Origin of the sequence: Nocardiopsis endophytica, assembly GCF_027706725.1 — a bacterium.
Classification (GTDB): Bacteria; Actinomycetota; Actinomycetes; order Streptosporangiales; family Streptosporangiaceae; genus Nocardiopsis_A; species Nocardiopsis_A endophytica.
The window spans coordinates 1-57,347 of sequence record NZ_JAQFWQ010000009.1 but is presented as its reverse complement, the minus strand read 5'-3'; the positions used below and the strand labels follow the sequence as shown (position 1 = coordinate 57,347).

The following is a 57,347-nucleotide window of genomic DNA, read 5'->3' as shown; positions in this document are numbered from 1 at the left end:
CGGTGACGGGCCGCGGCCGCGCGGGGCGGTCGTTCGGGGCGGCCGCACGGAGACCATGCGGGGACCACGCGGGGACGGAGCCGGGAATCGGCGTCGGCCGTCCGGGGATTATTCCGGCCCTCGGACGGCGTTCCACCATCGGGCGCTGAACGGCGCCCGCACCCGGTCGTCGCGGCCCGTCCCGGAACGCCTCGGGATGCGGCATGTCCAGCGGCGGGGCGCCGCGATAGACTCGGCTCCGTGATCGGCGGCCGAGCGCCACAGGCGCGGACGCTCCCCCCGGCTGCGGCGGGTTCCTCCGCCGCGCACCGGCCGCCCCGGCCGGACGCGGAAGGCGCCCCGCAGCGGAGGAGTCCGCGCGGTGCCGCGCACCGCGCACCAGGACGACGCGCACCAGGACAACACAGAGCGGACGGACCGGCGCGCCCGAACGGCGGGCGCCCCGCGCGGCACCCGGCCGCGCCGGACGGAACCGGCCCGCGCCGAGAAGGGCGGCCCGCACCGCCCCTCGCGCCGCATCGGCGCACGCGCGGCAGGCGCGGCGCCCGTGAGGCCGACCCTGCCGAGGCCGCCGCAGAGAGCGCGCGGCCCGCCCAGATGGAGGCATGAGCCCTGACGAACACAGAGACCACCAGCGAACCCCGACGGACGTTCCGCGACCTCGGCGTCAGCGCCGAGATCGCCGACGCCCTCGAAGCCGAAGGGATCCTCGAACCCTTCCCGATCCAGTCCCTGGCGCTGCCCCTGGCCCTCAGCGGGTCCGACATCATCGGGCAGGCGCGCACCGGCACCGGCAAGACGTTCGCGTTCGGCCTGCCGCTGCTGCAGCTGGCCCAGAAGTCGCCGGGTGAGCCCAAGCGCCCCCGCGCCCTGGTCGTCGTCCCCACCCGCGAACTCGCGATCCAGGTGGCGGCCGACCTGTCCACGGCGGGCAAGCGCACCAAGGCCCACATCCTGACCGTCTACGGCGGGCGCGCCTACGAGCCGCAGATCGAGGGGCTCAAGGAGGGCGCGGACATCGTCGTCGGCACCCCCGGGCGCCTGCTCGACCTGGAGAAGCAGAAGCACCTGAGCCTGGGCGGGGTGCGCGCGATCGTCCTCGACGAGGCCGACAAGATGCTCGACCTGGGCTTCCTGCCCGACATCGAGCGCATCCTGAACAAGATCCCCGACGAGCGCCAGTCGATGCTGTTCTCGGCGACCATGCCGAGCGAGATCGTGGCGCTGTCGCGGAACTACCTGAACCGGCCCACGCACGTGCGCGCCGGGGACGACGACGACCCGGACCACACCGCCACCAACGGCATCGAGCAGTTCGTCTACCGGACGCACCCGATGGACAAGGTGGAGATGCTCGCCCGGATGCTGCAGGCCGAGGGCCGCGGGCTGAGCATGGTGTTCTGCCAGACCAAGCGGGCCTGCGACAAGGTCGCCGGGGAGCTCAAGACGCGCGGCTTCGCGGCCGCGGCGGTCCACGGCGACCTGGGCCAGAGCCAGCGCGAGCGCGCGCTGCGGGCGTTCCGCAACGGCAAGATCGACGTGCTGGTGGCCACCGACGTGGCCGCGCGCGGGCTCGACGTGGACGACGTCACGCACGTCGTCAACTACGAGTGCCCGGACGACGAGAAGACCTACACCCACCGGATCGGCCGCACCGGCCGCGCCGGGCGCTCGGGCACCGCGGTCACCTTCGTCGACTGGCAGGAGATCGCGCGCTGGAAGCTGATCAACAACGCGCTCGAGCTCGACCTCGCCGAGCCGGAGGAGACCTACTCCACCTCCCCGCACTTCTTCGAGAACCTCCGCATCCCGGAGGGCACGAAGGGCCGCCTGGCCAAGGAGCGCCAGGAGCGCGCCGGGCTGGAGGCCGAGGAGGTCGAGGACATCGGCGACACCGGCGGCCCGCGCCGCCGGAACGAGAAGGAGGAGCGGCCGGCGCGCTCGCGCGGCCGGAACCGCCGCCGCACCCGCAGGGGCCGCGGCGAGTCCGAGGCCCCGGCCGAGGACGGCGCGCAGACCCCCGCCGCCTCCGGCGACGAGGGCGCCGCTGCGAAGCCGCGCCGCCGCCGGCGCCGCCGCACCCGCGGCGGGGTCGACGTGCCCGGCCAGAACGCTCAGGGCGGCCCGGACAAGGGCCGGGAGGGCTAGGCCCCACCGGGCCCGAGCGTACGAAGCGGAGGGGGCGGCCCGACGGGACCCCCTCCCCGGGGCGCGGAGCGCGCCCCGCCACCGATCGGCGTCCGCCCCGCCGCACCTGCGGATCCTGGGCGGACGCGGGATCGTCTAGGGTGAACCGTCGTGAGCACACCCCGGTTTCTGGAACTCCCGCCCGGTGTCAGGCGGGCCGACGTCACGACCGACATGGGCACCTTCGCCGCGCTGCGCGCGCTGCCCACCTCCGGCGGCTGCGAACACCGCCCGGCGGTCCTGGTACCGGGGCTCACCGGAAGCAAAGAGGACTTCATCGGCCTGCTGCAGACGCTCGCGCAGGCCGGCCGCCAAGTGGTCGCCGTCGATCTGCCGGGCCAGTACGAGTCGCCCGGCCCCGACGACTTCGACGGCTACGGGACGGCGTGGCTGGGCCGCTCGGTCGCCGCGCTGACCGCGGCGCTCGGCGAGGGGCCGGTGCATCTGCTCGGCCACTCCTACGGCGGCCTGGTGACCCGCGAGACCGTGCTGTCGGGTGAGGCGGAGCTGCTGTCGTTCACCCTGATGAGCTCCGGGCCGGCCGCGGTGCCCTCGCAGGGGCGCGTGGACGACGCCCAGCGGCTCATCGGCTACCTGGGCGGCGACCCGACGCCGGAGCGGCTGGCGGAGCTGTGGGAGCGGTTCCTGGACGCCCCCGCCCGGTCGAGCGGCCTCGCCGAGGACATCCTGGCGTTCCTGCGCACGCGGATGCTGGCGAACAGCCCGCGGGGGCTGGTGCGGATGTGCGAGGAGATCCTGTCCGCGGGCGACCGGACGGCGGAGCTGGCCGCGACGGACCTGCCGAAGATGGTGCTGTACGGCGAGAACGACGACGCCTGGCCGCCGGACCTGCAGGCCGCCATGGCGGACAAGCTGTCCGCGCGCAAGGTGGTCGTGCCGGGGGCGGCCCATTCCCCGAACGTCGAGGCCCCGGAGACCACGGCGAGCGCCCTGACCCGCTTCTGGAACACGGTGGAGACCCCCGCCCGCGACAACCTGTGACGGTGTCGGGGAGGCCGGGGAGCCGGGAAGGCTAGGGAAGCCGGGGAGCGGCAAGGCCGGGGAGGCCGGGGTTGAAACGGACACCTTGAGTGCCGGTTTTCGCGGTGCGGGTGGGTGGACGCCCGGCTGGTGCCCTACTGCGGGCCGCTTGCCGTCCGGCGGGCTGCTCTCGGTCCCGGCGGATGGGCGGCTGAGCAGGTACCCCGCTCCCGGCCCCAGCCGGGCGGCAGGCGTGTGCGTGCTCGCCGGTAATGGCAGCAACGACAACAGCAGGGCGGTCTCCCGGTCCTGCTTGCCGTCCGGCGGGCTGCTCTCGGTCCGGGCGGATGGGCGGCTGAGCCGGTACCCCGCTCCCGGCCCCAGCCGAGCGGCAGGCCGTCGGGGTGCAAGGTGGAGAGCGGCGACGAGGAAAGGCCGGCGACCCCTCCGCTAGCGCTGTCAGGCGGCAGGCGTGTGCGTGCTCGCCGGTAACGGCAGCAACGACAACAGCAGGGCGGCTCCCCGGCCCCGCCTGCCGTCCGGCGGGCTGCTCTCGGTCCGGGCGGTTCCGCGACCGGGTGGGTGCCTGGTCGCCCGCGCTCGTGGCGGCCGCCGCGCCCCTACTCCGCGATGATCTCGACGAAGGTGCTGTCATTCCGGCCGTTTTGACAGCACGTCTGTCGAGATCATCGCGGAGGGGGCAGGCGGGTGGTGAGGGGCATCTTGGGTGGTGAAATCGACACCTGATCTGCATAAAAGCGTCGATTTCACGACGCGGGACGGCCGAGCCCCGCGCCGACCGCCCGTTATGCCCGGTATGCGCCGCCCGGGGGCCCCTCCGCGATGATCTCGGGGAAGCCGGGCCTGAAACGGGCGCGGCAACCCCGGCTTCCCCGGGATCGATGAGCGGACGGGGCCTCTAGACCCAGGAGTCGAAGTTGCCCGACTCCTCCTCGACCGTGGTCTCCGGGCCGCGGTCGGGCAGGACGCGGGTGTCCGGCGGCAGGGACATGAGCACCTCGCCGACCGAGTGCAGCTGCCGGGTGTAGTCGATGTACCCGTCGCCCACCGTGCCCAGCTCGCCCGCGAGCAGGGTGTCGCCGCTGAAGACGGCGCCCAGCTGGGAGATGTAGTAGCCGACGCTGCCCGAGGAGGTCCCGGGCAGGCCCAGAACGTCGATCTCCAGGTCGCCGGCGCTGAACGAGCCGCCCGCCTCGATCTCGATCTCCGGCGGGTGCTCGGCGCCGTGCACCTTGCGCCACGGGCGCAGCTCGCGGCGGTGCAGGGCGATGGGGGCCTCGTCGCGCTCGGCCACCTTCACCGCCGCACCGATGTGCGTGTTGTAACCGTTGGTGCAGGCCACCAGGTACACCTCGCGGTCGCCGACCGCCTCCATGATCGCCTCGGCGTCGTGGGCGGGGTCGATGACGATGACGCCCTCGTCGTCGGCCTTCACCACCCAGGTGTTGTTGACGACCTTGTACTCCTCGCCGTCGACCTCCAGCGTCCCGGCGGTGCGCACGCGCTGGACGCCGTCGTCGTCGGGCTCGTCGATGCCCGGCTCCTCGGGCTCGATCTCCCGCTTCTTCTTGGCGGCGGGCTTGTCGTCCGACTCGTCCTCGTCGTCCTCGGACTCTTCGTCTTCGTCGTCCTCGGCGGCGTCCGCGTCGGCGCCCTCGGACTCCGACCCGGCCTCCGTGTCGGAGTCGGTGTCGGTGTCGGAGGAGTCGTCCTCCGTCTCCTTCTCGGACTTCTTCTCGGTCTCCTCGTCCGAGTCGTCCTCGTCGGCGGCCTCCTCGTCGGCGGCGGCCTTCTTCTCCGGCTCCTTCTCGTCGGAGTCGGTGTCCTCGGCGCCCTCGGAGTCCTCGTCCTCCGCGTCGGCGGACTTCTCCTCGGCCGGCTTCTCCTTCTCGCCGCCGTCGGCGTCCGCCTTACCCGCCTTCTCCGCGGTCTCCGCGTCCGATCCGGCCTCCTCCTCGGCGGCCTCCTTCTCGTCCGCGGACTCGTCGATCGCCACCGCGGAGGCCTCCTCGGCCTCGCCGGTCCCCTTCTTCTTGCCCTTCCGCTTCCAGAACACGGTGCCGACCCTTCGATTCGCGTCCGAACTTCCGATACGTGCGGGACCATTGTGGCGGCCCCCGCGGGTGCGCCGGTACCCCGCGCACGCGACCGGTCACCCTGGCATCCGGCCGCTAAGCCTCCCATAAGCGGCGCTGGTCACCCACGGGTGATCGGCGCCGCCCCGGTGGCGGGCGCGGTCAGGCGCTCGAACTCCTCCGGCGCCGTCGTACGCGCCCCGATGCGGTGGCCGGTCAGCGCCCCATGGTCGTCGCTGGACCCGGTCACCGCCAGCCCCAGATCCCGCGCCACACCCCGCCAGTGCTCCGCCTCGGCCTCCTCGTGGCTCGGGTGGTCGGCCTCGATGGCACCGAGCCCGGCACGCGCCATCCGCTCCACCAGGTCCTCGGGGACCGCCCCGGTCAGCATGCCCTCCGACCGCGCCGGGTGCGCCAGTGAGCACACCCCTCCGGCCGCGCGCACCGCCGCGACGGCGCGCACCGGGTCGAGGGCGTAGCGGGTGACGTAGGCGGGCCCGCCGGAGCCGATCCACCGGTCGAAGGCGTCCTGCACGTCGGCGGCGCCCCCGGCCTCGACGATGGCGCGGGCGATGTGCGGACGTCCGACGACCACTCCCGCCTCCCGCGCCCCGTCTCCGGCCGACCCTGCGTCCCCGAAGGCGATCTCCTGCACCCGGTCCCAGGTGACGCCGATCCCGGCCTCCCCCAGCCGACGCACCATCTCGCGCGCCCGGTTCACCCGGTCGTCGCGGATCCGGCGCAGCTCCCCGGCCAGCTCCGGGGCGTCGGCGTCGAAGAGGTAGGCGGCCAGGTGCACGCTGGACCCCTGGTAGGCGCAGGACAGCTCCATGCCGGGGATCAGGGTGAAGCCGGGGGGCAGCACCTTCGCGGCCTCGGCGATGCCTGCGACGGTGTCGTGGTCGGTGAGCGCGAGCACGTTCACCCCCGCCGCGCGCGCGTGGCCGATGACGTCGGAGGGGGCGTCGGTCCCGTCGGAGACCGCGCTGTGCGTGTGCAGGTCGATGCGTGTGCGCGTCACCGCACCGATTCTAGGGACACGGCCGCCTCAGAGAGGCTCGTCGCCGTCCACCGGCCGCAGCGCGGTCTCCAGGAAGGGCGACGGCGCCCCGAACGGCGGCGGCAGGGTCGCCCCGTCCACCCGGTCGCGCAGGTCCCGCAGGCCGGACAGCTCGCAGGTCAGGACCCCGGTGTCGGCGGGGCTCAGCACCAGCCACAGCCAGCTCGCGTACGCCTCGCCCGCGTAGACGGCGGTGCGCGTCCCTCCGGTGTCCACGCTCCACATCGGGATGTCGTGGCCGTCGTGGCGCACCCGCAGCTCCGGCGGGCCCTTGTCGAACCCGGCCCCGGGGTCGGGGCCGATCAGCCCGGCCAGCCGCGCCCCCAGCCCGACGCCGGGGTCCTCGGCGACGACCGCCATCTCCCCCACCCCGCCGAGCGGAGCGGGCCCGGAGAGGGCGACCGCGATCCCGAGGGCGCCGCTGCGCTCGTCACCGGCGTGCGCGAAGCCGGTGACCACCCAGCCCACCGGCAGCGGCCACGGAAGCCACACCGGCACCTGAGCGGCGTCCAGCAGGAGGTCCAGCGAAGTCTCGCCCGGTTCGCGGGCCGGTTGCAACGGCGCCACCGGGCCGTGTGCGGCGCACTGCCAGGCGCTCGTCCACAGGCCCGGGGGCCGGACGCGGCGCCCGCAGCGGGGACACGAGGGTTCTCGCAACATGGTCACCCCGATGGATACCCCGCCGACCTGCGCGGAAACTCCGGCCGTGCAGGTGAGGCGTCAGGGCGCCGCGGGTCCGCCCGCGGGCGGCGGTTCCCGGTACGGCCCGGCGGCGTTCCCTCCCGGGTAGAGGCCCGGCGGCGGGGTGGTGAAGTGCGTGCCGTGCGGCGCCGGGTCCACCGGGGCCTGCGGCCGCGGCTCGGCGACGGGACTCACCGGCGACTGCTGGAGCGCCCAGTGCGGCAGCCGCCGCCGCGCGGGCGGCTCCGGGTGGTCGTCCGGGTCGCCGGGGACGGTCCGGCGCACGCCGGTCCGCCGCGCCAGCAGCGCCACGACCGTGCAGTACACCAGCATCTCCCCGGTGGTGCCCACCACCCCGGTCCACGAGCCCGACCCGGTGCCAGCGTCGGCCAGTCCGCCCTCATAGGCCGTGAGCGCGAAGGCCGCCAGGTTGTGCACCACGTGCAGACCGATCGCGGCCTCCAGGCCGCCGGTGTACCAGGTCAGCCAGGCCGCGGCCAGGCCGAACACCGCCACGTCCAGCAGCGCCCAGTCCTGGTAGTCGTGCATCAGGGCGAACACGGTGCCGCTGACGAGGATCGCCGCGACCGGCGTGCGCAGCGCGCGCGAGACCACCGACGTGCCGCGCGGCTTGTCGGCGGGGCGGCCGAAGGACCCCACCGCCTGCATGATGAAGCCGCGCAGGGCGATCTCCTCGGCCGAGGCCTGGAAGGGGACCAGCAGCACGATGACGGCCAGCGCCGGGAGGAACCGCTCCATGCCGACGAACGGGCCCGCGAACGCCACGTCCCCGCCGGTGAGCAGCTGCAGCGTGTACAGCGCCCCCAGGTACAGGCCGACCACCGGCACCGCCACCAGCGCGCACACGCCCAGCCACCGGCCGCGCAGGCGCCCCTCGACCGACATCAGCGACCCCACCGGCCGCCACTGCACGGTGCGCACCACAAGGAACGCGATCGGCGTCATCGTGGACAGCACGACGAGCATGAAGGCCAGGTCGGGCACTTCGGCGCCGAACGGGGACTCGCCGCTGGTCGGCCGCCCCTCCAGCACCATGTAGATGCCGGCGGCCATGAACATCACGATCTGGGTGAGGAGCACCAGCAGCACCGCGACCACCGTCGCGAGCAGCGGGATCCACCAGCGGAACCGCCAGGTGCGGGCGAGCCGGTGATAGGGCGTCCCGGGGCGGGCCGACGCGGGCCCGACCCCTGTGGGGCGGGGCGGCTCCGGCGGCGGCCACGCCCACACGGGGCGCCCGCCCTCCATCGAGGCGCCGTCCGGCGGACCGGCCCACGCCTGGGGACCCGAATCCCCTGTACCCCGGCCCCGCTCCCAATCCGGCGGTTCGGACGACCATGACGCGTCCGGCGGCGGTGGCGTATTTCTCATCGTTTGCCGAGATTACTATCCGGCCATGTATTGCCGCTGTTAAGAACCCGCCGCATCCGTTCCCAGGGATGCGCAGCTCGTGGGCCCCGCGCGCGCGGGACCGTGCACGCACCCGCGCGGGGACCCCCCTGAACGCGCGCGGAGTCCGGCACGGCCCCGGCCCGGCTCGGGCGCGGTCACGCGCCGCCTTCCCCCGCGCCTTCGGCGTTCCCGTCGCGGCCCCCGTCGAGCGCGAACGCCCGCAGCTTGTCGGGATTGCGCTGAACGAGGATGTTCGTGAAGCGCCCCTGGGAGATCTCCGCCACGAAGAGACCGACGACATGGCCGTCCGGCATCCGCATCACCACCGCGGGGCCGCCGTTGACCTCGACCTCCTCGGCCGCCGCCCCCGGGTACTTGGGGCCGAGGGCCGCGAGGAAGCGGGCGCACTTGGCGGCGCCGTGGATCGGGTTGAGCGCGGCCCGCACCCTGCCCCCGCCGTCGGTCACCAGCTGCGCGTCCTCGGCCAGCATGTCCTTGAGGGCGTCGACGTCGCCGACCGCGGCCGCCGCGAGGAACCGCTCGGTCAGGCGGCGCCGCTCGGCCTCGTCGGCGGTGAACCGGGGCCTGCTCTCCCGCACGTGGGCGCGGGCGCGGTGGGCGATCTGCCGCACGGCGGGCTCCTCCCGGCCCACCGCCGCGCCGATCTCGGCGTAGGGCAGGCCGAAGACCTCGCGCAGCACGAACACCGCCCGCTCCACCGGCCCCAGCCTCTCCAGCACCACGAGCATCGCGTAGGAGACCTCGTCCGCGCGCTCGACCTCCTCGGCCGCGTCAGGGGCGGTCGCGACGGGCTCGGGCAGCCACGGGCCGACGTAGGTCTCCCGCCTGGCGCGCGCCGAGCGCAGCCGGTTCAGCGCGGTGTTGGTGACCGAGCGCACCAGGTAGGCGCGGGGCTCGGCGATGTCGGAGCGGTCGCGGCGGTCCCAGGAGATCCAGGTCTCCTGGACGCAGTCCTCGGCGTCGTGGACGCTGCCGAGCATGTCGTAGGCGACACCGAACAGCAGCCTGCGGTGGCGCGTGAACTCCCGCTCCCGGTCCGAACCGCCCTGCACCCCGGTGTCCGGCGTCCCGGGCTCGCCCATGCCTGTTCCCTCCTCGGTCGCGGCCGCCCATGGCGGCGGCGGAATCGTGCCACAGTAGAGGACACGGCCCGGGGCCGATCCGTGACACCGGGCGCGCCGGCCGCCGCGCCCGCGCCCTCGCCGGTACCCGGACCGGCGCCGGGGACTCCCGCCTGACCTGCGAATTAGGGTACCCTTACCAGGTATCCCCGCGTGTTCTCGTCACGGCGCGCGATCATTACCATGGGGTACATGTCCTCCACTCCCACCACCGAGCAGGTGAACGCGGCCCTGGCGACCGTCCAGGACCCCGAGATCCGCCGTCCCATCACCGACCTCGACATGGTCAAGAGCGTCGACATCGCCGACGGCGGTGCCGTGCACGTCGGCATCTACCTGACGGTGGCCGGCTGTCCCATGAAGGGCCGGATCGAGAAGGACGTCACCGAGGCCGTCTCCAAGGTCGAGGGCGTCACCCGGGTGGACGTCGAACTCGACGTGATGAGCGATGAGCAGCGCAAGGCCCTGCAGACCAAGCTGCGCGGCGGCCAGGCGGAGAAGGAGATCCCCTTCGCCAAGCCGAACTCGCTCACCAAGGTCTTCGCCGTCGCCTCCGGCAAGGGCGGCGTCGGCAAGTCGTCGGTGACCGTCAACCTCGCCGCCGCCATGGCCGCCGAGGGGCACAAGGTCGGCGTGGTCGACGCCGACATCTACGGCCACTCGGTGCCGCGGATGCTGGGCGTGGAGCTGCCGCCCACCAAGGTCGAGGACATGATCCTGCCGCCGGCCGCGCACGACGTGAAGGTCATCTCGGTCGGCATGTTCACCCAGGGCAACCAGCCGGTGGTGTGGCGCGGCCCGATGCTGCACCGGGCGCTGCAGCAGTTCCTCGCCGACGTCTACTGGGGCGACCTGGACGTGCTGCTGATGGACCTGCCCCCGGGCACCGGCGACATCGCGATCTCCGTCGCCCAGCTGCTGCCGAGCGCCGAGATCCTGGTGGTGACCACGCCGCAGCAGGCCGCCGCCGAGGTGGCCGAGCGCGCCGGGGCGATCTCCGCGCAGACCCACCAGCGGGTCGCCGGGGTCATCGAGAACATGTCGTACTACGTGGCGCCCGGCAGCGACGAGCGCACCTACCTGTTCGGCGAGGGCGGCGGCCAGAAGGTCGCCGACGGCCTGACCACGGCGCTGGGCGCCGAGGTGCCGCTGCTCGGCCAGGTGCCGCTGGACGTGCGCCTGCGCGAGGGCGGCGACGAGGGCAAGCCGCTGGTGCTGTCCGACCCCGACTCCGAGGCGGGCGGCGTGCTGAACGGCATCGCCGACAAGCTCGCGGGCAAGCCGCGCGGCCTGTCCGGTATGCAGCTGGGGATCAGCCCGACCCGCAAGTAGGCGCGGGGACACCGACGAGGAGGGGGGGCCGGGTGCCCGGCACCGAGGACTACCGGACGTGGCTGGGCGTCGCCCTGGAGGAGGCCCGCGCGGGCCGCGCCGAGGGCGGCGTCCCGATCGGGGCGGCGCTGATCGGCCCCGGCGGCGAGGTGCTCGGCCGCGGGCACAACCGCAGGGTGCAGGACGGCGACCCGTCCGCGCACGGGGAGACGGCGGCCTTCCGCGACGCCGGGCGCCAGCGCTCGTACGCGGGGACCACCATGGTGACCACGCTGGCGCCGTGCTGGTACTGCAGCGGGCTGGTGCGCCAGTTCGGCATCTCCCGCGTGGTGGTCGGCGAGAAGCGCACCTTCTCCGGCGGCCAGGACTGGCTGGCCGAGAACGGCGTCGAGGTGGTGGTGCTCGACGACGAGGAGTGCGTGCGGATGATGACCGGGTTCATCGCCGCCGAGCCGGCCCTGTGGAACGAGGACATCGGCGAGGACGGGTAGCCGCCCCGCCACGGTGCGAAGGCCTCCGGAAGGGATCCCTTCCGGAGGCCTTCGCCGTTCCACGGGTCAGTTGCCGCCGGGGCTGGGGTCGGAGGTCCGCTCGTCCTCGTCCCCCGCGCCACTGCCGCCGGCGCCGCCGCCGTCGATGATCTCCTGCACGACCACGTCCGCGCGGTCGGAGGGGATGGCGAAGCCCAGGCCGATGCTGCCGCTCTGCTCGCCGGTGGCCGTGCCCATGGTGGCGATGGCGGTGTTCACGCCGATCACCCGCCCCTCCAGGTCGACCAGCGGGCCGCCGGAGTTGCCGGGGTTGATGGCCGCGTCGGTCTGCAGCGCGTCGATGTCGGTGCGGTCGCCGTCCTCGCCCAGCGCCACCTGGCGGTCCTTGGCGCTGATGATGCCGGTGGTCACGGTGCCCGCCAGGCCCAGCGGGGCGCCGATGGCGATGACCTGGTCCCCCACCGTCACGTCCTCGGAGGTGCCGAACTCCAGCGGCTCCACCTGCTGGGGGCGCTCCACCTTGACCACCGCCAGGTCCGACTCGGGCCGGGTGCCCACGATCTCGGCGGGGCTGGAGCGGCCGTTGCCGTAGACGACCTCCATGCCGTCCTCCAGGGCGCCGGCCACGTGGTAGTTGGTCACCACGTGGTCGCCCTCGATGACGAACCCGGAGCCGTTGCCGCCCTGGCTGCGGTCGCTCGGCTGGATGGACACCACGCTGGGGCTGACCCGCTGGGCCACCCCGGCGATGGTGTCGGGGGCGCGGCTGGGGGCGTCGCTGGGCAGTGCGGTGTTGAGCTTGGGGCCGTCGGAGGTGGGCTCGGCGTCGAGCCCGCCGATGCCGCCGCCGACGTAGCCGCCGACCCCGGCCGAGACCAGGGAGACGACGAGCACGGTCACCAGCACCGCCCACACCGGCATGCCCTTGCGGGGGCGGCGCGGCGGCGGCCCGGGCGGGGGTGCCGCCGCGTAGCCCTCGGGGCCCGGAGGCCCCTGCGGCGGCTGTCCGCCGCCGGGGAAGCCGCCCGGAGGGGGGCCACCGGGGGGCCGGGCCCCCGGAGGAGGGCCACCGGGGACCTGTGGGCCGCCGGGCGCACCGGGCCCGTGCAGGCCACTGGGCCCCTGCGAGCCGCCGGGCGCGCCGGGTCCGTGCGGGCCACCGGACGCGCCGAGCCCGGGCTGGCCGCCGGGTGCACCGGCCCCCTGATGGCCGCCGGGGCTCCGCGGCGGAGGCCCCGCGGGGCCGGAGCCCGACGGCTGGGGGCCGGTCCCGGCCGCGGCCGGCCAGGGCCGGGGAGGCTCGCCGCCCGGCTGCTGCGGCCGTGACGGCGTCCCCCGGCCGTCCGGGGAGGGGGGTCCGGTCTCGTCGGTCATGAAGTCTCCGTCTGTCGCTGCCGCCCCCGATTGTGGGGGTGGTGGCGTAAACCGTCGGTTAGCGGGCGGTACGAGCGGTGCGCGCGGTCCGGCCGGTGTCGGCTGCGGTACACCGAGTCTCCGACGGCGTACTTTACGTCCCCGAAGGGCGGTATACCCCATCGGCCCGCCACCGCGCTCGCCCGGCCCGCGCCACCGGCCACAGGCGGCCACAATGCCCTTTCGAGAATGCCCGCCCGGGACGCCCGCAGGTGACCGTCCGCGCGAGCGGTGTCACATCCGACAGCCGCGCCCCGCGGACTCCCCGACCTGGCGGAACGGCAGGCGGCCGAGAGGCGGGGAAGAGAACGAGGACGGGGACGACAAGGGCGCACGCCCCTCCCCGCAGCATTGTCGAAGGCGGACGTGCAACTGGTCACCGCAGAGGGCTCACCAGGTACCCCCACTCCAGGCCCCCGCCCGAGCGGCAGGCCCCCTCCCAGTCCCGGTAGGCGGCAGAACAAGTACCTCATCCCAGGACCCCGCCCGAGCGGCAGACCCCGGGGGGTGGGGCCGAGGGCAGCGACGACAAAGGCCAGCGGTCCACGCCCCAGCGCCCTCGGCCACCCGGCGTGTGCGTGGTCACCGTGAAGGGCAGCGACGGCGACGGCCAAGCGGGCCCCCGCCCCCACCAGCCAGGCGGCAGCCCCCTCCCAGTCCAGGTAGGCGGCAGAACAGGTACCCCGCTCTAGCCCCCTGGCCGGGCGGCGGGCCCCGGGGGTGTGGGGGCAAGGGCAGCGACGGCAACAGCCAAGCGGCCCCCGCCCCCACCAGTCAGGCGGCAGACCCCAGGGGCGTGGGGCCGAGGGCAGCGACGGCAACAGCCCAGCGGTTCCCCGGCCCAGCCTGCCGTCCGTCCGGGCGGCGGCGCGGTGGGGCGGGCGCTCGCCCGCGCTCGTGGAGGCCGCCGGCCCGCCCGGGTGGCGCATACCGGGCATACCGGACTGCGGGAGAGGGGGCCGCGCATCCAGCGTCGTGAAATCGACGCTTTTTCGCAGATCAGGTGTCGATTTCACCACCCAAGATGCCCCTCGCCACCCGCCCGCCCCCTCCGCGATGATCTCGACAGAAGTGCTGTCAAAACGCCCGGAATGACAGCACCTTCGTCGAGATCATCGCGGAGTAGGGGCGCGACGGCCGCCGTGGGCGCGGGCGACCACGTACCCCGCCCCCGCGCCGTCCTCCCCGGACCGTGAGGAACCCGCCGGACGGCAGGCAGGGCCGGGGAACCGCCCCGCTGTCGCCGTCGCTGCCATCACCGGCGACCACGCACACGCCCCACGGCCGACGGCGCTACCCGAGGGGCCGCCGACCTCCGTCGTCGCCGCCCTCCGCCTCGCACCCCGTCGGCCCGCCGCCCGGGCGGGGTGCGTGAGCGGGGTACCAGGCCAGCCGCCATCCTGCGGGCAGGGAGCCCGCACCGCCGTCAGGGGCACTGCAACCGCGCCCTACCGACCGACCAGGGCCGCCCGAAGGGACCGCGTCCCCGCCATGGACATCAGGACGCCCGGCCGCAGTCGTGGCGATGCTGTGGCCGGGGTCGACACGTCAGATGCCGAGCCATTCTCCGAACCTGTCGAAGCCCCGTCGAATGCGGCCCCAGAAGCCCGGGGCGTCCGGGGACGGCAGGGCCGCGGCCGCCGAAGCGACCGAATCACCGGGCGCATCGGCGAGGATCGTGTACACGTGCTCGTCCGACTCCCACATGCGCAGCTGCCGCCCGGACTCGCCCACGTAGACGGTCCCGCCGCCGTCGTTCACCGCGCGCACCCCGTCGGCGGACTCCAGCGACCCGGCGTCGAGGCGGCCCTGCTGCACGAACACCGAGACCACGGACAGCCCGTCGGTGTACCCCAGGTGCACCACCCGCCCGGTCGGCGCGCGCGCCGAGCGCGCCTCGACCAGGCGCATGTTCCAGGAGATCCGCTCCGGCAGCCGCCAGCCGCCCTCGCGCAGCCGCCGCAGCTCGTCGGCTCCGAGCGGCCGCCCCCAGGCCTCGGCCTCCGCAGCGGTCCCCCCGCCCCCGTCGGCGCGGACGTCCTCCCCGCCCGGTTCGCCGATGCGGGTGAACTCCACCGTATGCACCGGCCGCCCGTCGGCGTCGACGCTCTCCCGGCGCAGCGGCAGCCCGGACTCCCGGTCGACCCAGAAGCGCCCCGCCGCGCTGCCGTCCGCGCGCAGCGCCTCCACGATGCGCGCCGACCGCCCGGCGACCTCGCCGTCCCCGGCACCGATCACCCGGTAGTTCTCGGCCAGGGCGTCGAGCATGGCCTCGTCCAGGGCGGGGAAGGCGCTGGACCGGCCCGGCGGCAGCGGGTGCTCCCCGCCGGCGTCGGCGACCAGTCCGACGCGCAGCCCCGCCCCGGGCACGTGCTCCACCTCGACCAGCCGGTGCTCGGTCCCGGCGGGGCCGGTGGTGCTGATCGCCTGAACCCCTTCATACGGCTGCTCGCGGGCGGCCTTGGCCGCGCGGCGCAGCACCCCCATGGCGTCGTCGCTGCCGGACGCCGGACGCTGGGCGGCCTGGGGCGCCGCAGATGCGGCGGGGAGCACCACCAGCAGCACCGCGCAGCACAGGACCAGCACCAGCAGCACGGCGGCCCGCGGCCCGGGGGCCGCGCCACCGCCGCTGTGCCGTGCGCTGAGGGGTCGGTCCGGGGCGCTCACCACGCCCGGGGAGTGTCGGTGCGGGTGTCGCCGTCGCCGCCGTCAGGGCCGGCATCGGCGGCGCCGTCAGTGCCGTCGGTGCCGTCCCGGCCCTCGCGGCCGTCCCGGTCCCGGTCGCCGACGTCCTCACGGCCGGAACCGTCGGCGCTCCCGCCGTCCTCCGGGTCGTGGAGGGCGGGAACGGCGCCCCGCTCCTTGTCCCCTCCGGCGCGGCGCTCGTCGTGCCCGGGCGGCAGCACGGCCTCCCCGGCCGTCAACGCGTGCTCCAGCGTGTAGTCCGGAAGGGGCGGCCGGACCACGGGGCCGGGATCCTCCTCGCCTCCGGCGACGAAGGCACCCCCCAGGGCCACCGCGACGAGCGAGGCGCCCGCCATGGCGTAGCGGGGGTAGCGCGGGCTGCGCCGGCGCTGCCGCGCGGCGCGGGGGCGGCGTTCGGCGGCTTCCAACTCCCGCCGGTCCTCGCCCGAGGACCGGAAGGGTAGGAATGCCGCCGCAGCGCGGAGCGCTGACGCCTGCGGGCGCCGCCGTGCCGTGGGCCCACCGGGCCCACCCGCGTCGACCGCGCCGAAGCCCGGCCTCCCGCCCAGGCCCGGTCCGTCGCCGAGCCCCGGCCCGTCACCGAGCGCGGGCCCAGACCCCAGCGGCGCCGACCCGCCGAAAGGGTGCGGCCCCCCGCCCCGGTCCGGGGGCCCCTGCGGCGGCTCCGCCGCCGGGCTCCCCAGCGCCGACAGGCGCCCCAGCAGGTCCGCCGCGGGCTCGGGGCCGTCCAGGCCGTGCAGGCGCCGCTTGAGGCGGCGCAGCATGTCCGCCTCGAAGCGGCAGGGGTCGCACGAGGCCAGGTGGATCAGGGCCCGGTCCCGCTCGGCCGCCCCCAGCTCGCCGTCGACGAGTGCGGACAGGCGTTCACCCAAGTGCTCCGTGGTCATTCCGCCTCCCGGGTCCGAACGTTCGGCGGCGCGGAACCGGCTCCGTCCGCCCCCGGGTCCTCGGGGGCCGCGGACCCCTGCCGGGCCGCCATCCTGCGGCGGTGCTCCAGGGCCTTGCGCAGCTGCGCGCGCCCCCGGTGGATCCTGCTGCGCACGGTGCCCAGCTTGACCCCCAGCGTCGCCGCGATCTCCTCGTAGGACAGCCCTTCGATGTCGCACAGCACGACCGGCGCGCGGAACTCCGCGGGCAGCGCGTCCAGCGCCGCCTGCACGTCGGCGTCGAAGTGCCGGTCGTCGTAGGACTGGGCGGGCGAGGGCTCGCGACCCTGCAGCCGCTCGTCGGCGTTCTCGGCCAGGCCCTCGAAGCGGATGCGCGCCTTGCGGCGCGCCATGTCGAGGAAGAGGTTGGTGGTGATGCGGTGCAGCCACCCCTCGAACGTTCCGGGGGTGTAGGTGGACAGCGACCGGAACACCCGGATGAAGACCTCCTGGGTGAGGTCCTCGGCGTCGTGCTTGTTCCCGGTGAGGCGGAAGGCGAGCCGGTAGACCCTGCCGGAGTGGTTGGCGACCACGTCCTCCCAGCTCGGGGGTTCCCACTGCTCGAAGTCCACGGCAGCGTCGGGGTCGGCCACCGCTACTCCTTTCACTCGTCCCGGGCACCGGTCGCGGCGCCGCGGGGAGGGTCCGCGGGCCGGGTCGCCGGTTCCGGGGAGGGCTCACGTCGCCCACCGGGTTCGGTCCCGTCGGTACCTTCCCCTGGTCCAACGCCGGGACGCTCAGAATAAGTTCCTCCGGGACCGGTTCCCCCGGACCGCGTCCGGCCCCCTTCGGCGCCACCGGTCCGGCGCGAGGTTTCGTGCACGCGTTCCGGCCGGTCGAAGGGCTACGCTGGCCCTGACGAGACCGCCCGGAGGCTGAGGAGGCCGCCATCACCGGCACAGAAGAGACCCCCGCGCGGGGCGTGCGGTCGGGCGCCGCCGCGCAGGCGGCACTGGCGGCGGTGCGCACCGCGGCACGCGGCGCGCCGGTGCGCCCGGTGGGCGAGGAGTCCGGATCGGCGCTGCGCTTCCTGGCCGCCGCCATCGGCGCGCGCGCCGTGGTGGAGATCGGCACGGGGTGCGGCGGCTCGGGCATCTGGCTGCTGCGCGGCATGGACCCTGAGGGCATCCTCACCACCGTGGACGTCGACCCGGTCTGCCAGGAGGCCGCGCGCGAGGCCTACCGGACGGCCGGGTTCTCGCCCAACCGGACCCGGCTGATCCGCGGCGCCGCCCTGGAGGTGCTGCCCCGGCTCACCGACGGCGCCTATGACATGGTCTTCGCCGACGCCGCCAAGACCGAGTACCCCGACTACCTGCGGGAGGCGCTTCGGCTGCTGCGCCCGGGCGGCGTGGTGCTGTTCCACGGTGCCGCCGACGCGGCCCCGGACGGCCCGCTCAGCGCAACCGACGCCGACGCGGTCGGTGTGCGCGAGACCGCCCGCGCGGTCCGTGAGGACGAGACGCTGGTCCCGCTGATGCTCCCGGTGGGCGGCGGCCTGCTGGCGGCGATCCGCGGCACGGACGCCCAGGCGTGAACGGGCCGCGGGCCTCCCGCCCGACCAGGTGGACGCGACCCTCGAAGGACGCCGTCGGGTCGCCCGGTGGGTGGATGTCACAGGTGAGGGCCCTGCCGAACGACAACGGAGACCACGGGCGGACCGCAGGGGGCCAGCCCTGCCGACTCCGCCGCCGAACGCCGCCCCTGCGCCGTTGATCTCGGGAAAAGCGCCCTTACGAGCGGCCCGGAAGCGTCGTTTCTCCCGAGATCAACGCCGAGCACGCGGCGCGGCCGAGTGCCCCACCACCGGGTCTCTCCCGTTCACGCAGGCGGGCCACAGGCCCGTCGGGCCACTGCGGCTCAGCGCCGCCCCGATCCGGCCGCGGGTTCCGACCGGCGCCGGCGGCCGCCCCGTCCGCTCGGCCGTCGGGCGGCCGCCGCCCTCGTGCGACGGCCGCCCGACGGCCGATCAGGGGAACACGCGCCCCCGCTACCCCTCCAGCCAGCGCAGGAGGGTGCGGGTGGCGAACCCGGTGCCGCCCTTGGTGAGCAGGCCCTGGTCGACCATGGACCGCCCGGGGCCGGCCACGTCCAGGTGCGCCCACGGCAGGCCGCCGGTGAACTCCCGCAGGAACAGGGCCGCCTCGGTGGCGCCGGGGTGGCCGTAGTCGCCGCTGGTGCCGATGTTGGCCAGGTCGGCCACGCGCGAGCGGACCGTGTCCGCGTACTCCTCGGTCAGCGGCAGGCGCCACAGCGGCTCGCCGGAGCGCTCACCGGCCTCCAGCAGCGCCCGCGCCAGGGCGTCGTCGGTGGCGAACAGGGCGCCCATGCCGGTGCCCAGCGCCACCTTGGCCGCCCCGGTGAGGGTGGCCACGTCCACCAGGGCGTCCGGCTCCAGCTCGGCCACCGCGTAGTCGAGGGCGTCGGCCATCACCAGCCGCCCCTCGGCGTCGGTGTTGAGCACCTCGACCGTGCGCCCGCCGTAGGTGGTGAGCACGTCGCCGGGGCGCTGCGCGGCACCGGACACCGCGTTCTCGGCCACCGCCAGCAGGCCGGTGACCCGGGTGCGGCAGCCCAGCTCGCCCAGGGCCGACATGGCGCCGACGACCACGGCCGCCCCGCTCATGTCGGTCTTCATGAGCTTCATGTTGTCGTTCGGCTTCAGCGACAGGCCGCCGGTGTCGAACGTGATGCCCTTGCCGACCAGGACGACGTGCCGGTCCGCGCCCTCGGGCGCGTAGTCGATCCGCACCATGCGCGGCGGCCGGGACGACCCCTGCCCCACGCCGAGGATCGCCCCGAAGCCCTCGCGCTCCAGGTCGTCCTCGTCCCAGACCTTCGCCTCCAGGCCGGCGCCGGCCGCGGCCTCGACGGCCCGCCCGGCCAGCCAGGCCGGGTCCTTCTCGGCCGAGGGGGTGTTGACCAGGTCGCGGGCCAGCGCGGCCGCCCGGGCCAGGGCGGTGCCGCGCCGCACGGCCTCCACCGGCTTGCCGTCGCCGTCACCGCAGGCCAGCGCGATCTCCCCGACGGGCTCGGGGCCCTTGGGCGCGCGGGCCAGGGTGAACCGGTAGGAGGCGAGCAGCGCGCCCTCGGCGAACGCCGCGGCGCCCTCGCCCTCGTCCCCGGACAGGCCGGGCGCGCCCGCGGGGATCGCCGCCCGGCTCCGCCCCTTGGCCAGGCGGGCCAGTGCGGCCCCGGCGGCGCGCATGTCCGCGGGCGTGCCCTCCCCGATGCCCAGCAGGGCCACCCGCACCAGTCCGCCGCCCAGGTCGGCGGCGAACTGCGCCGTCTCCCCGGCCCGGCCGGACAGCTCGTAGTGGGCGACCAGCTCGGCGAGGGGCGCCGGCAGTCGCGCGTCCAGGTCGTCCGGGAGGCCGCCGGGCGGACCGCCGACCGGCTCGGGGCCCTCGGCCCCGGCCCGCACGGCCACCGCCACCAGGTCGGCGCCGGCCTCGGCGACGGATCCCGCCACCGGGTGGATCTGGGTTGGGAAAGGCACGCTCGCTCGCAATCTAGGGGGACGTGTCGGATGCGGCGTCAGACCACCGGCGCTCAGCCGACGGCGCCGTCCAGGGCGTCCTTGAGCTCCTTGGCCTCGTCCGGCGTGAGCTCGACGACGAGGCGCCCGCCGCCCTCGAGCGGGACCCGCATGATGATGCCGCGGCCCTCCTTGGTGACCTCCATCGGACCATCGCTGGTCCTCGGCTTCATCGCCGCCATGCCGTATCCCCTTTCATAAGGAAACTCTCGCGGTGGGCCCCCTCCGGCACCGTGCGGTGCGCCGGAGGCGCACCCGGTCCGATTCCGGGTCCCGTCCGCGCGACTCAGGGTTTCGATCCCTGTTCCGTCATTATCTCGGTTTTGCGACCGGAATGGGAACGATCGGACAGCCGCCGGGCCATCGGCTCCGAGGAATCCGAACAGTAAGGTTATAGCCGCAGCGCCGGAACGCGGGCGCCGGCACCGTTCACCCGAGCCGATCTGGAGTCCCACGTGGCCGACAACGACGCCGACACGGGCGCACCCGAGAGCGTCTCCTACGACCTGAGCGACGGGGTCGCGACCATCACCCTGGAGCGCCCCGACGCGATGAACTCGCTCACCCGGGCCGCCAAGGACGAGCTGCTCGCCGCGGTGGAGCGCGCCAAGTCCGACGCGGGAGCGCGTGCGGTGCTGCTCACCGGCTCGGGCCGGGCCTTCTGCGCCGGCCAGGACCTGCGCGAGCACGCCGAGAACCTGTCCGAGGGCAAGGGCCTGGACGGCACGGTGCGCACGCACTACAACCCGATCGTGTCCGCGCTGGCGAGCATGCCCAAGCCGGTGGTGGCGGCGGTGAACGGGGTGGCGGCCGGGGCCGGCGCCGCCCTGGCGTTCGCCTGCGACCTGCGGGTGGCCTCGGAGAAGGCGAAGTTCTCGATGGCCTTCGCCGGGGTGGGCCTGGGCGCCGACTCGGGGGCCTCCTGGACGCTGCCGCGCCTGGTCGGGCACGCCCGCGCCGCCGAGATGCTGATGCTGGCCGAGCCGGTGGACGCGCAGCGTGCGCTGGAGATCGGCCTGGTCAACCGGGTGGTCCCGGCAGAGGAGCTGGCCGGTGCCGCCCGGGAGCTGGCCGAGCGCCTGGCCCAGGGCCCCACGGTGGCCTATGCGGCGATCAAGGCGGAGCTGGCGTTCGGCTCGGGCCTGGACCTGGCCAACGCGCTGGACATGGAGGCGAGCCTGCAGGAGCAGTGCGCGCAGACCCGCGACCACAAGAACGCCACACTGGCATTCCTGGAGAAGCGCACCCCGGAGTTCGAGGGGCAGTAGCCCCGTTCCCCTGCCCGTGAATGCAATTGCGTGCGGGGAGCGGCGCCGCCCCTCCCCGCACGGCCCTCCGACGGCCGGGGCCGGGGAGGGCCCAGGGGTCCTGCGGGTCACGGCCTGCCGCACGGCGGCCGGGGACGACCCTCGCCGCGTCGCCACGGGCCGACAGCGCCCCGGGCCGACTCCCCCGGTCTCCAGGGAGCACAACGGACCTGCGACGGGCCCACCCGGACGCCGCCCGGGACGGCCGTGGTCCGGACGACGCCCATAGGAGAGGGTCGTGTCCCTTGGAGTGGTGTGATGTCCATCCGCCCGGGTCGGCCCGCCGGTGACGGCCCTGGGGCGGGACCGGCCCACCTTCCCGGACCGAGCTGACACCCGTCCCTCCGGCGAGGCGGCCTCCGGCCGCCCGCCGGGGGCGGTCACAACCGGCGGAAGCCGCACCACTCGGCGGCATTCGGCGGGACACCCTCTAGGAGAGCGTCCCCGTGGAGATCATCGTCGTGCCGTCGTGGGAGGTCGCCTCCCACCGGGCCTCCAGCGTCTCCTCGGCACCGCCCTCGCTCAGGGTCAGCGTCGAGGAGTCCACGCACCGGTCGTCCGGGTCGTAGGTCTCCACGTAGTCGAAGACGAGGCGGCCCCCCTCCCGCTCCTGCAGCGTGAGGCTGCCGCGGCAGTTCAGGGTGAACCACTCCGAGCTGCCGCGTTCGGCGCCCGTCTCCAGCCGCACCCGGGCGTCCCAGTCCGTGACGTGCTCGCCCGCCTCGTTCTCCTGGATCATCTTGCCCTCCCAGGTGCCCGCGAAGGTGTCGGGCACGCTGGCGCCCGGCCCCGGGTCCTGGTCCGGGCCCGGACCGAGCACGAGGGCCGCGGCGGTGCCCCCGGCGACGACCACGGCCGCTCCCGCGGCGACGGAGGCGACGACCCAGCCCTTGCGGCGCCGGGCCGTGTGGCGGGTGGAGCGCGGCGGCGGGTACAGCGACATCCTCCGCACCGGCGAGGGGGCCTCCCCCTCCTCGTGGGCCGGGCGGGGCGGTGAGCCGCTCACCGGGCGCCCCAGGGGCGCGCGGCGGGGCCCGGCCTTCCGTGCATCGCTCTCATCTCTTCCTCCCACGCGAACCGGTTCGGGCCCGGATCGCCCGTCCAGCGATCGAGGATAAGCGACCCCGCGGGCGCCCGCTCCGCGCCCCGGGCGCTCAGGCGCCGCGCCCCAGGAAGCACGTGGCCAGGTGGTCGTCGACCACCCCGGTGGCCTGCATCGCGGCGTAGGCGGTGGTGGGGCCGACGAACCGGAACCCGGCCCTCTTCAGCCGCTTGGCCAGCGCCGTGCTCTCCGGGGTGGACGCGGGAACGTCGGCGTCCCCGGCGGGGGCGGGCCGCCCCGGCTCCGGGGCGTACTCCCACACGGCCGCGGCCAGCCCGCCCGGCAGCTCCAGGGCGGCCCGCGCGTTGCCGATGACCGCCTCGATCTTGGCCCGGCTGCGGATGATGCGGGCGTCGGCGAGCATCCGCTCCACGTCGTCCCCGCCGAAGGCCGCCACCTCCTCGATGGCGAACCCGGCGAAGTGCTCGCGCAGCGCCTCGCGCTTGCGCAGCACGGTCAGCCAGGACAGCCCGGCCTGGAACGCCTCCAGGCTGACGCGCTCGAACATGCCCTGGTCGGTGCGGACCGGCCGCCCCCACTCGGTGTCGTGGTAGGCGGCCAGGTCGGGGGTGCCCAGCGCCCAGGTGCAGCGGGGGCGCCCGTCGGGCCCCGCCGGCGCCGGAGCGTGCGGGGCGGTGTCGTTCGCGGTCATCGGGTCCTCCCGGCCGGGTTCGCTGTCGGGGTGCCGGGAGGGGCGGGTTCAGCCGTGGGCGGCGCGGCCGGCCGCGGCGTCCTCCCGCGGGGCCGCCTTCGCCTCCGGGCCGGCCCCGTCCTCCGGAGCCGCGTCCCGCCCGGGGGCGGGGGCCTCGGAGGGGCCTGGGGCCTGGGGCGCGGGCGCGCCCGCGCCGTGGGAGGGGGCGGCCGCCCGGGGCTCGGAGGGTCCGGCCTGCGGGGGCCGGATCGCCGCGGGACCGCCCACCGGGGGGCGGGGGTAGAGCACCCGCGGACCGGTCGGGGCACCGCCCTCGGCCAGGCGCCGCTCCAGGTCGGCGATGCGCTCGTCCCGCTCGGCCAGCGCCGCCGAGAGCCTGCGCAGCACCTCGTCGACACCGCGGACATGGTAGCCCCAGAACGCCAGCGGCAGTGCGATCCGGCCCACGTCCGCCGGGGTCACCGGCCGGTCCTCGGGCAGGTCCAGGGGCGGGTGGTCGGCCTCGAAGCGGGCCAGTTGGCCGCCCTTCCCCATGACCGCGTAGGCGACGCCGGCGAGAACGGCGACCGCCGACAGCGAGATGAGGATGAGGATCGTTGGATTCACGGATCCGATCGTGCCACATCGGCGCGGACCGCGGACGGGCCCCGGCGTGGCAGACTCGGCGGTATGGCGATGAGCGGCGGGAACGGGGACGCGCATGGGTCGGCACGGGTGCTGGAGCCCGGGGCGGCGGCGCCGGAGGGCGCCGTGGACGCCGGGCACCGCCCGCCGCCCGGGCGGGTGCGCGCCCTGGCCGCCGACGGCGCCCCGGTGCTGGTGCGGTGCGAGGCCGACGACCCGGCCGAGGGCGCGGCCCTGGTCGCCCTCTACGCGTGGCTGGGGGCGCGGCTGTTCACCAGTGCGCACCCCCGCGCGGCCCGCCAGGCACTCGACATGGCCCTGACGGTGCGCGGTGACCGCGCCCCGGCGGCCGTCCGCCGGGGCCTGGCCTAGCTCCGTCGATCTCGGGAGAAGCACCCCTGAGAACGGTCCACGAGCTACGGGTTCTTCGGGTGCCGGTGTCCTTCCCGGCCAGGGCGGTGGCCGCAGGGCTCCATGATCGCGGGTGCACAGGTGGCCCCGGCGGTGACCCGCCTGGCGGGTCGCCGCCGCCGGTGCTCCCGGAGCCATAGCGAGGGGGCACCGACTCATCCCGGGGCAAGCCGCCCGTGCCCCCACACCGAAAACCCAGAACTCCAGGCGGCCCGGTGGCGTCGTTTCTCCCGAGATCGACGCCGGACCTGCCCCCGTGCTACCGCTCGTCGCGGATCGCCTCGGCCTCTTCGGCGACGGCGCGCACCTCGGTCTCCCGGCGCGCCTCGCTCTCGCGGCGGGCCGCCATGTCCGCGTGCGCCTTGGCGATGACGTCGACGACCTCGCCCGGGTCGTCGGTCAGGTACATCAGGTCCGGGTCGTCCGGGGAGATGACCTCCTCCTCGCGGAGCCGGTTGCGGATCCAGTCCACCAGCCCGCCCCAGAAGTCGGTGCCCACGAGCACCACCGGGAAGCGGGTGACCTTGCCCGTCTGCACCAGGGTGATCGACTCGAACAGCTCGTCCAGGGTGCCGAAGCCCCCGGGCAGCACCACGAACGCCTGCGAGTACTTCACGAACATCGTCTTGCGGACGAAGAAGTACCGGAAGGTGACGCCCATGTCGACGTAGTCGTTGAGGGACTGCTCGAACGGCAGCTCGATGCCCAGGCCGATGGAGGGTCCCCCGGCCTCCTGCGCGCCCTTGTTGGCGGCCTCCATCAGGCCCGGCCCGCCGCCGGTGATGACCGTGTACCCGGCGCGCGCCAGGTCGCCGCCGATGGTCTCGCCCAGCCGGTAGTGGTCCGACCCCGGCCGGATGCGGGCGGACCCGAACACGCTCACCGCCGGTCCGACCTCGGAGAGCAGCCCGAAGCCCTCGACGAACTCCGACTGGATCCGCAGCACCCGCCACGGATCGGTGTGCACCCAGTCGACCGGTCCCCTGCGGTCCAGCAGCCGCTGGTCGGTGGTGGTCTCCGGGATGGCGCGGCCGCGGTAGGTCAATGGGCCCGCCCGGCGGATCTTGTCAGCATCGGTCATGGAGACAAACTATCCCCGGCGGCAAGGCGGGCGCCCGCGCCGGCGCCGTCCGCGGCGAACCGTTCGCTCAGGCGCCGCCGCCGGTCAGCCATTCGGTCATCCGCCGCTCGGCCTCGTCGACCAGCGCCAGGTCGGCCCACTCGTCGCGGGTGTGGGCCAGGGTGGGCTCGCCGGGGCCGTAGTTGACCGCCGGGACCCCCAGCTCGGCCATCCGGGCCACGTCGGTCCAGCCCAGCTTGGCGCGGGCCCGGCCGTCGCCGACCGCCGCCACGAACTCGGCCGCCGCCGGGTCGTCCAGGCCGGGGCGCGCGGGCGGCGCGGCGTCGGTGACGCGCACGTCGAACCCGTCGAAGACCTCCCGCAGGTGGGCCTCGGCGTCCTTGACCGACAGGTCGGGGGCGAACCGGTAGTTGACGGTGACCGTGCACTCGTCGGGGATGACGTTGCCCGCCACGCCCCCGGACGCGAAGACCGCGTTCAGGCCCTCGTGGTAGCGCAGCCCGTCCACCTCCGGCTCGCGCGGGGTGTAGGCGCGCAGGACGTCCAGGATGCGCCCGGCCTCGTGGATCGCGTTGTGCCCCATCCACGAGCGGGCGCTGTGGGCCCGCTCACCGCGGGCGATGACCTCCACCCGCATGGTCCCCTGGCAGCCGCCCTCGATGGCGCCCCCGGTGGGCTCCATCAGCACCGCGAAGTCCCCCGCCAGCCAGTCCGGGTGGTCGCGGGCCAGCCGACGCAGCCCGTTGCGCTCGGCGTCGACCTCCTCGCAGTCGTAGAAGACGAAGGTGAGGTCGTGCAGGGGCTCGGTGAGCGCGGCGGCCAGGCGCAGCTGCACCGCCACCCCGCTCTTCATGTCGGAGGCGCCGCAGCCGTAGAGCCGGTCCCCCTCGCGCCGCGACGGCACGTTGCCCACGATCGGCACGGTGTCGATGTGCCCGGCGAGCACGACGCGCTTGGCGCGGCCGAGGCCGGTGCGGGCCACCACGGCGTCGCCGTCGCGGTCCACCCGGAGGTGCGGCAGGCCAGAGAGCGCCTGCTCGATCATGTCGGCCAGGGCCCGCTCGCCGCCGCTGACCGACTCGGTGTCGACGAGGCGGGCGGTGAGGGTGCGGACGTCGTCTGCGAGGTTGAGCATCGCCGGAACCTTCGGGGTCGGGTGCGGGGGCGGAGGCGGGGGCGCACGGGAGCGCGCGGGCCGCCCCGCGGTGCGGGGCGGCCCGGTCCGCCGGGAGGCGTCAGGCGTTGACGCCGTGCTCGCGGAGCATGTCGTTCAGGGCCAGCTTGTCGTGCTCCTGCCCCTCCTCCAGGCGCTTGAGCACCAGCAGCACCGGCATGCCGAAGTCGCCGCCGGGGAAGCTCTTGACCCGGTTGGCGGTGACGCACACCGACCAGGCGGGGGCCTCGCCGCGGGGCAGCTCCTCGCCGGTCTCGGCGTCGTAGACGCGGGTGGAGGAGGTCAGGATGGTGCCCGCGCCGAGCTTGGCGCCGCGGCGCACCCGGGCGCCCTCGACGACCATGCTGCGCGAGCCGAGGAACGCGTCGTCCTCGATGACCACCGGGGAGGCCTGCGGGGGCTCGAGCACGCCGCCCACGCCCACGCCGCCGGACAGGTGGACGTTCTCGCCGACCTGGGCGCAGGAGCCCACGGTCGCCCAGGTGTCGACCATGGTGCCCGAGCCGACCCAGGCGCCGAAGTTGGTGAAGGAGGGCATCAGCACGACGCCGGGGGCCAGGTGGGCGCCCCAGCGGGCGATGGCGCCCGGGACGACGCGCACGCCCTCGAAGCGCTTCTTCAGCGGGATGCGGTCGTGGTGGTAGAAGTCGCCGACCTGCGACTCCTCCATGCCCAGCACACGGAAGCTCAGCAGGATCGAGCGCTTGGCCCGCTCGTCGACGACCACCTGGTCCGAGTCGGGGTCGACGAAGGCCACGCGCGCCTTGCCGGCGTCGAGTTCGTCGACCGCGCCGATGATGGTGTCGCGGGCGGCGGTGTCGTCAGGGGTCAGCTCGGAGCGGCGCTCCCAGAGCTCGTCGATCTCCTTGGGGAGCGGACTGGTGAACGAGGTGGTCATGGGAGGTGAGCCTACTGGTTCGCGGGCGCGCCGACGAACCGGCGCACCCTCCGGGTGGCCGCCCCGGCGCGGGGACGGTACGCTCCGGCGCGGCGCCGCCTGCACGGCGGTTCCCCCGGAGACGCTCTACCATTTCGGGTAGCGAACACCCCGGTTCAACGGCGTGAGACCCGCACTCCCCCGCATCACGTCCGGGGGCCGGTCCCTGTCCGTCGGGGCGCACGGCCGCGCAGCGCGGCCCGCCCCATGACTCCAACGGCCTGCCTGTGCACGAGAAGACCCGTCCGAAGAAGCGGAAGAAGATCTCCGCCTTCGTCAAGATCCTCGCCGTCCTGACCGTCGTCTGCGGCGCCCTGGTGGCGGCCGGCTACTACGTGATCAGCTCGGTCGAGCCGGTGGAGATCGACCCGCCGGTCGCCGCCGGGTGCAGTGTGCGCGTCGAGGGGACCACCGACCCGCTGGAGCCGGAGCAGGCGGCCAGCGCCGCCACCGTCGGCGGGGTGGCCTTCAGCCGCGACCTGCCCCAGCACGCCGTGGTCGTGGCCTACGCCACGGTGTGGCAGGAGACGAAGTTCTTCAACATCGACTACGGCGACCGCGACTCGCTCGGGCTGTTCCAGCAGCGCCCCTCCCAGGAGTGGGGCTCCCCCGAGCAGATCATGGACCCCGTCTACGCCAGCAACGAGTTCTACGAGCACCTGGAGAAGGTGGACTCCTACGCCGACATGCCGGTGTACGAGGCCGCCCAGGCGGTGCAGCGCAGCGCCGACGGGTTCGCCTACGACCAGCACGAGAACCGCTCCCGGCTGATGGCGCGCGCCTTCACCGGCGCCGAGGGGCCCGCGCTGACCTGCTGGCCCGAGCAGCCGGGCCGCACCCCGGGCGAGTCGCCCTCGCCGTCCCCGTCCCCGTCGGCCTCCCCCGACGTGGACGGCGCGGTCGAGGAGATGAAGCGGGTGTTCGGCGCCGACCCGGGCGCGCTGCCCTCGCCCGGTGAGCAGCCGCAGACGGGCGACCTGGGCTGGGCGATGGCGCTGTGGGCCGTGGCCAACTCCGAGGAGTACGGGATCACCTCGGTCGGCTATGAGGACCAGCGCTGGACCGCCGAGAACGGCCAGGAGGGGTGGCAGAGCGTCCCCGACCGCGCCCCGAACGGCCAGGTGGTGCTGGGCTAGGCGGTGCTGGGCTGACCCGCCCGCCCCGGCGCCGCTCCTGCGCCGTTGATCTCGGGAAATGCGCCCCTAAGAGCTCGCGCGGATAGGCGGGCGCGCCGCAGGGGCCGAGCCTCGCGCCCCGTCGCCGACCGCCGCCCCCGTATCGTTGATCTCGGGGAAGCCGGGGTAAAAACGGACAGCATAAGCCCGACTTCCCCGAGATCAACGCCGAGAACACACGCCTGTCCGCGCGCCTTCTGAGACCGGCTCGATGAGCCCTACCTCCCCGAGACCGGCGAGGTAGGGGGGACGCTCAGGCCAGCCGCTTGACGGCGGCGTCGATGCGCTCGTCGGTGGCGGTGAAGGCCACCCGCACGTGTCCGGTGCCCGTGGGGCCGTAGAAGTCCCCGGGGGCGACCAGGATGCCGCGCCCGGCCAGCTCCGCCACGGCGCCCCAGGCGTCCAGGTCCGGGCGGGAGGCCCACAGGTACAGGCCCGCCTCGGAGTGGTCGATGGTCCACCCGGCCGACTCCAGCGCCGCGCGCAGGGCGGCGCGGCGGGCGCCGTACCGGGCCTTCTGCTCCTCGGCGTGCGCGTCGTCGTCCAGCGCGGCGCCCATGGCCGCCTGCACCGGCGCCGGGAGGATCATCCCGGCGTGCTTGCGCACCGCCAGCAGCTCGGCGATCAGCTCGGAGTCCCCGGCGACGAACCCGGCACGGTACCCGGCCAGGTTGGAGCGTTTGGAGGTGGAGTGCAGCGCCAGCAGGTTGGCGTGCGAGCCGCCGCACACGTCCGGGTGCAGGACCGACAGCGGGCGCTCGCCCTCCCAGTCCAGGTCCAGGTAGCACTCGTCGGAGGCGACGATGACCCCCTGTTCGCGGGCCCAGGCGACCACCTTGCGCAGGTGGTCGGCGCCGAGCACGCGGCCGGTGGGGTTGGCCGGGGAGTTGATCCACACCAGGCCCGGGCGCTCGGGGCCCAGCGCGGTGAGCCCGTCGGCGGGCAGCGGGCGCGCGCCCGCCAGGCGGATCCCGGCGTCGTAGGTGGGGTAGGCCAGCTCGGGGTGGACGACGGTGTCGCCCTCGCCCAGGCCCAGCAGCGTGGGCAGCCAGGCCACCAGCTCCTTGGTGCCGATGGCGGGCAGCACGTCCTCGTCCGGGTCGGCCTGCACGCCGTGCCTGCGCTCCAGCCACCCGGCGACCGAGGCGCGCAGCGCCGGGGTGCCGTGCGTGGCCGGGTACCCGGGGGCGTCGGCCGCGTCGGCCAGCGCCCGCCGCACGACCTCGGGGACCGGGTCGACCGGGGTGCCGATCGACAGGTCCACGATCCCGTCCGGGTGGGCCGCGGCCGTCGCCTTGTGCGGCGCGAGGCGGTCCCAGGGGAAGACCGGCATCCGGTCGGCGAGGCGTCGTCGTTCCGCCATCACAATCTGCTCCACACGGCTCGGTCCCGCCCCCTCGTGTCACGGGGGTGGGCGCTGACGGGACCGGGCCCGGCGGTGCCGGACCCGGTCCCCTGGCTCCGGAACGGCCCTCCCCGCGCCGCACGCGCGCCAAGCGGCGCCGTGCGGCGCGGGCCGTCGGCCGCCCCGGTGTCGCCCGCGGTCCGGGCGCGGCCGGCGTTCCGGCTACTCGCCTTCCGCCTGCGGGGGCAGCTTGGCGATGATCGGGTGGTCGGTGTCGTACTTGCCGACCTTGGACGCCCCTCCAGGGGACCCGATCTCGTCGAAGAACTCGACGTTGGCCTTGTAGTACTCGGACCACTGCTCGGGCAGGTCGTCCTCGTAGTAGATGGCCTCCACGGGGCACACCGGCTCGCAGGCGCCGCAGTCGACGCACTCGTCCGGGTGGATGTAGAGCATGCGCTCGCCCTCGTAGATGCAGTCGACAGGGCACTCCTCGATGCAGGCCTTGTCGAGCACATCGACGCACGGCTGCGCGATGACGTAGGTCACGTCGTTACTCCTCTTCGGTCTTCGCCACGTTGACCGCGTGCAAGGGTCTTCGCTGTCGTAGCCTGGGCGACGCCGGGCATCCGGCACGCGGACTCGCCGGGCTCACGTCAGACGATTCGCAGATTCCAGTATTGCGCTCAGCGGGCCCACGTGCCCAATTGGGGGTCGGATCCAGTGGGGTACGGGGCACGCATGGCCCGTGAGGCCTCCCCCGGGGACGTGGGGCGCCGCGCCGTGCTTCGCGTGCGGCTGCCCGACGGCCGGTTCCGGGATATCGTCGGTGTCCTGGAACGGTGGAGTGACGGCACCATCTCGGTGCGCAGGCGCGACGGGGCGCCGGTCGAGGTGGCCGAGGCCGACGTCGCCGGGAGCAGGCTGGTGCCGCAGAGCCCGCCCGAGCGGCGCCGGCGGACCCGGGGCGGCCCCGACACGGAACGGTAGGAACGGACGACAGCGGAGCCGGACCGGCAACGGAGCGCCCGGCAGGGGGAGGTGCCGACCCACGCCATGCAGGAGACCGTCGCGTCCGCGCTCGCGCAGCTGGCCCGGCTGGACCCGCGCGCCGCGCGCCTGGCCGAGAACGCCCTGGCCTCCCTGACCGGGGGCGGCGAACTGGAGGAGCTGACGCAGCGGTCGGTCCAGGAGTTCTGCTGGTACGTGCTGCCGGTGCGGTTCGCCGGCGAGACCGGCGAGCGCATGCTCACCGCCCGCTCGCTGGGGCGCCTGTTCTCCCTGCTGGACCTGGACCGCTACGCCGCGATCTGCTCGTCCACCACCACCCGCGCCATCCTGGACGCCCACTCCTCGGGCCACGACAGCGGCCTGGCCGCCTACCGCCGGGCGATGCGCGCCTCCGGGGTGGAGCCGCCCGACCTGCCCGAGCTGACCTGGGGCACCGCCCTGGGCACCGCCGAGATCTCGGCGCACCAGGCCACCTCGGCCGCCCTGGAGCTGGCCATCGCCGCGGGCGAGGTGCGGCCGGGCACCCGGGGCTGGCGCACCGCCCAGGAGCGGTTCGCCCGCGCCTTCCTCACCCAGCCCGACGGGCAGGGGCGCAGCCGCCTGGACCGGGTGCGCGAGGAGCGGGTGCGCGGCTGGCTGGGCTCGCCCTCGCACCCGCACCGCCAGCGGCTCTGGCCGCTGCTGGGCCAGCTCATCGTGGGCGCGGAGCCGCCGCCGGACGCCGACGCGGCGCTGGCGCCGGTGCACCGCCTGCTGGACTTCGCCGACGAGGGCATCGGCCTGACCCAGATCGGCTACATCTCCCCCACCGTGGTGCGCGAGCTGTGCGCCGAGTTCGACTGGGCCACCTCGCCCTCGCCGCCGCGCAGCGAGACCGACGCCATGCAGCTCATCTCGCTGCACAAGCTGCTGCGCGGGATGCGCGCGGTGCGCAGGGCCGGACGCCGCATGGTGCTGACCCGCCGCGGGCGGCGGCTGCACGGCGACGGCGCCGAGCTGTGGCGCGCCGTGGCCGACAGCGTGCTGGACTCCGACGGGTTCGCCCAGGCCGCCACCGAGACCCTGCTGGGGCTGCTGCTGCAGCGCTCCCCGCGGGCCACCGGCAGCCACGCCCGCGCCGAGCGCTCGGACGTGATGGAGGAGGCGCGCCAGGTCCTGGCCGAGGCCGGGTGGGGCGGCGACGCGTCCGGGGACTCCCCGGCCACCGCCCAGGTGCACGCGGTGCTGCTGCAGGTCACCTGGCTGCTGGAGACGCTGGGCTTCGTCCGCCGCAGCGACCTGGTCGGCGGCACCGGCACCCCGGACCTGACCCGCAGCGGCCAGGCGTTCGCCCTGACCGCCATGCACCGCTCGGCCACCGCGCCGAGCACGTCGCTGTGACCGGCGCGACCGGGACGGCCGGAGCCGTGACCGGGGCCGCGCCCCGGGCGCACGCGGCGGTGGCCTCGACGGGGCCGTTGTCGTTCCGGCGGCTTCGGCGGCGGATTCGGCGGCGCCTCCGTCGGGATCACCGCGCCTCGCCGCCCGGCCGGGCACCCTCAGCCGGACCCCTGCCCGGGGCCCCTTAGCCTGGAGGCGTCGGCCCGGGCGCCTCCCCCGCCGCCCGCGCGGCCGGCCGCCAGCGTTCACGATCAGCAGTCACGACCTGTGGGAGAAGCATGTCCACGCCCGATCCGGCCGGTACGGATTCCCAGACGCCCGCCGGAAGCGCCGGCCCGGAGGGGGAGGAGCCGCAGGGCGCCGTGGCGACCGGCGCGGCCGGTTCCGATGAGGACACCGGGCGCACCGAGGACTCCAAGGACACCGAAGGCGCCGAGGACTCCGAGAGCGCCGAAGGCGACGCCGCCCAGGGCGCCGGGAGCTCCGACGGCCCGGACGGCGCCGCCGACGGTGCCGGGGACGGCACGGCCGACGCCTCCGGGGAGGAGGCCGCGGCCGACGGCGGCGCCCCCGGCGAGCCCGCCCGCTCCTCCGTCTTCGACCTGCTGCCCAGCCCGGTCTTCCTGCTGATCCTGGGCATCACCGGCTTCGCCGGGTACTTCTCCTGGACCCGCTGGGAGGAGACGCAGGACCTGTACACCTACGGCGGCACGCCCTACGCGCCGTTCGTGTTCATCGTGGGCGCCTGGATCCTCTCGGTCGCCGTGCACGAGTTCGCCCACGCCCTGGTCGCCTACCTGGGCGGCGACCGCGGCCTGCGCGCAAGCGGCTACCTGCGGCTCAACCCCCTCGCCTACCGGGAGCGCAGGGTCGCCGGGACGGGCGAGACCGGCGGGGGCGTGTTCACCGGCCTGCTCATGCCCGTGGTGTTCGTCGTGCTCGGCGGCATCGGCATGACCGGGCCGGCCTCCTACGTCGACCGCGAGGCGCTCGGCGGCCGCGGCCGCCGCATGCTGGCGCCGCTCGCCGGGATCGTGGCGAGCCTGGTGCTGGCGGCCGGGTTCGCGGTCGCGGTGATGCTGCTGGTGCCCGCCGGGATGGTCACCGACAACTGGTTCATCGGCGGCCTGATGTTCCTGTGCTACCTCAACCTGACGGCCGCGCTGGTGAACCTGCTGCCCATCCCCGGCCTGGACGGCTACGGCGTCTTCGTTCCGCTGCTGGAGGCGGCCACGGCCAGCCCGCGGCGGTTCGAGGGGATGGAGCGCGTGGCGCGCGGCTTCGGCCTCTTCGGCACCATCGCCGTCTTCGCCGTGCTGTGGTTCAACGCGGTGAACCTGGCCTACATCAACGCCATGACCGGGCTCTTCCAGAAGATCGGCATGCCGCAGATGGACATCTTCTTCGGCGAGCTCCTGATGCGGTTCTGGCTCGGCTGATCCGGACCGGTGCCGGTGCCGGTGCGGCTCAGTCGGCCCGCGCACCGGCCGGCGGGGTGAACACCACCGCGAAGGTCACCACCGCGACCCCGCCGTACAGGTAGGCGTTGCTGATCCCGGCGGACGACAAGAGGAAGAACACGTCGCCCGACTCGCCGGCGAGCAGCAGCGCCACCTGCGCCAGCGCCCACCCGACCGCGCAGACGCCCGCTCCGGCGCGCGACCCGGTGGCCCACCCCGCCGTCCGGACCGCCGCGTACATCAGGCACAGCCACACCAGCAGGGCCGCTCCGGCGAGCACCTGGCCCACCGGGCCGCTCAGCCACAGCCAGGCCACCCAGGCGAAGAGCACCCCGCCCACGATGCCGACGACCACCGCGGCGCAGAACAGCGCCGGGAGGACGACGAAGTCGACGGCGGAGGCGAAGGGGCCGGAGCGGCCCGCGGAAGCGGAATCGGGCACGTAGGAAGCCTAAGACACACGGCACGCGAGCCGTCCCCGCGATCGACGTCGCGGATCCCCGTCGATCTCGGGGAAGTCGGGCTCATCGTGTCCGGTTCAACCCCGGCTTCCCCGAGATCATCGCGGAGGCGGCCGCCGGGACGGTGCATACCGGGCATACCGGGCAGCAGGTGAAGGGGGCGGGCATCCTGTGTCGTGAAATCGACGCTTTTAGGCAGATCAGGCGTCGATTCCACCACCCGAGTCCGCCCCGGGCCGCCTGAGGGGGCGGTCCGAGACTGGAGGGGCCGGTTTTTGCGTCGTTTCTCCCGAGACCAACGACGGTCAGGCGAACAGGTCGGTCTCGAAGCCGTCTGGGCCGGGGCGGGGCGTCGGCCCGCGCAGCAGGGTGAAGTGCTCGACCGCGTCGATCTCCTGGGCGATGCCGTTGGACAGCGCGAACCGCTCGCCGTCGACGGAGATCTGGGTGGCGTGCGCCCGCATGGCCAGCGCCTTGGCCGCCCAGTGCGCCGAGGCGTCGACGCGGGTGGTCACCCGCGCGTCGGGGGTGCCCGGGGCGATGTCGCCGACCCCGGACGGCGCGGTGAACGGCCCCGGCTCGCCCTGGAGGCGCGCCACCTGCTCCTCCAGGCGCGTCCTGGGCTGGGCGATGGCGTAGAGCTTGCGCGTCTGCCAGGGCTGGCCCGCCAGCGCGCGCTCGGCCGCCTTCTCGAAGGCCCGCAGGGTGACGCGGTGGGCCTGGATGTGGTCGGGGTGCCCGTAGCCGCCGTTGTCGTCGTAGGTGACGACCACGTGGGGGCGCACGTCGCGGATCACCTCGGCGAGCCGGAGCGCGGCCTCCTCCACGTCGGCCCGCCAGAAGCAGGACGGGTCGTCGTTGGTCGGCGCGCCCATCATCCCGGAGTCCCGGTACCGCCCGGCGCCGCCGAGGAAGCGGTGGTCCCGCACGCCCAGCGCAAGGCAGGCCTTGTCGAGCTCGCCGACGCGGTACTCGCCCAGGCCGCCCTCGCGCTCCTCGGCCAGGTGCCCCAGCTCGGGCGGGATCACCTCCCCCCGCTCGCCGAGCGTGCAGGTGACCAGGGCGACCTCGGCGCCCTCGGCGGCGTACTTGGCCATCGTGGCGCCGGTGACGATCGTCTCGTCGTCGGGGTGGGCGTGCACCAGCAGCAGTCGGCGGTCGGTCATGGCACCCGACGATACCGGGGCCGAACCGGCGATCCCCCCGGAACAGGCCGGGCGCGTGCGCCCCGCGCACCCGGGGACCGGCCGATGGGCGACAATCGCCGCATGAGCTTTCCACGGCAAGAAGCGCGGACGCGGCGGTTCACGCTGGGCGTCCCCCGGTCATTCGCCCTCTCCCCCGACGGCCGGAAGGTCGCCTTCCTGCGGAGCAGGCACGGCACCGACGGCGCCGCATGCCTGTGGCTGCTCGACCTGGACACCGGCCGGGAGCGCGTGCTGGCCGACCCGCACACCATCGGCGGCGCCGAGGAGGACCTTCCGCCGGAGGAGCGCGCGCGCCGCGAGCGGCTGAGGGTGAGCAGCGGCGGGATCGTGGCCTACAGCACCGACGAGGCGTTCACCCGGGCGGTGTTCGCCCTGTCCGGGCGCCTGTACTGCGTGGACCTGGTGGGCGACGGCGCCGAGCCGTTCGAGCTGCCCGCCGCCGCGCCGGCGGTGGACCCGCGCATCTGCCCGCGCGGGGAGTCGGTCGCCTACGTGTGCCGCGGCGCCCTGCGGGTGGTGTCGGTCGGCTCCGGCGCCGACCGCGCCGTCGCCGAGCCCGACGGCCCCGGGACGACCTGGGGCCTGGCCGACTTCATCGCCGCCGAGGAGATGGGGCGCCACCGCGGCATGTGGTGGTCGCCGGACTCCTCGGCGCTGCTCGCCGCGCGGGTCGACGAGTCGATGGTCGCCCGGTGGCACATCTCCGATCCCGGCACCCCGGAGGCCGGGGCCCAGCCGATGGCCTACCCGGCGGCCGGGACGGACAACGCCGATGTGCGCCTGGCCGTGCTGGACGTGCGCGGCGGCGGGGACGGCCCGCCCGAGCCGCAGTGGCTGGAGTGGGACCGCGGGGCGCTGCCCTACCTGGCCACCGCCGGGTGGACGACCGGACCGGACGGCACCCCCACCGCCGTCTTCAGCGCGCAGAGCCGCGACCAGCGCACCCTCACCGTGTTCAGCGCCGACCCGGCCACCGGGTTGACGGGCCCGGTGCGCACCGAGACCGACCCGGTGTGGGTGGAGATCATGCCGGGGGTCCCGGACTTCACCGCGAGCGGCGAGCCGGTGTGGATCGGCCGCGAGGAGGGCGGCGAGCGGCGGCTCTTCGTCGGCGGCCGCCCGATGGGCCCGCCCGGGCTGTACGTGCGCGGGGTGTCCGACGTCGACGGCGACCGGATCCTGTGCTCGGTCTCGCCCGCCGACCGGCCCGGCGCGGTGGAGCTGTGGCTCATGGACGCCTCGGACGGCTTCGCCGGGCCCGTGGAGCTGCCCGGGTCGGAGGGCTCCGCGGTCGACGCCGGGCGGATGCGCGGCGGCACGCTGGTGGTGCAGCGGCGCTCCCTGGACGCCTTCGGGGTGCGCACGCTCGTGGTGGCCGACGCCTGGTCGCAGACGCGGGGCACGGCCACCGAGATCGCCTCGCACGCCGAGGAGCCCGAGTTGCCGGCGCCGCGGCCGCGGCTGTGGCGGGCCGGTGAGCGCCGCATCCCCTCGGCGCTGGTGCTGCCGTCGTGGTTCGACCCCGAGGGGGCGCACGCGGGGCGCAGGCTCCCGGTGCTGGTCGACCCCTACGGCGGGCCGCACGCCCAGCGGGTGCTGGAGGCGCGCGGGGCGTACCTGACCTCGCAGTGGTTCGCCGAGCAGGGCTTCGCCGTGCTGGTGGCCGACGGGCGCGGCACCCCCGGGATCGGGGTGGAGTGGGAGCAGGCGGTCCACACCGACCTCGCCGAGCCGGTTCTTGAGGACCAGGTGGCGGCCCTGCGGGACGCGGCCGAGCGGTACGGGTGCCTGGACCTGGACCGGGTGGGCATCCGGGGCTGGTCCTTCGGCGGGTACCTGTCGGCGCTGGCGGTGCTGCGCCGCCCGGACGTCTTCCACGCGGCGGTGGCCGGGGCTCCGGTGATCGACTGGCGGCTGTACGACACGCACTACACGGAGCGGTACCTGGGCCTGCCGCAGGAGCGCGCGGAGGACTACCGGCGCAGCTCGCTGCTGGACGACGCGCCGGGGCTGAAGCGCCCGCTGATGCTGGTGCACGGGCTGGCCGACGACAACGTGGTGTTCGCGCACAGCCAGCGCCTGTCGTCGGCGCTGCTTGCGGCGGGGCGGCCGCACACGGTGCTCCCGCTGTCCGGGGTGACCCACATGCCGACCGACGAGACGGTGGCGGAGAACCTGCTGCTGCTCCAAGTGGAGTTCCTGCGCTCGTCCCTGGGGATCGGGGACGGGGCGGCCGCGGACTGAGCGGTCCGGGCGGTGCCGGGGACGCCGGCACCGCCCGGCACCGCCCGGCACCGTCTGGCCGCCGCCGGCACTGCCCGGCAACCGGCGCGTTGACACCCTCCCGCTTCCACCTGTTCCGGATTTGACGATTCGCGCAACCGAATCCCTCGCAGGTGAACAGTCCGCCTGAACTCCGCACCCGGCTGCGACAAACGACGCTTATCCCGGCCCCGGGTTTACTGTCCTGATCCGGCCAATCTCTGTACTTGACATTCCGGACGGCACTCAGACATCCCATCACCCCTTCATCGGGTATCCGGGGCGCCACGTCGCCGTTTCACCCCCGCCCGCCCGACGCGCCGGTCCGACAGACCCGACCAGCCGGTAACATCCCTCCATTTCGGAAGGTCACCGGCATCTGTCGCCACTCGGACACCATCACCTAAGGTGGCACATCGTTTACCCAATGCGGCGCAAAACCGCAGGGTGAACGGCCTGTCGGCGCCGCCCGGAACCCCGGTCGGCCCGGCGGCCGGGTCCGCCTTGAGCCCCCGCTCTTCAACGCGGACCCGCCCTTACCCCCAACAATTCGAAAGGGCGGATGGATGCGAAAGTCCACCATCGCGCGCGCCGCAGGCGGCGGCGCGCTCGCTCTGGGTCTGGTCGGGGCCGGCTTCGCGGCCCTGTCCGGAGGATCCCCCCAGGAGGCCGCCTCGGTGGCGGCCGAAAGCGCCTCCGGCGGCTCGGTCGCCGGGGACCAGCTCGAGGCGATGCAGCGCGACCTGGGCCTCAGTGAGGCCGAGGCGAAGGAGCTGCTCGACACCGAGGCCGAGGCCCGCGACACCGACCAGGCCCTCCGCTCGGACCTGGGCGAGGCCTTCGGCGGGAGCTGGTTCGACATCGAGTCGGGCACCCTGACCGTCGCGGTCACCGACGCCTCCGCGGCCGACCAGGTCACCGCGGCCGGCGCCGAGGCCGAGGTCGTCGACAACGGCCAGGACGAGCTGGACGCCATGATCGCCGACCTCAACGCCGAGGGCGCGGAGCTGTCCGAGGGCATCGCCGGGTGGTACCCGGACATCCGGCAGGACAGCGTGGTCATCACCGCCCTGGAGGGCGAGGAGGCCGCCGCCGAGGAGTTCGCGGAGGCGGCGGGCGTGCCCGCGGACGCCTACACGGTGGAGACCACGAAGGACGAGCCGCGGCTCTACGCCGACGTGGTCGGCGGCGACGCCTACTCCACGGGCGGCGGCCGCTGCTCGATCGGGTTCGCCACCGAGACCGGCTTCGTCACCGCGGGCCACTGCGGCGACGCCGGGACCCAGGTGAGCTCCGAGGACGGGTCGGGCACCGGCACGGTGACCGACGCCGAGTTCCCCGGCGCCGACATGGCGGCGGTCGAGACCGACGACAACTGGACCCCCACCCCCGCGGTCAACGACTACGAGGGCGGGACCGTCACCGTCGCCGGCTCGGAGGAGGCCCCCGAGGGCGCCTCCATCTGCCGCTCGGGCTCGACCACCGGCTGGCACTGCGGCACCGTCCAGGCCAAGAACCAGTCGGTGTCCTACCCGCAGGGCACGGTCAACGGGCTGACCCAGACCGACGTGTGCGCCGAGCCCGGCGACTCGGGCGGCTCCTGGCTCAGCGACGACCAGGCCCAGGGCGTCACCTCCGGCGGCTCGGGCGACTGCACGTCCGGCGGGACGACCTTCTTCCAGCCGGTCAACCCGATCCTGGAGACCTACGGGGTCACCCTGCTGACGGGCTGACCCGGCGGCCCGGCACAGGGCCGTAGCACCTCGCACCCGCCGCGGCCCGACCGCGGCACCGGACCGGCCGGCGGAGGCCCCCATCCCCCTCCGTCGGCCGGTCCTTCCTTGGCATCCACAGATTCTCCGGATTCGCTCACACGTTCGAGTGCGGGCGGCTACGCTACTCACATGCGGCTTCGATACCAATACCGCGTGTATCCAACCTCGGGCCAGGTTGAGCGATTGGCACGCCTGTTCGGGTGCGTGCGGACTGTCTGGAACGATGCCCTTGAGCAGATCATCCCGATCAAGCGCTCGAACAAGCTGCTCGGCCCACCCAGGTCACGGCTGGCGGAGGGGCCCTACCGACGAGTCCCGAACAGCTACGACCTGTACAGGCCCCTCGTCTCCGAAGCGAGACGGACCCCGGAGCGGGAGTGGCTCAGGGAGGTCGCAGCGGTACCCCTGCAACAGACACTTCGCCACCTGGACAGGGCATGGAAGGCGCACGAGGACTCAAAAAGCGGGAAGCGCAAGGGGCCGCACGTCGGGGCACCCAAGTTCAAGTCCCGCCGCGACGGTAGGCAGTCAGCCTGTTTTACCAGGACCAGTGGCTGGAAGGTCACCGAAGCCGGACGCCTCTCGCTCCCTAAGGTCGGAGAGATACCCGTAGTCTGGTCGCGCTCCTTACCCGCACCCCCCTCAAGCGTGACCATCATTAAAGACGCCTCCGACAGGTACTTCGCCTCCTTCGTCGTCACCGTCGAGAACACCCCAATGCCGGACACTGATGACGATGTGGCGATCGACCTTGGCCTTACCCATTTCGCAGTCCTGTCCGACGGGACCAGGATCGCCAATCCGCGCTTCCTCCGCCGCGCGGAACGCAAGCTACGAAAGGCCCACCGTTCAATCTCACGCAAACAGAAGGGGTCGAACAACCGAGCCAAGGCACGCCTTCGCCTCGCACGAACGCACGCGCAGGTCACCGATGCGCGCCGAGACTTCCAACACAAGCTGTCCACCCGCATCATCCGCGAGAACCAAACGGTTTATGCGGAGGACCTGGATGTTCGAAGCCTCCTCAGTTGCAGCAGATCAGCGAAGAGCGTACACGATGCCGCATGGTCGACCTTCCTGAGGATGTTGACCTATAAAGCCTCGCTCCACGGCAGGACCTTCCACAAGGTGGATCGCTTCCTTCCTACCACACAGACCTGCTCTCAATGCGCGTCGATCAATGGACCGAAGTCCCTACATGTGCGCACATGGCAATGCAGGAAATGCGCCACTATCCACGACCGGGACGTCAATGCATCGTTAGTCATACTCGCCGCCGGGCGGGCGGAGAGGATAAAAGCCTGCGGAGGGATTGTCAGTCCGACCGCGAGAGCGGTAGGCGTATCCCAGTGAAACAGGAACCAGCGGCCTCCGTGAGGTAGACCGCTCCTGCGGCACCCGAGCCGCAGGAATCTCCGTCACCCACGACGGAGAGGACGCCAAGTCTCTTCTACTGACCCCCAGGGGCTGCCCCGTTACCGGGTGCCCGGTGACGGCCATAGCCTGGGGGCATGCGCTTCGTCCCCATCGCCGTGGCCGCCGTCCTGGACCTGCTCTGCGTCGGCGCCTTCGTCGCCGTCGGGCGGGCCTCGCACGAGGAGGCCTCCTCGATCGCCGGGTTCCTCGGCACCGCGTGGCCCTTCGCCGCCGGGCTGGTCGCCGGGTGGCTGGTGGCGCGGGCGTGGCGCTCGCCGATGCGGGCGGTGTGGACCGGGGTGATCGTGTGGGCGGTCACCGTCCCCGTCGGCCTGGCCCTGCGCGCCTTCCTGACCTCCGACGGCGCCCCCTGGTCGTTCGCCATCGTCACCACGGTGTTCCTCGGGGCCGCGATGGTGGGCTGGCGCGAGCTCGCCCGCCCCTTCACCATGGGGCGCGGCCGCCGCAGGGAGGACGAGGAGGCCCCGGCCTCCTAGCGCCCGACCGGCCCCGACCCCCTGCCGAGCGATGCCCGTCCCCCACGACCCCTGGCAGACCTTCCCCACGCCCGAGCGCAAGGTCCTCGTCGTCGTGCGCAGCGTGCCCGCCGCCGGGCGGTTGCTCGACGCGGTGGAGGTGTTCGGCGGCGACCTGCGTATCCGTGTCGACTACACCCTGAACCCCGGTTCGGTCTCCGAGGCCGGGATCCGTTCCGTGCTCGCCGCCGGCGGGGTCGATCAGGTCCTACCCTGGGAAGACGCCGTGGCACGACGCGGCGAGTACGCGCTCGCGCTGGCCGCCTCTCCTAAGGACGGGCTGCACCGGCTGTCCATGGCGGGCGGCACGGTGGCGGTCCCCGGCCCTACCGGTCCGCCGCTGCTCCTCATGCCGCACGGCGCGGGGCACAACCGCCTGGTGGGCGAGACACCCGGAGCCCTGGAATCAGCGTCCGGCCTCGCCCCGGAACAGCTTCTGCACGCCGGAGCGCCGATCCCTACCGCACTGGCCCTCTCACACCACGAGCAGCGGGCGAGGATCGCCGGTGCCCTACGCGGAGTCCGCACCGAGGTCGTCGGCGACCCGTCGTTCGACCGCATGGCCCACAATGCTGGTCGGCGCGACCGCTTCCGCCGCGCGCTGGGCGTGCCCGAGGGCGGCCGCCTGGTGGTGCTCTCGTCCACGTGGAACCGCGACTCGCTGGTCGGGTCGGTGCGCGAGGGCATCCGCCGGATCCTGCGCCGACTGCCGAACGACACCTACCGCACCGCCCTGGTCGTGCATCCCAACGTGTGGCACCGGCACGGGCAGCTGAACGGCCTGGATCTTCTGCTGCGCCAGGAACGCGCGGCCGGGCTGGCGCTCGTGGACCCGCACGAGGGCTGGCGGGCGGCGCTGATCGCCGCCGACGCCGTGGTCGGCGACCACGGCAGCACGACCTACTACGCGGCGGCGCTGGGGCGGCCGGTGCTGCTGGCGGCCTTCGGCAGGGACGAGCTGGACCCCGCCTCCCCGCTGCACGCGTTCGGCGCCGCCTGCCCGTCCCTGGGGCCGGAGGACGACCCGCTGGAGCGGATCGAGGAGGCGATCGCGGGCGCGACCAAGGGGCCCAGCGTCGACGGACACGGTCCCGGCATAGGAGACCTGCTCATCGACCATCAGGGCGAGGCGGCGGAGCGGTTGCGCGCGCTGTGCTACGCGTTGATGGGCTTGGAGCCGCCGCCCGGCCCGGTGGAGGTCCCGGGACTCGACGGCCCGGTCGTGCACGCGGCCGAGACCACGGCCTGGCGTGTGACGGCCGAGGACGGCGGGACCGACCTTGGGGCGCCGGTGCTGCGCACGCGCCTGCGCCCGGCCGCGGTGTGCGGCCCGACGGACGGGGCGCTGCTGGTGAGCGTGGAGGACCCCTCTCCGGCGCGCGCGAAGGAGGCCGAGGCGTTGGTGCGCCCGTGGCCGGTTCCCGAGCCCGAGGCGGTGGCGTGGGCGCGCGCGGAGCTGGAGCGTCGTCCGGTGGCGGCCTTGGCGGTGGCGGCGCTTCCCGGCGGCGAGTTCCTGTTGGCGGAACCGGACGCGCCGTGGACCCGTATTGCGGCCGACGGCCCGGCGGACGCCGTCACCGTGGCGGCAGCCGCAGCGGCCTGGCTGCATCGCGATGCGCTCCTGGTCGAGTGGGGCGAGAAGGGGGCCGTGGTGGCCGGGCCCCAGGGAAAGACCCGCTTGCGAGTCCCCCCCCCCCGCTTGATCAGCGGAGACCGGCGACCTGACCGAAGCCGTCGGGAGGGCGGCCCCGAGCCGCGCGCCGCCTCCGGCCGGCCCGCCTCCCGTTGATCTCGGGAAATGCGCCCCTAAAAGCGGCCCGGAAGCGTCGTTTCTCCCGAGATCAACGCGGAGCACACCCGCATATCCGCGCGGGCCGGGCGCGGGGTTCGGGGGTCACCGGAGCAGGTCGGCCAGTGCCTCCGCCTTCTCGTAGAGGTGGTGCCGCCGGTACAGGCGAACCGCCGTCGCCGCCCAGGTGCGCGTGGCGTTCGCGTCGCCGCGCTCCCCCACGTCACCCGGCCCGCCCGTGTCACCCGGCCCGCCCGCGTCGCCCATCCTGCCCCGTGCCCGCGCCATCACCGCGAGCGCGTCCGCCTTGCGCAGGGCGGGCGCGGCCGGTCCGAACGCCTGCAGGGCGGCCTCCCCCGCCTCCAACGCGGCCTCGGGCTCACCGGAGCGGAGGTACACCTCGGCGAGCCGGACCCCGTTCTTCGCGGCCAGCGAGCGCCAGTCGTCGTCCGCGCCCCGCCACTCCTCCGCCATGGCCCGGACCGCCTCCAGCTCGCCCCTGGCGGCCGTGAGGTCACCGGCGCTCAGGTACAGCCCGCCGATCTGGTAGCCGTCGATCATCTGTGCCCGCAGCCTGCCGAGCTCCTCGTTGATCCGGCGGCGCTCCCGCAGGTCGGCCTCTGCCGCGTCGAACTCGCCGCGCTCCTTGTGCAGCAGCCCGCGCGTCTCCAACAGGACGGCGCGCTCCCACGCCCGGGGAGCCTCGTCGAGGGCCGTCGCGAGCACCGCCGCGGCCCCGTCCAGCTCCCCGTCATCGACGAGGGCGCGGGCCAGGTAGTTGTCCATCCTGGCGGCCGCGACCCGGTCGCCCTCCGCACGGGCGATCTCGCCCGCGTGGCGGAAGATCTCCGCCCCGACGGACCCGCGCCGCAGCTCGTGCACGCCGTACCAGCACGATTCCGCCATCACCAGGGCGTCCCGCCGCCGCCCGGTCTCCACGGCCATGGCCATCAGGGCCGGGACCGTGTCCAGGACCTCGCCGACCCACGCCGACGCTTCGCCCTGCGCCTCCCCGAAGGGGGCGGTGATCTCCCGGGCGGCGGCCGCGTCGCCGTGCTCGGCCGTCGCCCGGCTCCGGCCGCTCCCCATTCCCCCGGCACGGTCCGCCTTGGCCAGGGCGGCCGTGTACCAGGCGACGGCGCGCTCCCTGGCCTCCCGGCGCCGGTCGTCGGGCTCGGCCTGGGCGCGCCGGTGGGCGTCGTGGCGGATCAGGGGCTCCCAGCGGTACCGGCCCTCCCCCTCGGCGGCCATCAGGCAGGACCGGACGAGCCGCCCGAGGGCGTCGCGCGCCTCCTCCAGGGACCCCAGCAGTGCGGCGGGGAGGCCCTCGTGCACGCGCAGCCCGGGGAGGTCGCCCAGCGCGCGGTAGAGCCGCTGGGCCGCGTCCGAGCGCAGGTCGCCGAAGCCCAGGGCGATCACCTCGTCCAGGCGCGGCTCGCCTTCCTCGGCTTCGACCAGGCGGTCGAGCTCCTGGGGCAGGTGGGCCCCGGAGGCGTCGAGCCGCGCGACGACCGACGCGGGCGTCTCCTCAGGCCACATGCTCAGATAGGCGCCGGCGATCTGCAGTGCGAGCGGGAGTCCGCCGCAGCGGTCGACCAGCGCGCGTGCGGCCCGGGTGTCGGCGCCGATCAGCCGCTCCAGGCGCTCCTCGGGACCGTCGAACCCGCGCAGCAGGGCCAGGGCGTCGTCGGTGCGCAGGGCGGGCAGGCGCACCGTCGGGACGTTGCGGCGGCGCAGGCCCGTGATCTCCCCACGGCCGGTGAACAGCACCATGCTGCCGCCGCCCGTCGCGAAGAGGTCGGCCTCCCGCGCGGAGGTGATCCCCTCCACGATCACGATGCAGGGCTCTTCACCGGTGATCCTGCGGAACTCCCGCGAACGCTCCTTGAGGGTCGGGGGGATCTCTTCCCCGGGCATCCCGAGGTCGCGCAGCAGCGAAGCGAGCGCGTCGCCGAGGAAGACGTGGTCCTCGGCCCCTGCCGCGCGCTGTTCGTCCAGGTCGACGTGGAGTCCCCAGACGCACTCCTCGGAGGCGGCGGGCCTGCCCGCGTCGTCCCCCGGGTCGGCCGCCGAGCTCCGGTACAGGGAGCGGAGCAGGTGTGCCGCCTCCACCCCGAAGGCCGACTTCCCCACCCCTCGGGGGCCGATGACGTAGAGGCCGCCCGGGCGCCCTCGCAGCGCCGTCTCGCGGTACACCTTGCCCGCGTAGGCGCACGCGTCGTCGTGGTTGACGAAGGGGCCGTGCAGCGCCCGGGTGACGTCCCACACCGGTTTCCTGGGCTCGGCCGCCTCGTTGACGACGGTCATGACCAGTTCGTCGATGTGCCCTGCCTGGACATGGTTGCCGCCTCGATTGCCGCTCGACGTGTTGTGGTAATCCGTCACCGGCGTGGACTCCTCGGCGGATCGGGGGGTCTGGGGGTTCGGTAGTGATCCTACGCACGCCTTCGCGCGCCGTCCGGCGGGCCGTGCCGCCGGTGACCGTATACGGACATCGGCCCGTTCCCCGTCCGCCTCTCCCCTGTGCCAAGGTGGCAGGGTTGAGCTGGGGGCCGCGCACGCCCCTACCCCCGCTGCCGACGGCTGGAGGACGCGACGATGGGCGACGAGGTGATGCTGGCGATGGCCGCGGCGGTCGCCGGGAAGGCCACGGAACTGCTCACCCAAGGCGCCAAGGACTCGGTGACCGCGCTCCGCAAGGCGCTGCGCAAGCGCTTCGGCGACGGGACGCCCGAGCGCGAGGCCCTCGACGAGGCGCGCGACGCCGACGGCGAGGACGAGGTGCTCGTCGGCACCCTCGCCGGGCACATCCGCGACGCCGCCGACCGCGACGAGGACATCCGCGGGCTCGTCGCCGCCCTCGCCCCGCACTTCACCACCGAGCGCACCGAGTACAACACGGTCCACAACACCGTCACCGGCGGCCGGGACAACAAGGTGTGGCAGATCAACAAGGTCGAGGGCGGCTTCCACATCAACGACCTGCGCTGACCTCCGGTCGCGTGCGGCGCGTCCGCCCCAGGGGGCCCATAAGCTGGGGCGTGTGGATGATCATGGCCTGAGCGGGGACGGCGGGGCGCGCGGGGACGCCGGGGCTCCGGCGGTCGGCGTCGGCCCGTGGGAGGGCCCATGGCCCGAGGACGACCGGTACGACCCCGCCCTCCTGGCCGACGGGGACCGCCGCAACGTCGTCGACCGCTACCGGTACTGGACCCGCGAGGCGATCGTCGCCGACCTGGACACCCGCCGCCACCCCTTCCACGTGGCGGTGGAGAACTGGGAGCACGACCTCAACATCGGCTCGGTGGTGCGCACCGCCAACGCCTTCGCCGCCGAGGCGGTGCACATCGTCGGGCGCCGCCGGTGGAACCGGCGCGGGGCCATGGTCACCGACCGCTACCAGCACGTGCACCACCACCCCGACCCCGAGGCGCTGACCGCCTGGGCCGAGGAGCGCGGCCTGCCCGTGGTCGGGATCGACAACCTGCCCGGCGCGGTGCCGCTGGAGACCTACCCGCTGCCGCGCGCCTGCGTCCTGGTGTTCGGGCAGGAGGGGCCCGGCCTCTCCGCGGAGGTGCGCAAGGTGTGCTCGGCCGTGCTCTCGATCGCCCAGTTCGGCTCGACCCGCTCCATCAACGCGGGCGCCGCCGCCGCGGTGGCGATGCACGCCTGGGTCCGCGCGCACGTGTTCGACCAGCCGGTGGACCCGGGGGACTGAATTCCCCCGCCATGTGGGCCCCGCGTGGCCGCGGGCCCATACGCCGATTCGCTGGTACCTTCCCGACCAGCCGAAACGCGTGACCGGGGGGACACACCATGGATTCGGGCAAGTCGGGGAAGGGCGCACAGGCGCGGAGCCCGCAGGGGCAGGGAGGCCGGCCGAAAGGGCGGAGCCGGGGCAAGCGCGCGAGTGACGCGCAGGCGCCGTCCCGCCAGGACGCACGGCCGCAGGTGCGGGTGCGGCCCGCCGGGCAGGACGACGTCGGCGCGATCGCCCGCACCCTGGCGCGCGCCTTCGCCGACGACCCGTACAGCACGTGGCTGTTCCCCGACCCGGCCGACCGGCTCGAACGGTCCGCCCGCCTGTACGCCCTGGAGAGCGGGTTCGACTACGTCCCCCAGGGCCTGGCGGAGGTGGCCGTCGCGGACGGCAAGGTCGTGGGGGCCGCCACCTGGCGCGGCCCGGGGTCGCGGGGCACCTCCCCGCTGGCGCTGCTGCGCGGCGCGCCGCACTTCGTCGCGCTCTTCGGCGCGCGCCGCACCGGGGAGATCCTGGCCGCCTACCAAAGGATCGCCGCACACGGCCCGGCCCGCCCGCACTGGTACCTGGCCGAGCTCGCGGCCGACCCGGACGCGCGCGGCACCGGCGCCGGGACGGCACTGCTGCGCTCGGGGCTGGCACGCGCCGACGCCGACGGCGTGCCCGTGTACCTGGAGTCCTCCAAGAAGGAGAACATCGGCTTCTACGAGCGCTTCGGGTTCGAGTCGACGGGTGAGATCGACGTCCCGGGGGTCCCGCCCCTGTACGGGATGGTCCGCGAGCCCGAAGCGGCCCCGGGACCGCTGCCGGTCCCCGGCCCCCGCACCGACGGGACGGCCGTCTAGGGGCTTTCGCTCCACGGGGAAGGGCCCGTCCACAACCGGCCACTGTCCGTGAGCGCAGGGGCGGCCGCGTGGGCGGACCCTATATTGGTGCGATCCCACGCCGCGTGATCCGAACCGTCCCAAGGAGCGAGGCGCAGCCCATGAGCGACAAGCCGGAGTTCACCCTCAGAACCGCCACGGAGGACGACGTGCCGGGCGTGGCACGCGTGCTGAGCCGCGCCTTCTTCGACGATCCGCTCTTCGTCTGGCTCTTCCCCGACCCGCACACGCGCATGGCCAAGTCGGCGCGGTGGTGGGCCGCCCAGGCCGGGTTCTCCTTCATCCCCGCCGGGAGCGTCACCGTGGCGGTGTCGGGCGATGAGCGCCCCGTCGTGCGCGGCGCGGCGGTCTGGGTGCCGCCGGGCGCCTCCCTGCCGAGCGGGCGCGGGCTGCTGCGCACGGCGCCGCACACCCTGGGCCTGTTCCCGGTGTCGCGCCTGCCGGAGCTGGCGGCGTTCATGGCCGACGTCCAGAAGGCGGCCCCGGAGGAGCCCCACTGGTACCTGGAATGCCTGGCGGTCGACCCTGTGAAGCAGGGCTCGGGAATCGGCTCGGCGCTGCTGCGCTCGGGGCTGGTACGGGCCGACATCGACCGTGTGCCGGTGTACCTGGAGACGACCGAGCCCTCCAACCTGATCTTCTACGAGCGGTTCGGCTTCAAGGCGTGCGGAGGCGTCGCCGAAGAGGGGCGCCCGGCGTTCCACGGCCTCATCCGCGCGCCCGGGGACTGACCCGGGGCCCGGGGCCCCGCCCCGCGAACGCGGAACGGGGCCGCCCCGGGAAGGGACGGCCCCGCTCTGTGCGCCGGAGCACCCGTGCGCCGAAGCGCCGGTGCGCTACTCGGACTTGCTGCTCGCCAGCGCGCCCAGCAGGTCGCGGTTGAGCTGGGAGATGGTGTCCAGCGGGATGCCCTTGGGGCAGACCGCCGCGCACTCGCCGATGTTCGTGCACCCGCCGAAGTCCTCGGCGTCGTGCTGGTTGATCATGTTGATCACCCGGGCCTCCCGCTCGGGCTGCCCCTGGGGCAGGCTGCCCAGGTGGGTGATCTTGGCGGCGGTGAAGAGCATGCCCGAGGCGTTCGGGCAGGCCGCCACGCAGGCGCCGCAGCCGATGCAGGTGGCCGCGTCGAACGCGCGGTCCGCGTCGGCCTTGGGCACCGGGGTGGCGTGGGCGTCCGGGGCGGTCCCGGTCGGCGCGCTGATGAAGCCGCCGGCCTGGATCACGCGGTCGAACGACCCGCGGTCCACCACCAGGTCCTTGACGACCGGGAACGCCTTGGCCCGCCACGGCTCGATGGTGATCTCGTCGCCGTCGTTGAAGCTGCGCATGTGCAGCTGGCAGGTGGTGGTGTTCTCCGGCCCGTGGGCCACGCCGTTGATGACCACGCCGCATGCGCCGCAGATGCCCTCGCGGCAGTCGTGGTCGAAGGCCACCGGGTCCTCGCCCTGGAGGGTGAGCTTCTCGTTGAGGACGTCGAGCATCTCAAGGAAGGACATGTCGGGGTTGACGTCCTCGACCTTGTAGGTGACCATCCGGCCCGCGTCGTCGCGGCCCTTCTGACGCCAAACGCGCAGGGTGATGTTCACTTGTAGCTCCGCTGCTTCATCTCGACGTACTCGTACTCCAGTGCTTCCTTGTGCAGCACCGGCGGCTCACCGGTCCCGGTGAACTCCCAGGCGGCGACGTAGGCGTACTCGTCGTCGTGGCGGAGCGCCTCGCCGTCCTCGGTCTGGCTCTCGGCCCGGAAGTGCCCGCCGCAGGACTCGCGGCGGTGCAGCGCGTCGATGCACATGAGCTCGCCGAGCTCCAGGAAGTCCGCCACGCGGCCGGCCTTCTCCAGGGCCTGGTTGAGCTCGTCGTTGGAGCCCAGGACCTTGACGTTGGTCCAGAACTCCTCGCGCAGCTCGCGGATGCGCTCGACGGCCTTGCGCAGGCCCTCCTCGTTGCGCTCCATGCCGCAGTACTCCCACATGATGTGGCCGAGTTCCTTGTGGATGGAGTCCACGGTCCGCTCGCCGTCGATGGACAGCAGCTTGTCGATGCGCGAGCGCACCGACTCGGCCGCCTCCTTGGCCTCCGGCGTGTTCTCGTCGACCGCCTCGAACGGGCCGTCGGCGAGGTAGTCGTTGATCGTGTTCGGCAGCACGAAGTACCCGTCGGCCAGGCCCTGCATCAGCGCGCTCGCGCCCAGGCGGTTGGCGCCGTGGTCGGAGAAGTTGGCCTCACCGGTGACGAACAGGCCCGGGATGGAGGACTGCAGGTCGTAGTCGACCCACAGGCCGCCCATCGTGTAGTGCACCGCCGGGTAGATGCGCATCGGGACCTCGTAGGGGTTCTCGCCCGTGATGCGCTGGTACATGTCGAACAGGTTGCCGTACTTGGCCTCGACCGCCGGGCGCCCCATGCGCTTGATGGCGTCGGCGAAGTCCAGGTAGACGCCCAGGCCGCCGGGGCCCACACCGCGCCCCTCGTCGCAGACGTTCTTGGCGGCGCGGGAGGCGATGTCGCGCGGCACCAGGTTGCCGAAGGAGGGGTAGATGCGCTCCAGGTAGTAGTCGCGCTCGTCCTCGGGGATCTCGCGCGGGTCGCGCTTGTCCCCGGCCTCCTTGGGCACCCAGATGCGGCCGTCGTTGCGCAGCGACTCGCTCATCAGGGTCAGCTTGGACTGGTAGTCGCCGCTGACCGGGATGCAGGTCGGGTGGATCTGCGTGTAGCACGGGTTGGCGAAGTGCGCGCCCTTGCGGTGCGCGCGCCAGGACGCCGTGACGTTGCAGCCCATGGCGTTGGTGGAGAGGAAGAAGACGTTCCCGTAGCCGCCGCTGGCCAGCACCACGGCGTCGGCGAAGTGCGTCTCGATCTCGCCGGTGACCATGTCGCGGGCGACGATGCCGCGGGCGCGGCCGTCGACGACGATCAGCTCCAGCATCTCGTGCCGGGTGTTCATCTCCACGCTGCCCGCCGCCACCTGGCGCTCCAGCGCCTGGTAGGCGCCGATGAGCAGCTGCTGGCCGGTCTGGCCGCGGGCGTAGAAGGTGCGCGAGACCTGGACGCCGCCGAAGGAGCGGTTGTCCAGCAGGCCGCCGTACTCGCGGGCGAACGGCACGCCCTGGGCCACGCACTGGTCGATGATCTCGACGCTGACCTGGGACAGGCGGTAGACGTTGGACTCGCGGGAGCGGAAGTCGCCGCCCTTGACGGTGTCGTAGAACAGCCGGTAGATGCTGTCGCCGTCGTTGCGGTAGTTCTTGGCCGCGTTGATGCCGCCCTGGGCCGCGATGCTGTGCGCGCGGCGGGGGCTGTCCTGGTAGCAGAACGACTTGACGTTGTAGCCGGCCTCGCCCAGGGTCGCCGCGGCCGAGGCGCCGGCCAGGCCGGTGCCCACGATGATCACCGACAGCTTGCGGCGGTTGGCCGGGTTCACCAGGCGCGCGGAGAAGCGGCGCTTGTCCCAGCGCTCGTTGATGGGCCCGGCGGGCGCCTTCTCATCGGCGATCGGGGCGCCCTCGGTGTAGAGCTCGGTCATTTATCCCACCAGCCCGAAGAGAACGGAGAACGGGGGCAGCAGGAAGCCCACCGTGATGACGGCCGCGACGATGATCGCGACGGTGTTGATCGCGCGGCGGCGGCCCTCGCGGTTGAGGCCGAGGGTGGCCGCGGCGCTCCAGATGCCGTGGCGCAGGTGCAGGCCCACCAGGATGACCGCGAGGATGTAGATCGCGGTGACCCAGGCGTTCTCCGGCTGGAAGCCGCGGACCAGCCGCTCGTAGGGGCTGTCCGAGGCCCCGCCGGGCGCGATGGTGTTCGTGGTCAGGTGGAGGATGTGGAAGACCACGTACAGGGCGATGATGACGCCGCCCCAGCGCATGGTGCGCGACGCGTAGGTCTGCTGCACCGGCTTACGGGTCGTGTAGCGCACCGGGCGCGCCTTGCCGGCGCGGCGCGTCAGGGCGATGGCCGAGGCCATGTGGACGAGCACGGACGCCAGCAGGACGATCCGCATGATCCACAGGAAGCCGCCGTGCGGCAGCATCGGCTCGCCCAGCTCACGCAGGTGGTGCGAGTAGTCGTCGAACGCCTCTTGGCCGGCGAAGACGTTCAGGTTGCCGTACATGTGCGCGATGAGGAAGAGCACGAGGATCAAACCGGTGACCGCCATCGCGGACTTGAGGGCCACCGTCGACCGCCGCGCCTCCGCGCGCTGCTTGGTCAGGGTACTGTTCGCCACGACCTGCCACTTTAAGACTCCATAAAGAAAGTCGTCTAAGTCATGGGGGACCTGGTGTCCATAGCCGTAGGCTATGAGGCATGCAGTTCCAGCAGCTCGCGTACTTCCTCGCGGTCGCCGAGACGCGGCATTTCACCCGCGCAGCCGAGCTCTGCCAGGTCGCCCAGCCCAGTCTGAGCAAACAGATCCGGACCCTGGAGAGCGAGCTCGGCACGCCGCTGTTCAGCCGCGCAAGGGGAAATATCACACTCACACCGGCCGGCGAGGCGCTGCTCCCGCTCGCCCAGCGCATGGTCGCGGACATGGAGACGGCACGGCGGGAGGTGGCCGAGCTGGCGGGGATGCGCAAGGGGCGGGTGCGCCTGGGCGCCACCCCGTCGCTGTGCGGCGGCCTGGTCGCCGACGCGCTGGCCGGGTTCCACTCCCGCTTCCCCGGCATCGAGCTGGGGGTGGAGGAGAGCGGCTCGCGCGACCTGATCCGCGCGCTCGGCAAGGGCGAGCTGGACCTGGCGCTGATCATCCTGCCGCTGCAGAGCAGCGACCCGGCCTTCGTCACCACCCCCATCCTGCGGGAGAACCTGGTGGTGGTGAGCGCGGCCGACGCCCCGCCGCCGACGACCGGGGCCGGCATGCGGGTGACCCAGCTGCGGGACCGGCCGCTGGTGATGTTCCGCCGCGGCTACGACCTGCGGGAGGCCACGCTGACGGCGTGCCGGGAGTCCGGGTTCGAGCCGCGGCTGGCGGTCGAGGGCGGGGAGATGGACGCGGTGCTGCGGTTCGTCGAGGCCGGCCTGGGGCTGGCGGTGGTGCCGAGCATGGTGCTCAAGAACCGGCCCGGGCTGCGGGGGACGCCTCTGGCCCGGCCCCGCCTGCTGCGCACGATCGCGCTGGCGCACCGCAAGGACGTGGAGCCGTCGAACAGCGCCAAGGCGTTCCGGCGGCACCTGATGACGTACCTGACACACCTGACCCGCGACGAGCTCGGCGAGGACCTCGAGGTGATCGCCGCGTCACTGCCGTGACGCGGGTGGCGGATGCGATAAATTCCGGAAATGAAGGCTGGCCTCATTTCCGCCGCCCCATGGGCGCATCCGATCACCCCATGCGCACCACAGGCCCCATTCGGCGACAAAAGCCCCGAAACACCGATCAGCGGATAAGGCGCCATTTATCACCGAATCTGCGGACGCCCTTCCAGGGGAGTGGTGTTTTTCACATCCGTTGCGCTGTGATTTCTTGCTGAATTCGTGATCGCGCCGTCCTAGCGTGGCTCCACCGATCCTTAGGGAGATGTGCGGCCATGACATCGACTCTTCCCCCGCCGGAACAGCCCGGCCTCGAGCGCGCGCGGATCACCGCACGGACGCTGCGCACCGACCGGTGGTGGTCGGGGCCCGCCCTGACCGTGCTCGGGCTGACGGCATTCCTGGTCTACGGCCTGGCCAGGGCGCTGCAGCAGGACCATTACTGGGTGCAGGAGTACCACTACCTCACCCCGTTCTATTCGCCGTGCGTCGCGGGCCAGTGCGCGCCCGACGCGGCGGCGTTCGGGAGGCTTCCGTGGGACTTCCCGTGGTTCATCCCGTTCGCGGTGATCAGCCTTCCGCTCCTGCTGCTGTTCCGGTTCACCTGCTACTACTACAGGAAGGCCTATTACCGTTCGTTCTGGCAGTCCCCCACCGCGTGCGCGGTCCGCGAACCGCACGCCAAGTACACCGGGGAGACGCGCTTCCCCCTCATCCTGCAGAACGCGCACCGCTACTTCTTCTACGCGGCGCTCCTCATCTCGGTGATCAACACCTATGACGCGACCGTGGCGCTCTTCCACGGGGCCGAGGGCGGCTTCGGCATCGGCGTGGGCAACCTCGTGCTGTTCACCAACGTGGTGCTGCTGTGGTGCTACACCCTGAGCTGCCACAGCTGCCGCCACGTGACCGGCGGGCGCCTGCGCAGCTTCGGGTCCCACCCGGTGCGGTACAGGCTGTGGACGATGGTCTCCAAGCTCAACACCCGGCACATGACGTTCGCCTGGATCACCCTCGGCACGCTCGTGCTGACCGACCTGTACGTGGCGCTGGTGGCGAGCGGCGTGCTCACCGACCTCAGGATCGTCAATTGAGCGCCGCCGGCAGCACGCACGAGACCCGCTCCCCCGCGAGCCCGACACCGGTGAGGAGGGCAGTGCCATGCCCGATCTGAGCCAGACCCCCCGGCATGCCTACGACGTCGTGGTGATCGGCGCCGGCGGTGCCGGGCTGCGCGCCGCCATCGAGGCGCGCGAGCGCGGCAAGCGCACCGCGATCATCTCCAAGTCGCTGTTCGGCAAGGCCCACACCGTCATGGCCGAGGGCGGGGCGGCGGCCGCGCTCGGCAACGTCAACGACGCCGACTCCTGGCAGGTGCACTTCCGCGACACCATGCGCGGGGGCAAGTTCCTCAACGACCCCCGCATGGCCGAGCTGCACGCCAAGGAGGCCCCCGACCGCATCCTGGAGCTGGAGATGTGGGGGGCGCTGTTCGACCGCACCGGCGACGGGAGGATCAGCCAGCGCAACTTCGGCGGCCACGAGTACCCGCGCCTGGCGCACGTGGGCGACCGGACCGGGCTGGAGCTGATCCGCACCCTGCAGCAGCGGGTGGTGCAGCTGCAGCAGGCCGACGCGGCCGAGCTGGGCGACCCGGACGCGATGCTCAGGGTGTTCGCCGAGACCACGGTCACAGAACTGGTCAAGGACGGCGACAAGATCGCAGGAGCGCTGGCCTACGACCGCGCGTCCGGCGCCCCGATGCTCTTCGAGGCGCCCGCGGTGGTGCTGGCCACCGGCGGCATCGGCAAGTCGTTCAAGACCACCTCCAACTCCTGGGAGTACACCGGCGACGGGCACGCGCTGGCGCTGCGCGCCGGGGCGGGGCTGCTGAACATGGAGTTCGTGCAGTTCCACCCGACCGGGATGGTGTGGCCGCCGTCGGTGCGCGGCATCCTCGTCACCGAGTCGGTGCGCGGCGACGGAGGCGTGCTGCGCAACTCCGAGGGCGAGCGGTTCATGTTCGGCTACATCCCCGAGGTGTTCGCCGCCCAGTACGCCGAGAGCGAGGAGGAGGCCGACGGCTGGTACACCGACCCGGCCAACCACCGGCGGCCGCCCGAGCTGCTTCCGCGCGACGAGGTGGCGCGGGCGATCAACGCCGAGGTGAAGGAGGGGCGCGGGTCGCCGCACGGCGGGGTGTTCCTGGACATCGCCAGCCGGATGCCGGCCGAGGAGATCATGCGGCGGCTGCCATCGATGCACCACCAGTTCAAGGAGCTGGCCGACGTCGACATCACGGCCGAGCCCATGGAGGTCGGCCCCACCTGCCACTACGTCATGGGCGGGGTCGAGGTGGACGCCGACACCGCCGCGGCCGTGGTACCGGGCCTGTTCGCCGCCGGAGAGGTGGCGGGGGGCATGCACGGCTCCAACCGGCTGGGCGGCAACTCCCTGTCCGACCTGCTGGTGTTCGGGCGCCGGGCGGGGCTCGGCGCGGCCGAGTACCTGGACGGTCTCGACGCCCGCCCCGTGCCCGCGGACGAGGCGGTCGCCGAGGCGCTGCAGCGGCAGCTGGCGCCCCTGGAGCGGGACACCGGGGAGAGCCCCTACGCCCTGCACCAGGAGGTGCAGCAGACCATGAACGACCTGGTGGGGATCATCCGCCGGGGAACCGAGATCGAGCAGGCGCTGGAGTCGCTGGCCAAGCTGGCCGACCGGGCGGCGTCGGTGCGGGCCGAGGGCGGCCGGGTCTACAACCCGGGGTGGCACCTGGCCCTGGACCTGCCGAACATGCTGCTGGTGTCGGAGGCGGTGGCCCGCGCGGCGCTGGAGCGGGAGGAGTCGCGCGGCGGGCACACCCGCGACGACTTCCCGGGGATGTCGGCGGAGTGGCGGAAGGTCAACCTGGTGGCGTCGCTGACCGGGAGCGGCGGCGTGCGGCTGCGCACCCGCCCGGTCGACCGGCTGCGCCCGGACCTGATGGCGCTGTTCGACCGGGAGGAGCTGGCCAAGTACCTCACCGATGAGGAGCTCCCGGAGCAGACCCCCGAAGAGGCGGCCCCGAAGGAGGAGGACCGATGAGCGCGAAGCGGACGTTCCGCGTGTGGCGCGGCGGCGGGGACGACGGGGAGCTGGCGTCCTACGAGGTCGAGGTGAACGAGGGCGAGGTGGTGCTGGACGTGCTGCACCGCCTGCAGGCGACCCAGGCCCCGGACCTGGCGGTGCGGTGGAACTGCAAGGCCGGCAAGTGCGGGTCGTGCTCGATGGAGATCAACGGCCGGCCGCGGCTGTCCTGCATGGCGCGGATGAGCACGTTCGCCGACGACGAGCCGATCACCGTGACGCCGATGCGGACCTTCCCGGTCGTCCGGGACCTGGTGTGCGACGTGTCCTTCAACTACCAGAAGGCGCGGGAGATCCCGTCCTTCACCCCGCGGGAGGACGCGGAGCCCGGGAGTTTCCGGATGCGGCAGCAGGACGTGGAGCGCTCGCAGGAGTTCCGCAAGTGCATCGAGTGCTACCTGTGCCAGAACGTGTGCCACGTGGTGCGGGACCACGAGGAGAACAAGGAGGCCTTCTCGGGCCCCCGGTACCTGATGCGCGTGGCCGAGCTGGAGATGCACCCCGAGGACACGGCCGACCGCCGCATGGCCGCCCAGGACGACTTCGGGCTGGGGTACTGCAACATCACCAAGTGCTGCACCGAGGTGTGCCCGGAGCACATCACCATCACCGACAACGCGCTGATCCCCCTGAAGGAGCGCGTGGCCGACCGGCGGTACGACCCGCTGGTGTGGCTGGGTTCGACCATCGGCATCCGCAAGGGCGCGGACACCCCCCGCGTCCCGAACACCCGCCCGGGCGACCGGGAGGAGAACGGGTAACGGCCCGAGCAGGAAGGTACAGCGGGGGCGGGGCCACCGGGTGGCCCCGCCCCCGGACGCCGGCCGGGCAGGTCCCCCACTCACCGCCCCAGCCGGGCGGCGGGCCGGCAGGATGCGGCGTTGATGGCAGCGACGACGGAGGTCAGCGGCCCGCACCGCAGCATCGTCGGCCACCAGGCGTGCGGATGGTCACCGTGGAGGGCGGCGACGGCAGAAGCAGGGCGGTTCCCCAACCTTGCGTGCCGAGCGCAAGCCCCCTCGGAGTCCGGGCAGCGGCACGAGGGCGCGCTCTTGGTGCGCAGGGGGCCGCCCAGGCAGTACATACCAGGCAAACCAGACAGCCGACGTGGGGGTGGGCATCCTGCGTCGTGAAAACGACGCTTTAATGCAGATCAGGCGTCGATTTCACCACCCAATCCGCCCCCACACACCACCCCGCGCCCCCTCCGCGATGATCTCGGGGAACTCGGGGTTAAAACGGACACGATAAGCCC

Annotated in this window: 49 protein-coding genes; 24 read left to right on the top strand and 25 right to left on the bottom strand. The window is 73.9% G+C overall.

The window, feature by feature from the left end:
* Positions 1–705 precede the first annotated feature (705 nt).
* Both O4J56_RS05220 and O4J56_RS05215 read left to right on the top strand, forming a co-directional pair.
* Positions 706–2,148 (top strand): DEAD/DEAH box helicase, encoded by a 1,443-nt coding sequence (locus O4J56_RS05220; RefSeq protein ID WP_270684014.1) that lies wholly within the window; start codon positions 706–708, stop codon positions 2,146–2,148.
* Positions 2,149–2,298: 150 nt separating this feature from the next.
* Positions 2,299–3,189: an alpha/beta fold hydrolase gene (locus tag O4J56_RS05215; protein ID WP_270683954.1), complete on the top strand. Its 891-nt coding sequence runs from the start codon at positions 2,299–2,301 to the stop codon at positions 3,187–3,189.
* 898 nt (positions 3,190–4,087) lie between these two features.
* On the opposite strand, the gene O4J56_RS05210 is transcribed toward O4J56_RS05215, so the two are convergent.
* From O4J56_RS05210 to O4J56_RS05190, 5 genes are all read right to left on the bottom strand, one after another.
* Complete coding sequence (locus O4J56_RS05210) at positions 4,088–5,245, bottom strand: MBL fold metallo-hydrolase (protein WP_270683953.1); 1,158 nt, start codon at positions 5,243–5,245, stop codon at positions 4,088–4,090.
* Between the two features lie 140 nt (positions 5,246–5,385).
* A complete protein-coding gene (locus tag O4J56_RS05205) occupies positions 5,386–6,285 on the bottom strand; it encodes a PHP domain-containing protein (protein ID WP_270683951.1) in 900 nt (299 codons plus the stop codon).
* Positions 6,286–6,312: 27 nt separating this feature from the next.
* Positions 6,313–6,984, bottom strand: a complete 672-nt coding sequence (locus tag O4J56_RS05200) for a DUF6758 family protein (protein WP_270683950.1) — start codon at positions 6,982–6,984, stop codon at positions 6,313–6,315.
* A gap of 60 nt (positions 6,985–7,044) precedes the next feature.
* The gene (locus O4J56_RS05195; RefSeq protein ID WP_270683948.1) at positions 7,045–8,256 is read right to left on the bottom strand and encodes a CPBP family intramembrane glutamic endopeptidase; all 1,212 of its coding nucleotides are present in this window, start codon (positions 8,254–8,256) and stop codon (positions 7,045–7,047) included.
* A 317-nt stretch (positions 8,257–8,573) separates the two neighbouring features.
* Complete coding sequence (locus O4J56_RS05190) at positions 8,574–9,521, bottom strand: RNA polymerase sigma-70 factor (protein ID WP_270683946.1); 948 nt, start codon at positions 9,519–9,521, stop codon at positions 8,574–8,576.
* 231 nt (positions 9,522–9,752) lie between these two features.
* Here O4J56_RS05190 and O4J56_RS05185 point away from each other — a divergent pair, with 231 nt between their 5' ends.
* Positions 9,753–10,892: an Mrp/NBP35 family ATP-binding protein gene (locus O4J56_RS05185; RefSeq protein ID WP_270683945.1), complete on the top strand. Its 1,140-nt coding sequence runs from the start codon at positions 9,753–9,755 to the stop codon at positions 10,890–10,892.
* Between the two features lie 32 nt (positions 10,893–10,924).
* A complete protein-coding gene (locus O4J56_RS05180) occupies positions 10,925–11,383 on the top strand; it encodes a nucleoside deaminase (RefSeq protein WP_270683944.1) in 459 nt (152 codons plus the stop codon).
* A gap of 66 nt (positions 11,384–11,449) precedes the next feature.
* Here O4J56_RS05180 and O4J56_RS05175 read toward each other — a convergent pair whose 3' ends face one another.
* The 4 genes from O4J56_RS05175 to sigE all read right to left on the bottom strand — a co-directional run bounded on the left by O4J56_RS05175 (position 11,450) and on the right by sigE (position 17,021).
* Positions 11,450–12,304 (bottom strand): S1C family serine protease, encoded by an 855-nt coding sequence (locus O4J56_RS05175; RefSeq protein ID WP_270683942.1) that lies wholly within the window; start codon positions 12,302–12,304, stop codon positions 11,450–11,452.
* 2,040 nt (positions 12,305–14,344) lie between these two features.
* A complete protein-coding gene (locus O4J56_RS05170) occupies positions 14,345–15,466 on the bottom strand; it encodes a sigma-E factor regulatory protein RseB domain-containing protein (RefSeq protein ID WP_270683941.1) in 1,122 nt (373 codons plus the stop codon).
* Positions 15,460–16,389, bottom strand: a complete 930-nt coding sequence (locus tag O4J56_RS05165; protein WP_270683940.1) for an anti-sigma factor family protein — start codon at positions 16,387–16,389, stop codon at positions 15,460–15,462. Before O4J56_RS05165 ends, O4J56_RS05170 begins: the two co-directional genes overlap by 7 nt.
* Positions 16,386–17,021: an RNA polymerase sigma factor SigE gene (gene sigE, locus O4J56_RS05160; RefSeq protein WP_270683939.1), complete on the bottom strand. Its 636-nt coding sequence runs from the start codon at positions 17,019–17,021 to the stop codon at positions 16,386–16,388. Before sigE ends, O4J56_RS05165 begins: the two co-directional genes overlap by 4 nt.
* Positions 17,022–17,350: 329 nt before the next feature.
* On the opposite strand from sigE, the gene O4J56_RS05155 reads away from it, so the two are divergent.
* Positions 17,351–17,965 carry an O-methyltransferase gene (locus tag O4J56_RS05155; protein WP_408639085.1) on the top strand — a complete coding sequence of 205 codons (615 nt, stop codon included), beginning with the start codon at positions 17,351–17,353 and terminating at the stop codon, positions 17,963–17,965.
* 453 nt (positions 17,966–18,418) lie between these two features.
* Here O4J56_RS05155 and O4J56_RS05150 read toward each other — a convergent pair whose 3' ends face one another.
* Positions 18,419–19,927 (bottom strand): leucyl aminopeptidase, encoded by a 1,509-nt coding sequence (locus tag O4J56_RS05150; protein ID WP_270683938.1) that lies wholly within the window; start codon positions 19,925–19,927, stop codon positions 18,419–18,421.
* Between the two features lie 53 nt (positions 19,928–19,980).
* Positions 19,981–20,148, bottom strand: coding sequence for a DUF3117 domain-containing protein (locus tag O4J56_RS05145; RefSeq protein ID WP_083932818.1), 168 nt, complete (start codon positions 20,146–20,148; stop codon positions 19,981–19,983).
* Positions 20,149–20,421: 273 nt separating this feature from the next.
* Here O4J56_RS05145 and O4J56_RS05140 point away from each other — a divergent pair, with 273 nt between their 5' ends.
* A complete protein-coding gene (locus tag O4J56_RS05140) occupies positions 20,422–21,234 on the top strand; it encodes an enoyl-CoA hydratase-related protein (protein ID WP_270683937.1) in 813 nt (270 codons plus the stop codon).
* Between the two features lie 469 nt (positions 21,235–21,703).
* Here the strand turns inward: O4J56_RS05140 and O4J56_RS05135 are convergent, their stop codons facing one another.
* The 3 genes from O4J56_RS05135 to O4J56_RS05125 form a co-directional block, all read right to left on the bottom strand.
* On the bottom strand, positions 21,704–22,279 hold the full coding sequence (locus tag O4J56_RS05135; RefSeq protein ID WP_270683936.1) for a hypothetical protein: 576 nt from the start codon (positions 22,277–22,279) through the stop codon (positions 21,704–21,706).
* A gap of 148 nt (positions 22,280–22,427) precedes the next feature.
* Positions 22,428–23,027 (bottom strand): DNA-3-methyladenine glycosylase I, encoded by a 600-nt coding sequence (locus O4J56_RS05130; protein ID WP_270683935.1) that lies wholly within the window; start codon positions 23,025–23,027, stop codon positions 22,428–22,430.
* Positions 23,028–23,075: 48 nt separating this feature from the next.
* Positions 23,076–23,633 carry a hypothetical protein gene (locus tag O4J56_RS05125; protein WP_270683933.1) on the bottom strand — a complete coding sequence of 186 codons (558 nt, stop codon included), beginning with the start codon at positions 23,631–23,633 and terminating at the stop codon, positions 23,076–23,078.
* 63 nt (positions 23,634–23,696) lie between these two features.
* Here O4J56_RS05125 and O4J56_RS05120 point away from each other — a divergent pair, with 63 nt between their 5' ends.
* Complete coding sequence (locus O4J56_RS05120; protein ID WP_270683931.1) at positions 23,697–24,023, top strand: hypothetical protein; 327 nt, start codon at positions 23,697–23,699, stop codon at positions 24,021–24,023.
* 298 nt (positions 24,024–24,321) lie between these two features.
* Here O4J56_RS05120 and O4J56_RS05115 read toward each other — a convergent pair whose 3' ends face one another.
* The 3 genes from O4J56_RS05115 to O4J56_RS05105 form a co-directional block, all read right to left on the bottom strand.
* Positions 24,322–25,143 carry an LOG family protein gene (locus O4J56_RS05115; protein WP_270683929.1) on the bottom strand — a complete coding sequence of 274 codons (822 nt, stop codon included), beginning with the start codon at positions 25,141–25,143 and terminating at the stop codon, positions 24,322–24,324.
* Positions 25,144–25,210: 67 nt separating this feature from the next.
* The gene (gene dapE, locus O4J56_RS05110; RefSeq protein WP_270683927.1) at positions 25,211–26,278 is read right to left on the bottom strand and encodes a succinyl-diaminopimelate desuccinylase; all 1,068 of its coding nucleotides are present in this window, start codon (positions 26,276–26,278) and stop codon (positions 25,211–25,213) included.
* Positions 26,279–26,378: 100 nt separating this feature from the next.
* Entirely contained in the window at positions 26,379–27,215 is an 837-nt protein-coding gene (locus tag O4J56_RS05105) for a 2,3,4,5-tetrahydropyridine-2,6-dicarboxylate N-succinyltransferase (RefSeq protein WP_270680753.1), read from the bottom strand.
* Positions 27,216–27,481: 266 nt separating this feature from the next.
* Here O4J56_RS05105 and O4J56_RS05100 point away from each other — a divergent pair, with 266 nt between their 5' ends.
* Entirely contained in the window at positions 27,482–28,390 is a 909-nt protein-coding gene (locus O4J56_RS05100; protein WP_270683925.1) for a hypothetical protein, read from the top strand.
* Between the two features lie 292 nt (positions 28,391–28,682).
* On the opposite strand, the gene dapC is transcribed toward O4J56_RS05100, so the two are convergent.
* Together dapC and fdxA are read right to left on the bottom strand one after the other, a co-directional pair.
* Complete coding sequence (dapC, locus tag O4J56_RS05095) at positions 28,683–29,792, bottom strand: succinyldiaminopimelate transaminase (RefSeq protein WP_270683923.1); 1,110 nt, start codon at positions 29,790–29,792, stop codon at positions 28,683–28,685.
* A gap of 204 nt (positions 29,793–29,996) precedes the next feature.
* Positions 29,997–30,323, bottom strand: a complete 327-nt coding sequence (gene fdxA / locus O4J56_RS05090; protein ID WP_017556681.1) for a ferredoxin — start codon at positions 30,321–30,323, stop codon at positions 29,997–29,999.
* A 192-nt stretch (positions 30,324–30,515) separates the two neighbouring features.
* Between fdxA and O4J56_RS05085 the strand changes: the two genes are divergently transcribed.
* The 3 genes from O4J56_RS05085 to O4J56_RS05075 all read left to right on the top strand — a co-directional run bounded on the left by O4J56_RS05085 (position 30,516) and on the right by O4J56_RS05075 (position 33,604).
* Positions 30,516–30,764 (top strand): putative acetyltransferase, encoded by a 249-nt coding sequence (locus O4J56_RS05085; protein WP_270683921.1) that lies wholly within the window; start codon positions 30,516–30,518, stop codon positions 30,762–30,764.
* Between the two features lie 66 nt (positions 30,765–30,830).
* Positions 30,831–32,165 carry a hypothetical protein gene (locus tag O4J56_RS05080; RefSeq protein WP_270683920.1) on the top strand — a complete coding sequence of 445 codons (1,335 nt, stop codon included), beginning with the start codon at positions 30,831–30,833 and terminating at the stop codon, positions 32,163–32,165.
* Positions 32,166–32,443: 278 nt separating this feature from the next.
* Positions 32,444–33,604, top strand: coding sequence for a site-2 protease family protein (locus O4J56_RS05075; RefSeq protein WP_270683919.1), 1,161 nt, complete (start codon positions 32,444–32,446; stop codon positions 33,602–33,604).
* Between the two features lie 28 nt (positions 33,605–33,632).
* Here O4J56_RS05075 and O4J56_RS05070 read toward each other — a convergent pair whose 3' ends face one another.
* Together O4J56_RS05070 and mshB are read right to left on the bottom strand one after the other, a co-directional pair.
* Positions 33,633–34,067 (bottom strand): hypothetical protein, encoded by a 435-nt coding sequence (locus tag O4J56_RS05070; protein WP_270683918.1) that lies wholly within the window; start codon positions 34,065–34,067, stop codon positions 33,633–33,635.
* Positions 34,068–34,391: 324 nt separating this feature from the next.
* Positions 34,392–35,252 carry an N-acetyl-1-D-myo-inositol-2-amino-2-deoxy-alpha-D-glucopyranoside deacetylase gene (gene mshB / locus O4J56_RS05065; RefSeq protein WP_270683916.1) on the bottom strand — a complete coding sequence of 287 codons (861 nt, stop codon included), beginning with the start codon at positions 35,250–35,252 and terminating at the stop codon, positions 34,392–34,394.
* Positions 35,253–35,354: 102 nt separating this feature from the next.
* Between mshB and O4J56_RS05060 the strand changes: the two genes are divergently transcribed.
* The 5 genes from O4J56_RS05060 (at position 35,355) to O4J56_RS05040 (ending at position 43,072) form a co-directional block, all read left to right on the top strand.
* Positions 35,355–37,538, top strand: a complete 2,184-nt coding sequence (locus O4J56_RS05060) for a S9 family peptidase (protein ID WP_270683914.1) — start codon at positions 35,355–35,357, stop codon at positions 37,536–37,538.
* Between the two features lie 584 nt (positions 37,539–38,122).
* Complete coding sequence (locus O4J56_RS05055) at positions 38,123–39,289, top strand: S1 family peptidase (protein WP_270683912.1); 1,167 nt, start codon at positions 38,123–38,125, stop codon at positions 39,287–39,289.
* Between the two features lie 171 nt (positions 39,290–39,460).
* On the top strand, positions 39,461–40,684 hold the full coding sequence (locus O4J56_RS05050) for an RNA-guided endonuclease InsQ/TnpB family protein (protein ID WP_270683911.1): 1,224 nt from the start codon (positions 39,461–39,463) through the stop codon (positions 40,682–40,684).
* Between the two features lie 158 nt (positions 40,685–40,842).
* Complete coding sequence (locus tag O4J56_RS05045) at positions 40,843–41,244, top strand: DUF3054 domain-containing protein (protein ID WP_270683909.1); 402 nt, start codon at positions 40,843–40,845, stop codon at positions 41,242–41,244.
* Positions 41,245–41,275: 31 nt separating this feature from the next.
* Positions 41,276–43,072 carry a hypothetical protein gene (locus tag O4J56_RS05040; protein ID WP_270683906.1) on the top strand — a complete coding sequence of 599 codons (1,797 nt, stop codon included), beginning with the start codon at positions 41,276–41,278 and terminating at the stop codon, positions 43,070–43,072.
* A gap of 105 nt (positions 43,073–43,177) precedes the next feature.
* Here O4J56_RS05040 and O4J56_RS05035 read toward each other — a convergent pair whose 3' ends face one another.
* Positions 43,178–45,457: a hypothetical protein gene (locus O4J56_RS05035; protein ID WP_270683904.1), complete on the bottom strand. Its 2,280-nt coding sequence runs from the start codon at positions 45,455–45,457 to the stop codon at positions 43,178–43,180.
* 213 nt (positions 45,458–45,670) lie between these two features.
* Here O4J56_RS05035 and O4J56_RS05030 point away from each other — a divergent pair, with 213 nt between their 5' ends.
* The 4 genes from O4J56_RS05030 (at position 45,671) to O4J56_RS05015 (ending at position 48,447) form a co-directional block, all read left to right on the top strand.
* Positions 45,671–46,063, top strand: a complete 393-nt coding sequence (locus O4J56_RS05030; RefSeq protein WP_270683902.1) for a hypothetical protein — start codon at positions 45,671–45,673, stop codon at positions 46,061–46,063.
* 52 nt (positions 46,064–46,115) lie between these two features.
* Positions 46,116–46,790, top strand: coding sequence for a TrmH family RNA methyltransferase (locus O4J56_RS05025; protein WP_270683901.1), 675 nt, complete (start codon positions 46,116–46,118; stop codon positions 46,788–46,790).
* Between the two features lie 233 nt (positions 46,791–47,023).
* Positions 47,024–47,677 (top strand): GNAT family N-acetyltransferase, encoded by a 654-nt coding sequence (locus tag O4J56_RS05020; protein WP_270683899.1) that lies wholly within the window; start codon positions 47,024–47,026, stop codon positions 47,675–47,677.
* 140 nt (positions 47,678–47,817) lie between these two features.
* A complete protein-coding gene (locus O4J56_RS05015) occupies positions 47,818–48,447 on the top strand; it encodes a GNAT family N-acetyltransferase (protein ID WP_270683898.1) in 630 nt (209 codons plus the stop codon).
* A 105-nt stretch (positions 48,448–48,552) separates the two neighbouring features.
* Here the strand turns inward: O4J56_RS05015 and O4J56_RS05010 are convergent, their stop codons facing one another.
* Genes O4J56_RS05010 through O4J56_RS05000 form a run of 3 tightly spaced genes read right to left on the bottom strand, consistent with a single transcriptional unit; the run spans position 48,553 to position 51,941 of the window.
* Entirely contained in the window at positions 48,553–49,302 is a 750-nt protein-coding gene (locus O4J56_RS05010; protein ID WP_270683897.1) for a succinate dehydrogenase/fumarate reductase iron-sulfur subunit, read from the bottom strand.
* Positions 49,299–51,239 carry a fumarate reductase/succinate dehydrogenase flavoprotein subunit gene (locus O4J56_RS05005; protein ID WP_270683895.1) on the bottom strand — a complete coding sequence of 647 codons (1,941 nt, stop codon included), beginning with the start codon at positions 51,237–51,239 and terminating at the stop codon, positions 49,299–49,301. Before O4J56_RS05005 ends, O4J56_RS05010 begins: the two co-directional genes overlap by 4 nt.
* The gene (locus O4J56_RS05000; protein WP_270683893.1) at positions 51,240–51,941 is read right to left on the bottom strand and encodes a succinate dehydrogenase cytochrome b subunit; all 702 of its coding nucleotides are present in this window, start codon (positions 51,939–51,941) and stop codon (positions 51,240–51,242) included.
* Positions 51,942–52,021: 80 nt separating this feature from the next.
* Between O4J56_RS05000 and O4J56_RS04995 the strand changes: the two genes are divergently transcribed.
* The 4 genes from O4J56_RS04995 to O4J56_RS04980 all read left to right on the top strand — a co-directional run bounded on the left by O4J56_RS04995 (position 52,022) and on the right by O4J56_RS04980 (position 56,853).
* Complete coding sequence (locus O4J56_RS04995) at positions 52,022–52,963, top strand: LysR family transcriptional regulator (protein WP_270683891.1); 942 nt, start codon at positions 52,022–52,024, stop codon at positions 52,961–52,963.
* Between the two features lie 278 nt (positions 52,964–53,241).
* Positions 53,242–54,060, top strand: a complete 819-nt coding sequence (locus tag O4J56_RS04990; RefSeq protein WP_270683889.1) for a hypothetical protein — start codon at positions 53,242–53,244, stop codon at positions 54,058–54,060.
* 67 nt (positions 54,061–54,127) lie between these two features.
* Positions 54,128–56,050 (top strand): fumarate reductase/succinate dehydrogenase flavoprotein subunit, encoded by a 1,923-nt coding sequence (locus O4J56_RS04985; RefSeq protein ID WP_270683887.1) that lies wholly within the window; start codon positions 54,128–54,130, stop codon positions 56,048–56,050.
* A complete protein-coding gene (locus O4J56_RS04980; protein WP_270683885.1) occupies positions 56,047–56,853 on the top strand; it encodes a succinate dehydrogenase/fumarate reductase iron-sulfur subunit in 807 nt (268 codons plus the stop codon). Before O4J56_RS04985 ends, O4J56_RS04980 begins: the two co-directional genes overlap by 4 nt.
* Positions 56,854–57,347 lie beyond the last annotated feature (494 nt).

Coding starts and splice junctions, on each gene's coding strand:
- O4J56_RS05200 (WP_270683950.1), bottom strand. CDS start 6,984: ATGTTGCGAGAACCCTCGTGTCCCCGCTGCGGGCGCCGCGTCCGGCCC.
- O4J56_RS05190 (WP_270683946.1), bottom strand. CDS start 9,521: ATGGGCGAGCCCGGGACGCCGGACACCGGGGTGCAGGGCGGTTCGGAC.
- O4J56_RS05185 (WP_270683945.1), top strand. CDS start 9,753: ATGTCCTCCACTCCCACCACCGAGCAGGTGAACGCGGCCCTGGCGACC.
- O4J56_RS05175 (WP_270683942.1), bottom strand. CDS start 12,304: ATGCCGGTGTGGGCGGTGCTGGTGACCGTGCTCGTCGTCTCCCTGGTC.
- O4J56_RS05165 (WP_270683940.1), bottom strand. CDS start 16,389: ATGACCACGGAGCACTTGGGTGAACGCCTGTCCGCACTCGTCGACGGC.
- O4J56_RS05145 (WP_083932818.1), bottom strand. CDS start 20,148: ATGGCGGCGATGAAGCCGAGGACCAGCGATGGTCCGATGGAGGTCACC.
- O4J56_RS05130 (WP_270683935.1), bottom strand. CDS start 23,027: ATGACCGCGAACGACACCGCCCCGCACGCTCCGGCGCCGGCGGGGCCC.
- O4J56_RS05120 (WP_270683931.1), top strand. CDS start 23,697: ATGGCGATGAGCGGCGGGAACGGGGACGCGCATGGGTCGGCACGGGTG.
- O4J56_RS05115 (WP_270683929.1), bottom strand. CDS start 25,143: ATGACCGATGCTGACAAGATCCGCCGGGCGGGCCCATTGACCTACCGC.
- dapE (WP_270683927.1), bottom strand. CDS start 26,278: ATGCTCAACCTCGCAGACGACGTCCGCACCCTCACCGCCCGCCTCGTC.
- O4J56_RS05105 (WP_270680753.1), bottom strand. CDS start 27,215: ATGACCACCTCGTTCACCAGTCCGCTCCCCAAGGAGATCGACGAGCTC.
- dapC (WP_270683923.1), bottom strand. CDS start 29,792: ATGGCGGAACGACGACGCCTCGCCGACCGGATGCCGGTCTTCCCCTGG.
- O4J56_RS05085 (WP_270683921.1), top strand. CDS start 30,516: ATGGCCCGTGAGGCCTCCCCCGGGGACGTGGGGCGCCGCGCCGTGCTT.
- O4J56_RS05080 (WP_270683920.1), top strand. CDS start 30,831: ATGCAGGAGACCGTCGCGTCCGCGCTCGCGCAGCTGGCCCGGCTGGAC.
- O4J56_RS05075 (WP_270683919.1), top strand. CDS start 32,444: ATGTCCACGCCCGATCCGGCCGGTACGGATTCCCAGACGCCCGCCGGA.
- mshB (WP_270683916.1), bottom strand. CDS start 35,252: ATGACCGACCGCCGACTGCTGCTGGTGCACGCCCACCCCGACGACGAG.
- O4J56_RS05060 (WP_270683914.1), top strand. CDS start 35,355: ATGAGCTTTCCACGGCAAGAAGCGCGGACGCGGCGGTTCACGCTGGGC.
- O4J56_RS05055 (WP_270683912.1), top strand. CDS start 38,123: ATGCGAAAGTCCACCATCGCGCGCGCCGCAGGCGGCGGCGCGCTCGCT.
- O4J56_RS05050 (WP_270683911.1), top strand. CDS start 39,461: ATGCGGCTTCGATACCAATACCGCGTGTATCCAACCTCGGGCCAGGTT.
- O4J56_RS05045 (WP_270683909.1), top strand. CDS start 40,843: ATGCGCTTCGTCCCCATCGCCGTGGCCGCCGTCCTGGACCTGCTCTGC.
- O4J56_RS05040 (WP_270683906.1), top strand. CDS start 41,276: ATGCCCGTCCCCCACGACCCCTGGCAGACCTTCCCCACGCCCGAGCGC.
- O4J56_RS05030 (WP_270683902.1), top strand. CDS start 45,671: ATGGGCGACGAGGTGATGCTGGCGATGGCCGCGGCGGTCGCCGGGAAG.
- O4J56_RS05015 (WP_270683898.1), top strand. CDS start 47,818: ATGAGCGACAAGCCGGAGTTCACCCTCAGAACCGCCACGGAGGACGAC.
- O4J56_RS05005 (WP_270683895.1), bottom strand. CDS start 51,239: ATGACCGAGCTCTACACCGAGGGCGCCCCGATCGCCGATGAGAAGGCG.
- O4J56_RS04995 (WP_270683891.1), top strand. CDS start 52,022: ATGCAGTTCCAGCAGCTCGCGTACTTCCTCGCGGTCGCCGAGACGCGG.
- O4J56_RS04990 (WP_270683889.1), top strand. CDS start 53,242: ATGACATCGACTCTTCCCCCGCCGGAACAGCCCGGCCTCGAGCGCGCG.
- O4J56_RS04985 (WP_270683887.1), top strand. CDS start 54,128: ATGCCCGATCTGAGCCAGACCCCCCGGCATGCCTACGACGTCGTGGTG.
- O4J56_RS04980 (WP_270683885.1), top strand. CDS start 56,047: ATGAGCGCGAAGCGGACGTTCCGCGTGTGGCGCGGCGGCGGGGACGAC.